Consider the following 56,890-nt stretch of genomic DNA (forward strand, 5'->3'; position numbering starts at 1 on the left):
GGCTCGGCGGCGAACCGCACCGTGACCTGCTCGCCGGCCAAATGATGGCCATCGAGGCGGAGGATCTCGCCGAGCCGAGCCGTTCCCTGCTGCCGCGGCGGCACCAGCGCGATCAAGGTCGGAATGGCCGGCACCAGCGAGGCCTGCAGCGCGATGCCGGCGTCGCGGCCCGTGTCCGGATCGGGCTGGCCGCGCGACAATACCGGCAGCGGCGTCCGCTTGGGACGCGGGCGCTGGATCAGCACCACCGAGACCTCATAGGCGGTGCTGGTGCGGTAATGCGACTGGAAGGCGGTCCAGAGCTTCGACATGTCGTCGGTGCTCAAATGGCGCGGGCGGATCTTGATCAGCTCCACCTGCTCGGCAAGGTCGGACAGCGTCAGCGCCTGCAGCGCCGCCCCGGCCATGCCGCCACCGGGCGGATTGGCCAGCACGTCGCGGATGAAGTCGCGGCTCAGCACGGCGTTCTCGTGCAGCAGCTGCATGGCGTGGCCGAGCAGGATCTCGCCCTGGAACTCCACTTCGCCATAAACGGTAAGGAGATAGTGCAGGTCGAGGGCCAGCATCGGATCGACCACACGGTCCGAGCGCGCATCCCGGCTCGGCAGGTCGCGGCCGGTCCAGCCGGCATTGGGCGACACCTGATGCAGGAACAGGTTCAGCTGCGTGGCTTCGGTCGCCGGAGCGCCATCGCCCAGGATGCGGTCCGGCGGGAGCGCCGTCACGGTGACGGTGCCGCCCACCGCCCCGGCGATGCCGGAGGCCACCAGCCCGGAATGCAGCATGTCCTGCATCACGCGGGTCACGGCGGCGATGGCGAGGCCATTGCTCATCGCCGCCCCCCGGCGTCGCCTCGCAGATAGTCGTCCAGCGTCATCAGGCGGCTGGCGGGCCGGGGAGGCGGCGGCACTATGGCCGGCGCCCTCACCTCGATGCTGCCAATGCTGACCCGGACGACCGGCGCCGCGTCGGAGGAACCCGCGGCCGGATGCGGAGCCGTCTCTGCGGTGGGCGAAATCAGCGCTCCCGGCGGCTGCGTTACCAATGTCGGCACGCGGCTTGGCGAGGCGCTCCCCTCTGGAACGACGGATGCCGGCGCGCGCGGTTCCGGGACGGGATGGAGGACGTGCGCGACGACGCCCCGATGCTCCGGCGGCACCCTCCCGGCCGGTGCGTCCGCGAACGCGGCAGCGGGGATCGACGCCTCGGCCACCGGCGGCGGTAAGGGCGGGGAAGCCAAAGCGGTCGGCGGCGCCAGCGCGGCAGCCGCGGAGACCGCCGGCCCGGCAGGCGGCGGGGTGGCGGGAGTGGGCGGCACGTCGGCAGCCGGTGGCACCGGAGCGGAAACGGCGCCGCGCAAGGGCGGCGGCGCTGCGACCGCTCCCGGCGGCTCGCTTGCCGGTTGGGAAGAGGCACGTGCAGAAATGGGCGGCGCAGGTGCCGGCGGCTCGGCGGCTATCGCCTCGAAGCGCGAGGCGTGGCGCGGCAGCGCCACCGGCATCGCCCCCTTGGCGCGTCGCGCCAGCCGGTTGAACAGGTCGCCCATGCGTCAGCCCGCCCATGCCAGGTAGCTTTGCCGACGGGTCGGGCTCATCGCCAGTATCTCGCGCTCGGACCAGCCATAGGCCCGCGCCAGCAGCGCCACCTCGCCGATGAGGCGCCTGGCATGATGGCCGATCTCGTCCCAGAGAAAGGCGGGCACATCGAGGGCCAGCGACCATCCACAACCGCAAGCCGGGCAGGCGACGTCGAAGCTGACATCGGTCAGCGGATCGAGCGCAATGAGGACGTCGGAGGCGGCGGCCCGCGCCACAGCCGGCAATGCCGTCACGGGAATGGGACGGTCGTCTTCGCCGGTCGCGGTGACGCAGGCGGCGAACAGCAGGGCCTCGGCGGTGGCGGCATCCGGACAGCGTTCCGCCGCCGCCTGGTCTCGGCTGTCGGGCGGACGCACCGTCAGATGATAGCCCTCGACCCGTATTGCCCGCGGCTCGACAGCCTCATCGGGCGCTCCCCCGGCCAGCAGCGCGTCGACATCGACAGGAAACTCCAGTGCCGCGGCGCAGGCCGGGCAATCGGCAAAGGCGTTGAGCCGTTCGCCGAGCGTGGCCGCCCGGATCGCCAGCAGGGCGCGATCGCGCGCGCCCAGCGGCAGCCGCTCCAGAGCCTCCGGCGCGGCGGCCGGCGCCGCGGCGGCCAGCACCAGCAGCGCGCGTGCCCCGGAAGGCAGGCCGTGGCCAGCCTCCCAGATCCGCAGCACGTCGGCGCCGGAGAGGCCGCGCCACATCACTCGGGCTCCGTGAAGCTGGGCTCGCTCGGCTCGGCCACCTCGTAGTCGCGCTCCCACCCCTCATTCTCGAGCTTGATCGACTGGATCGCGACGGCGTTGGCATTGGCGTCGAGATCCGGAAGGGCCTGATATTCCGATACCCAGCAGCGGAAAACCTTGTAGGCGAGCGCCAGTTGACCGGCCTCGTTATAGACCTCGACGATGATGTCCTTGCGGAAATCCTTGAGCGATACCTCCGCCCCGAGGCCGGAAGCGAAGTTCCACACCTTGGAGGCCCATTTCTCGAACTCCGCGTCGTGGGTGACGCCGCGCTCCAGCGAGATCGCGTCGTATTTGGTGCGGCCGGGGGATTTGCGGCCGGTGGACGGGTCGCCGCCCTCGCGGTGCTCGACGACTTCGGTGGAGCGCTTCAGCGCCCCCACCTTGCTGATGCCGGCGACGTAGCGCCCGTCCCATTTCACCCGGAACTTGAAGTTCTTGTAGGGGTCGAAGCGTTGCGCATTGATGCTGAACTGAGCCATCGCCGTCCCCTCAGACCTGGATCTGTCCAGCCATCTGCTGGAGTTTGATGATGACGAACTCGGCCGGCTTCAGCGGGGCAAAGCCGACGACAATATTGACGATGCCGAGATCGATGTGGTTCTGCGTCGTGGTCTCGGAATCGCACTTGACGAAATAGGCCTCGCGCGGGGAGCGCCCCTGGAAGGCGCCCTGGCGGAACAGGTTGTTCATGAACCCACCGAGATTGAGCCGGATCTGCGCCCAGAGCGGCTCGTCATTCGGCTCGAACACCACCCATTGGGTGCCGCGGTAGAGGCTTTCCTCGAGAAACAGCGCCAGACGACGCACCGGCACATATTTCCATTCGGACGCCAGCTGATCGCTGCCGCGCAGGGTACGCGCGCCCCACACCACCGGTCCGAAACCCGGCCGGTTGCGCAGGCCGTTCAGGCCGAGCGGGTTGAGCACGCCGTTTTCGGCGTCGGTCAGCAGGTAATCCAGCCCCATCACGCCGCGCAGCATCGCGTCGGTTCCCGCCGGCGCCTTCCACACCCCGCGCTCACTGTCGGTATGCGCATAGAGGCCGGCCACGGCGCCGCTATTGGCGAATGATTTGAGCCGGTTGCCGTCGAGCGGATCGGCCTGCTGGATTCGGGGGAAGTACACCGCGATGTTGGGATCGCGCAGGAAGCCGTGGCCGTTCAGCCAGGTCCGCGCCTCGTCGAGGGTGTCGACGCTGCGGGGAAGGTCGGCAATGAAGAAGGCCCGTCGCTCCTTCGCGTAATCGAGCGCCGCCGCCAGCAGGCCGTCGTCGGATTGGTCGGGCACGCAGAGGATGTTGAAGAGGTCGACCTCTTCAAGCGCGTAAAGGCCGGTCTTGGCGCTGCGGCTTCCCGCAAGCTGGGTCGGGCTGGCCGGGGTCCCGTCATCGCCGGGGACGGCATCGACCTGGCCCTGCCCTGCCGGGCCGACGCCGAGGCCATAGCGGGCGACGTTCTCCGCCGCGGCGGCGAGCCCGAGCGTGGCGCCGGCGGTGTTGCCGCCATTATTGGTGACGTTCAGCCGTACCGCCGGATTGCCGCCGCCGGGCAGGATGCGCAGCCGTCCATCGATCAGGCTGACCCGCGCCTGGTTCAATTCGGCCTTGGGCGAGGCCGACAGCGCGGCCTGAATGGCGGAAACCAGCGCTTGCGGCGTGGCCGGCCGGCCCCCGGCGCCCCACAGATCCAGCGTATGCGGCCCATCATTGGCGAGGCCACCGGCCAGCAGGGTGACGTTCATCGAGGCCGGCTGCGGCAGGGTCGACAGGTCGAGCGCGGCGATGCTGGTGCCCACCGTCCCGGTCTGCGCCGGCCGGATGACCGCGGCGGCATCCACCTCCCGCCCGCCATTCAGCGTGCCGAGCTTGAGGATTTCCGTCGCGCTGCGCTGTCCCGCGCGTGAGAACCGCACCGAGGAGCGCTGCCCCTGGCCGTCGGGCGTGCCGGAGGCGGCGACGATGTTGGTCGCCCCGCTGGTGCAGTTGAAGTTGGCGAAGGCGCCGACCGTCGGCCGGATCAGCCGCACCCGCTCCTGGATCCGGTCGGCAAGGTTGTCCAGCAATTCGGCGAGATCGTCGCCGACCAGACCGCCACCCGCGTCGAACAGGTCGAACTCATACGGCCCGTCGCCATCGAGACTGATGGCGATGCGGCGATGGGCGTCGTCGAGGCGGTCGAGGTCGGCCTGGGCGAGGGTGCCGCTGGTGCTGGTGCCGTTGCCGTTCGCTACCCCCGACACGGCGGCGGCGGCGGCAGGCCGCGTCACCTTGATGAGTTCCGAGGCGGCATTGATGGTGGCGACCGCATAGGCCGGGGAGAACTCGTTCATGGAAAGGTTGCGGTGAACCTCCACCCGCGCCGGCACCGGCCCCGCGCCCTGGTCGACGAACTCGACCACCTGCAGATTGAACAGGCTGGCCGGATTGACGGTGTCGTAATCGACGTCGATCCTGAGGCCGTTGCCCCATAGCCCCTCGGATCGGGCGGCTATGCTGAGAACGACGATGCCACCGGCACCGACGTCGTTCCTCAGGCTTATCGCCGCGCCGGCGGCCGCGTTGGCGACGCGGACGATCCAGGCCTGGCCGCCGCCGTTGCGGAAGAAGTTCTGCACGGCATAGCTGAGCGGCGCGTCGACATCGAGCCCGCCGAATGCCCGCTCGAAATCGCCGAAATTGAAGATCTGCACCGCCTTGTTGACGGGACCGCGGGTGGTATAGCCGACAAAGGCGGTCACGGAGGTGGCGACGCCGACGATGGTGCGGACACCGCTCGGCACCTCCTCGATATAGACCCCCGGATAGCTGACGGTAACCGGCATGGCGACGGCTCCTGGCTCTGGGACCGCGGCCCAGCCCGGTCACCCGCAGCGAAGATCAGACAGGCAGACGAAACCTGTACTTCCCGGGCCGGAGGGGCCGGCAAGCATCGACGGCGATTTAACCTCGGAGAAAGAAATGGCGCAGATCGAGTTCCCCCACTCTTCGTCACTGGACGTGATCGTGATTATTGGTCCGACCAACCAATAGGACGCGCAGATCGGCAGAACACGCGGGCGTGCCCCGCCAATAGCGAAGCAACGCATCGAGAGATGCGAGCAAGACGGGATGCCCGCACCCACGCCCGAGTCGCCGACGGCACCAGAACTTGCACAGCCATCGCCTCGACGGCTGGTCTCAGGTCGTCAGCAAAAACACCACAGCAACGAAGCCACCGGGCTGTCGCTCAGGTCTTGGTCAGGACGTAACCCGGGAAAGCGAAGACCATCGCCCGCCCCCCTTCGGCTAATGGTCGCCATCTTGGAACCCGCACGAGTCCTTTGATGTGGAAACACCAATCAGCATGTAGATGCAGCCAGGTACCGACGCAAATATCAATTATTGCTGCCGCGAGGGATAATGCACGGCCAGTGATCTTGCCGCAAGCGCCTTTTCCAGTCAGTAATCCTGACACATATTGATGAGGTCATATCCCATTTATTTGAACTTGAAACGAACACGTTGAAGACGATCCGACCAGGAGCCTTTCTCGCCCGGCCTCAGCCTCAGCGTATTTGCCGGCAAAGTGCCGGCCGGCACGAGCCGATCCGCTGGCGGCGAGCCGCGTAGGCCGGCGATCGTGCGGCCGATCTAGCGATGCCGAAGCATCGCTTCGAGTTCGACCCTTGCGGTGGCCGAAGACGTCGCCGCGTTCTGCCCATAGAGCCGCTCGTCGAGCTCGGCGGTTTCCCGCCCGCTCACCGGCAGGCCGAGAGCGCGCCGACGACACAGATAGGCCTCGGCGGCGCGGCGAATATCGAGCAGGGTGCCGGTTCTGACGGCGCGCGCCAGAGCGCGGCGGGTCGGATCGATGGGCGCCAGCCTTCGGATCGTCCGCAGCATGTCGACCCGCCGCGCGGGCGAAAGGCCGACAAGCGCGAAGGCCAGGCCGGCCATCAGGCCCATCCCGGCGGCGAGCCACGCCAGGCCGGCCTGGGTGGCGGGCAGGCGCTCGGTGCCGCTGCGATTATTGCCGAAGCTCGCATAGCCAAAGGGAATCGCCGCCAGTTCCGCCGTCCGCATCTGCCGGGCAGCTGTATCGAACCAGGGAATGGCGACGGCCGGCAGCACGCCGGGCTCGCCGGTCTTGGGGCGCAGGTGCCACTCCCAGCTCACGGTCGTCACCGGACCGTCCGGCGTCGGCTGCATCTCGCGCTGTTCCGGCGCGGCGAAACTGATCAGCCAGGGCTCGCGCAGCAGCGGGCGCGCCGGCAGAAGATGTGGCAGCGTCCCCATGGCCCTGAGCGTGACCCGCCGAACCAGTGTCTCGCCGTCGCGCAGCTCGCCCGGCTTTGCCGACAATTCATCCTCGATCGTGAGGCCGCGGGCGGAAAGCGGCGCTCCGGCATCCGGAAACGGCGCGATCGGCAGGGTAAGGGCTGGCGCGGTCACCACCAGCGGTTCGCGAAGGTTGTCGGCACCGACGACGGTGAGATGATGCGCCACCGGCCCGATGACGAGTTCCCCGGCATGGCGGGGGAACAAGGCGAGGCGGCGCTCGAACACCCGGACGGTACGCCCATCGACCTGTTCGTCACGCCACTGGTCGCGCGACAGCTGCATCCAGTCATAGGCTTCCGAATTGGGAAAGCTCAGCTTCTCCAGCGTGATCTGCCGCGTATACTCGCCCCTGACCGTGACCGGGATCATCTCGCCCACCACCGGTCGCCCATCCGGCACGACGAGGCGCAGATTTTCGGCGCGCGCGACGCCGGTCATCAGGAGCAGCGCGAGGACGAAACGCATCACCATCGGTCGCTCCCCTCCGGCCTGAGCAGGCCGGCCCCCGCCCGGCGTTCGTATTCCTTTTGCAGGCGCAGGCGCAGGAACTCTCCCGGATCGTCGGTGAGGGTGTCGAGCCAGGCATCCGAAGCGGCGAAGCCTCGCGCCTCGATGGGCCGCTTCCATGCCGGGTCCGGCGTGCTGGCCGCCGCCTGACCGGTTGCGGCGCCCGACGGTTGCAGGCCGCCATGGCCGGGCAGCCGTCCCGGCATGATGTTTTCGCCGCGGGTCTTGGCGACCAGCGAATCGATCAGGTCCCGCAGCCGCGTGGCTTCGGCATCCGCGGGATTGGCGAACAGCACGGCGTCGAGATAGGCGACCGCCAAAGCGTGCTGGCCGGTTGCCGCCAGCGTGAGGGCGCGGTTGAAGGTCTGGCTGCGCCCGGCCTCGGCAAAGGCGGCGTCCGCGTCGGCATAGGCGCCGTCCCGATAGAGCGCGAGGCCTCTGGCCGCCGGGTCGTCGAGCAGCACCGCAGCCCCGGGAACCCCGGCCCGGAAGGCGAGGCGCCCCAAGGCAGCCGGACCCGCGAGAGCGATGCAGCCGAGGCCGACCGCCGCCAGCAGCGCGAGCCGTTTCATGCCCGCCTCCGGAACAGGCCCAGAAGCGGGACGACGGCCAGCGCGGCCACCAACGGGCCGAGATCGTGGAACTCCAGCGCCGCCACCGTCGGATCCCGCACCAGCCCGCCACCGCGCGACAGCCGGCCCAGCACGGGGGCCGGCGCGCGGGCCGGCGCCGCGACATCGCCGAGCCCGGCCAGCGTGGCCGGATCGAGGGACCCACCCGCGCCGCCGGCCAGGGTCAGCACGGAAAGCCCGATGCCGTCGCCCGCGAGACGCGCGGCCTCGGCACGTGTCGCCTCGTCGACGCCGCCGCCATCGGAGATCAGCACCAGTTCGGCAGCGCGGCCGCGTTGCAGCATCTGCCGCGCCAGGGCGACCGCGGCGGCGGGGCGGCTGCCGCCGCCCGGCATGGTATCGGGGCCGAGCACCGCGATCTGGCTCTCCAGGGTGACGGGATCGGCGGTCGGTGCCGCCACCTCATAGGCCTCGCCCGCATAGAGCAGGAGGCCCACCGGCCGGCCGGCCGCCGCGGCCAGCACCTCGGCGGCGGCGGCCTGCGCGTCGGCGAGGGCGGGGCTTTCGGCGACGGAGGGCGACATGTCGATGGCGATCAGGATCGCACCGTCCCCGGCGAGCCGCGGCGCATCGGCACGCGGCACCGCCGGCCCGCAAAGCCCGAGGCTCAGCAGCCCGGCCGCGACCAGCGGCGCGAAACCGCTGCGCCCGCCGCTCCGGCGCAGATGCCCGAGCTGCCGCATGGCGACGAGCATGACGGGCGGCATCACCCGCTCCCACCCGCCGGCATCGCCGCCGCGCCGCCACAGCCACACGGCAAGCAGGGCGAGCGGCGGTATCGCCGCGAGCCACCAGGGGCGCAGCAGTACGAGAGCGCTCATGACCGCCTCCGCATCGCCAGGAGCAGCGTCAGCGCAAGCGCCGCCACGCCCGGCCACATCCACAGCGCCTGCCAATAGCGCAGCGGCGGCCGTTTCATCGGGTTCGGCTCCAGCTGGTCGAGGGTCGCGGCCATGGCGGCGAGATCGTCCATGGTCCGCACCCGGAAGCTGGCACCGCCTCCCACCTCGGCCATGGCGCGCAGGGCGGCGGCATCCACCGCATCGCGCGAGTGCGGCTCGTTCTCCAGATCCTCGGGGCCGAGCGCGATGGTGTGCACCCGGATGCCGTGACGGGCGGCAAGCCGCGCCGCATCGCTTGCCGGCACCTTTCCCGAGGTATCCGCGCCGTCGGAGAGCAGGACGATGACCTTGCTCTTGGCGTCGCTCGACATCAGGCGCCGGGTGGCAAGGCCGAGGCCGTCGGCGATCGCGGTGGAACGGCCCGAAATCCCGATCTGTGCGCCATCGATGGCATGCGCCACCGCTGCCACGTCGAAGGTCGGCGGCTGCGCCACATAGGCCCGGTCGCCGAAGATCACCAGCCCGATCCGGTCGCCCTTCCGCGACGCGACGAAGCGGGAGGCGACGCGCTTCACCGCCTCCAGCCTCGACAAGGGCCGGCCATCGAGCAGGAAGTCCTCGTTGAGCATGCTGCCGGACAGATCGAGCGTCAGCAGGATCTCGCGCCCCGACGAGGTGACGAGATCCGTGGTGGCGGCGAGCCGCGGGCCGGCGAGCGCCAGCACCAGCGCCGTCCAGGCGCCGATCAGCAGGGCCATGTCGAACAGGCGGCCTCGCCCCTGCGCCGCACCGGCGGCAGCGAAGGTGGCGGCATCGACCTGCAGCGACGCGCCCGCCGGCGCGGTCGCGGCGAGGAAGCGGCGGGCCAGCAGCGGCAGCGGCAGTAACAGCAGGGCTAATGGAAAGGCGAAGCTCATCGGCGCACCGGTCGCGCCTTCAGCGCGATGCGCTCGATCGCCTCCTCGCCGAGCGGCGCGGCGGTGCCATAGGCGGTGTCGCGCAGTTCCTGCGGAAGGCGGCCGAGGATGCGCGCGATCGCCAGCGCCCGCTGGGCCGGCGGCATCCCGCGGGTGGAACGGATGCGGGCACGCCGCGAAGGCCGACGGTCGAGAAACGGCATCAGGAGCGATGCCAGCAGCGCGGCCGCCACCAGCCCGATCCCGAACAGCAACACCAGATCGGCGGCATGAATCTGCATCAGCTCGGGTGGCAGGCGTCCATCCGGAAGCGCGGCGACAAGCTCAGCCTGCGTCATGCGCGATCACCTCCAGGCTTACATTCAGGGCCCGCATCCGCAGCGCCATCGGCGCGGGGTCGAAGGGATACAGCCGCGCCAGCCGGCTGAGCGCCCCGGCATGGATCGGCAGCGCCCGTGGCGGCGGATCAGCGTCGATCGGATCCTGCGGCAGCAGCACCCGGACCTGCCGCCGTCGGGCGAGACGTGCCAAATCGGGCTCATCGGCCGGTGCGATGCCTTCCATCCCGGTGGCGATCAGCACCTCGGCACCCGGCGGGCTGAGCCTGGCGGCGCGGACCAGCGCCTCGGAAAGCGACGGCCCCTCGCTGCCGGCTTCCAGCGCCTGATCGTGGCAGCTGGCCAGCATGTGGCTGATCCGGCTCATCTGCGACAGGCCGCTGCCGAGCGGGATGACCGCGACGCCGGCGGCGCTGACGCTGATCGCCGCGATCGACGCCCCGCGCGCGGTGGCCAGCCAGCCCCGGCGGGCCAAGGCCCGCGCGCCGCGCACCGAACGCAGCGCCGCACCGGTTCCCCACAGCATCGGCCAGCGGAAATCGGCGATCAGCAGCACCGTGTCGTCGCGATCCTCGTGAAAGCTGCGAATATGCGGCATCCCGGTGCGGGCGGTGGCGGCGGGGTCGATGCGGCGGGCGTCATCGCCCTCGGCGAAGGCGCGGATCTCCCGCAGGTCCATGCCGGCGCCGGCAGGCTTGGCCGGCAGGGCGCCGGGCCGGCGCGAGGCGGGACGATGCCGGCCCCGCCGCGGGACGCCGTCGCGAAGCGCCAGCAACTCGGCGGCGTCGAGGCGGATGCCCGGCACGTCGAGCCTCGCGCTCACCACGGCTCGACCGCCCGCACGATATCGGCGACCAGGCTGCGGCCGCTGCGGCCCTCGCTGATGGCGGTCCAGTTGGGCACGAGACGGTGGGACAGCGCGTCGGGGGCGAGAGCGATCACATCCTCGGGCAGGGCATAATCCCGCCCCTTCAGCCAGGCCCGGGCCTGCGCGGTGACGGCCAAGGCCAACGTGCCGCGCGGAGAAATGGGATGCTCCACCCATTCGGCCACCGCGCCGCCGGGCCGCGAGGCCATCACCAGCCGCACGATGAAGTCCTTGAGCGCGGGGGCGAGATGCACCCGCGCGACTTCCGCCTTGGCCATGTGCAGATTGTCGGCCGACAGCGCGACGGCCTGCGAGGCCGGCGGATCGATCCGCTCCGCCACGACCAGATCGAGAATGGCGCGCTCGTGCTCCGCCCCCGGCAGACCGAGCGAAAGATGCAGCAGGAAGCGGTCCATCTGCGCCTCCGGCAGCGGGAAAGTACCTTCGTGCTCGATCGGGTTCTGGGTGGCGACGACCATGAAAGGGTCCGGCAGCGCCCGGCTCACCCCCGCCGTGGTCACCTGGCTCTCCGCCATCGCCTCCAGCAGTGCCGACTGCACCTTGGGTGGGGCGCGATTGATCTCGTCCACCAGCACCAGCGCGTGGAAAATCGGGCCGGGGACGAAGTCGAAGCTCCCGGTATCAGGGCGGAACACCTGCGTGCCGGTCAGATCGGCGGGCAACAGGTCCGGGGTGCACTGGATCCGCGCATGGCTGCCCGGAAGATACGCCGCCAGGCGCTTGACGGCGCGGGTCTTGGCGATGCCCGGCGGCCCCTCGATCAGCACGTGGCCGCTGGCGAGCAGGGCGATGAGCAGCCGCTCGACCATCTCCTCGTGCCCGATCAGGCCCGCCGCGACCTCGGCGCCGAGCCGGGCGACCGGATGGCTCATGTCGTTCATGCGCATTGCCTCCCTTTGCCGCGAGGATGCGCGGGGCACCGGCGGGCCGCCAGAGAGGCTTTCCCGGCCGACCCGGGAAGACTTCCCGGGTCAGCGCGGCAGCCGCGCCGTGGCGCGCATGCCGTCCCCGGCCGGGGCGAGCGAGAAGCTGCCGCCCAGCGCATCGACCCGCTCGCGGATGCCGAGCAGCCCGTAGCCGTCGCCGATCGGGCCATCATGCCGGGCGGAACCGTCATCGGTGGCGGTCAGGGTGATCGCGTCGGCGACCTCGATCCTGAGCGAGACGGTCTTGGGCGCGCCGTGCCGGATCGCATTGGTCAGGCATTCCTGGGCGATGCGGTACAGGCTGAGCGCCAGCTCGTCCGGCACCGCCTCGATCTCGCCGGTGAGTTCCAGCCCGAAGCGGACCGCCGGCACCCGGCTGCGCCAGTCCGCCACCAGCCGCTCCAGCGCCGGGCGCAGCCCGAGATCGTCGAGATCGGGCGGGCGCAGCCGGGAGAGTTCGGCGCGCAGGCTCTCCATCATCTGGCCGGTGATCTCGGCGATGCGGGTGCCGTCCTCGGCGGTGGTTTCGCCCGATTGCGCGATCGCGGCGGCGAGGGCGCGGGTGGCGGTGAGACACTGGCCGAACTCGTCGTGCAGTTCGCGGGCGAGGGCTCGACGCTCGCTTTCCTGCACGGTGAACAGGCGCCTGGTGAGCTCGGTGCGCATCGCCTGCGCCTCCTGCAGCGTCGCGGCGGTCTGGTTCAGCGCCGTGCTCAGCCGGTCGAACTCCGTCACCCGCAAATTCGGCAGGCGAGCGGCGAAATCGCCGCGCTGCAGGCGCTCGATGCCGCGCAGGATGGCGCGAAACGGCGCCAGAAGCCGCACCACCAGCAGTCCGGTCAGGATGGCCCCGCCGATCGCCATGCCGACCGCGACACGCATCAGGTCGCCGGTGCGGGCCCAGGCGCGGGTGACGATGACGCCGGGATCGGCCATCGCGGTGACGCGGGCGTCGGAGATGTAGCGCATCCGCACCGGCACGGCGACCGGATCGGGCACCAGCCCGGTTCGCCCGGCCAGCCACCCGAACCATGCCGGCGGCGCTCCCTCGGCCGCGAGATACGGACCGCAGCGCCGATGCGTCGGCTGGTCGCGCGCGCCGAATTCGACGCAGATGCCCGGCGCGATCAGCGTCCAGGCCGGAAATTGCTGCCAGTCGCGGAAGACCGGCGTCGGCGCCACGCCGCCAAAGGCGAGGCCGATGAAGTCCGGGCGCGCGGCAATGGCGTCGGCGACGCGCCGGGCGGTCGTCTGCACATCCTGGCGGGCGGCGTTCGCGGTGTCCCACAGCACCCAGCCGGCGGCGACCACCACGGTCAGGAGACCGGCGGCCAGCACCCGCAGGACCAGCTGCGGCAACAGCCCGCGCATCATGTCGCCGGCACGAAGCCGGCGCGCTGCGCCTTGAGCACCAGATCGGCATCGCCGGACGCCCCGAGCTTGGCCCGGATCTGCGACAGGTTGTTCTGCACGGTCTTGGACGACAGGCCGAGGCTGTGGGCGATGGAACGCCCGTTCATGCCGCGCACCAGCAGCAGCAATATGTCCCGCTCGCGCGGGGTCAGGCCGACGAAGTCGTCGTTCTCGATCGAGGTGCGGGCGAATTCCTGCGCCATGTCGGCCGAGAGCACCCGCCGGCCGGACACCACCGTAGTTATGGCGCGGATCAGTTCGTCCGGGGGACTGCTTTTCGACACGAAGCCCCGCGCCCCCGCCTCCATCGCCTTGCGCGCGAAAAAGGCCCCCTGATGCATCGACACGACGATGATGCGGGTCTGCGGATCGCGCGCCAGCATGGCGTCGACCGCGGCGAAGCCGCCGCCGCCCGGCATGGAAAGGTCCATCAGCACGATATCCGGGCGGTGCTCGGCAAAGGCGGCCAGCGCCGTCTCCCCGTCCCCGGCCTCGGCCACCACCGAAAAGCCGGGCTGGCGCCCGAGCAGCCGGCGATAGCCCTCGCGCACGATGGGATGATCGTCGACCAGGAGAATGCGGATCAGGTCCATGGCCGGAGGATATCGCTTGCCGGCGCCGGCACAATGGGCGCGCCCGAGCGCCTTGGGGTCATTCCGCGTCCGACCGGCTCGGCCCTGTTAGCCCGCCGGCACCTGTGCCGGACGGCGGTGCTGCCAGAGCAGGCCGACCAGCAGCGCATTGCCAAGCGCCAGGATCGCCACCGCTCCCAGCGCCTCGGAGGAGCCGCCATGTTCGATCAGGAACGCGCTGACAAACGGGGCGGCGGCCTGTGCGACCAGCGATGGCCGCGCCAGCCGCCCCATCAGCGCCGCGTAGCGTTCGGGCCCGAACAGCGCCAGCGGCAGCGTGCCGCGCGCGATCGAAAACACCCCGTTGCCGGCTCCATAGAGAAGAAGCCCGATCGCGGCGATCGCCACGCCGCTCCACAGCAGCAGCAGGCCGAGGGCGATCAGGCCGCAGGCCGCGCCCAGCGACCACAGGGGATGGTGCCGGCCGCGCCCGGCCATCTCGACCAGCCGGCCGCCAACCTGCGCGGGACCGACAAGCGCGCCGAACAGCACCGCATCCGCCAGCGAAAGCCCCTGGGCCTGGAGCAGCGTGAGCAGATGCACCGAGAGCGTCGCGGTGATGGCTCCCGCGAGGATCATCACCGCGGCAAGCAGCACGAAGGCGCGGCGTTCCGCGCCGAACAGGGGTCCGGTTCCCGCCACCCCCTCGGACGAACGGGCGGGCGGCGGAGCAACTCGCGGGATCGCCCGCAGCAGAAGCGGCAGCGAAAAGCCGATCTGGATGGCGGCATAGATGAAGCAGGTGTTCCGCCATCCCACCGATCCGACGAGAGAGGCGGAGAGCGGCCAGCACACCGTGCTGGCAAATCCGCCCCACAGGGTGAGTACCGTGATCGCCGGGCGGGCCGAGCTTCCGAACAGCCGGCCGAGGGTGGCGAACGCCGCGTCATAGAGCCCGGCGCCCATCCCCAACCCCAGCACCAGCCATCCCCCCACATAGACCGGGAGCGCCTGCGACAGGCCGAGCGTGACCTGGCCGGCGGCAATCAGCACCGTCGACAGCGCCAGCACGCCGCGCCCGCCATGCCGGCCGATGGCGCGCCCCACCCATGGCGACACCAGCCCGGCGGTCAGCAGGCCGATCGAGAGACCGCCCACCACCCACGCCAGCGCCCAGCCGGTTTCCGCGGCCACCGGACCGGCCAGCACCGCCGACAGATAATAGGACGATCCCCAGGCCATGATCTGGGTGATGCCGAGCGCGCTGACGATGGCGAGGCGGCTCATCTCACGCCGCCGTGCCGCAACAGCTCTTCACCGCCGGCTTGGGCGTGCAGCAACTGGCCGGCGCCTCCCGATCGACGGTGCACACCCCGGTCTCCGGCAGCACGAGGCGCACGTCGTCGGCCGCCGCCCGGTCGCCGGCGAGCGCCGCGGCGATCGAACGCACCTGCTCATAGCCGGTCATCATGAGAAAGGTGGGCGCCCGCCCATAGCTCTTGATGCCGGCGATGTAGAACCCCGGCTCGGGATGGCCCAGTTCGCGATGCCCGTGCGGCGGCACCGAGCCGCAGGAATGCAGATTGGGATCGATCATCGGGCCAAGCGCCCTTGCGCTCTCGAGCCAGGGATCGAGCTCCACCCGCAATTCGCGCGCCAGCGACAGATCCGGGCGTTGACCGGTCGCCGCCACGATGCGGTCGACCGGGCCGAGCCGCCCCTGCGCCTCGCTCTCAAGCACCAGCCGGCCCTCGATGTCGCGAACCGCCGCCACCGCAAAGCCGGTCTCGAGCTGGATTGTTCCCTGCGTCACCAGGGCGTGCAGGCGGGTGCCGAGCGCGCCGCGTGCCGCCAGCTGGTCCGCCGCGCCGCCGCCATACACCCGTGACAGGTCGGTGCCGCGCATGGCCCAGATCGTCGAGGTGCCGGGCGCCTCCTCCGCCAGCCGGGCGAGGTCGAGCAGCACATTGGCGGCGGAATGCCCGGCCCCGACCACCGCCGTGGTCTTGCCGGCATAGAAACCGCGGTCGCGGCCGAGCACATCGGGAATGCCATAGGCGATGCGGCCGACCGCCTCCTCCTCCCCTTCCGCCGCAAGGCCGTCGGCGCCCAGCGGATTGGGCGTCGCCCATGTGCCCGAGCTGTCGATGACGGCGGAAGCCAGCACCCGGCGCTGCCGGCCGGCACCATCGGCGATACGCAGGGAAAACGGCCAGGTGTCCCGTCCGCGGCTGGTCACCTTGTCGGTGCCGCGGCGGCTGATCGCCACGACGCGGGCGTCGGTTTCGAGCACGTCACGGATCTCCGGCGTGGCCGCCAGCGGCTCGAGATAACGGCTCACCAGCTCGTGGCCGGTCGGATGGAATTCCGGCTCCGGCCCCCGCCAGCCGGCGCGCTCCAACATTTCGCGGGCAGCCGCGTCGATGGCGTAGGCCCATGGCGTGAACAGCTGGACATGCCCCCAATCGCGTATATGGGCGGCGACGTTCTCCCCCGCCTCGAAAATCCGCACCGGCAGGCCACGCCGAACGAGATGGGCCGCCGCGGCCAGCCCGACCGGACCGGCACCGATGACGGCCACGGGATGGTTGAGGGAGGGCATGGGCGGATCCTTTCGTATTTCCGGAATAACCGAATAAGATAGCAAAAAATTAAGCCGCCGCCTCGCCGCGCGTGGTGCAGCCGGCATCGGCGCAGCACTCGTCGACAAGGAAGCCGACCAGGCCGCGCATCGCCGGATAATGGGCGCGGCAGATCAGGGTGGTGACTTGGCGCTCCTGCGTCACCAGCCCGGTGGTGACGAGACGGCGCAGATGATGCGACAGGGTGGAAGCCGGCAGCCCGAGCCGCTCCTGCAGGCGGCCGACCGGCAGGCCGGCATCGCCGGCACGCACCAGGATGCGGTACAGCGCCAGACGCGTCGGGTTGCCGAGGGCTTCCAGCTGGCCGGCAGCTTCTTCGAGTTTCATGGAAATAGATTGCTCGACGCCGCCGCCGCTGTCAAGGCACTGCGCCAAGCCGTGTCCCGGCCAGCGTCACGGCCGACGCGGCGCCACCGTACGGGTGGAAGCACCGTTTTCGTACCACCCCTTCGAGCGGTTCACGATCCAGACGACAGTGAGCATCACCGGCACCTCGATCAGCACCCCGACCACCGTCGCCAGCGCCGCTCCCGACTGGAAGCCGAACAGGCTGATGGCGGCGGCGACCGCCAGCTCGAAGAAGTTGGAGGCGCCGATCAGCGCCGAGGGACCCGCCACGCAATGCCGCTCGCCGGCAAGCCGGTTGAGCACATAGGCGAGGCCGGCATTGAAGTAGACTTGGATGAGGATCGGCACCGCCAGCAGGGCGATCACCAGCGGCTGCCGCAGGATCTGCTCTCCCTGGAAACCGAACAGCAGCACGAGCGTGGCGAGCAGCGCCAGCAGGGAGAGCGGCTGCAGGCGCGCCAGCAGACGCTGCACGGCCGCCGGGCCGCCGCGCGCCAGCAGGCGCCGCCGCAGCAGTTGCGCGGCAATGACCGGTACCAGAATGTAGAGCACCACCGAGAGCACCAGCGTGTCCCACGGCACGATGATGGCCGAGAGCCCCAGCAGCAGGCCGACCAGCGGCGCGAAGGCGAACACCATGATGGTGTCGTTGAGCGCCACCTGGCTCAGCGTGAAATGCGGTTCGCCCCGTGTCAGGTTCGACCAGACGAACACCATCGCCGTGCAGGGCGCGGCGGCGAGAATGATCAGGCCGGCAATGTAGCTGTCGATCTGATCCGCCGGCAGATAGGGCCGGAACAGGGTGCCGATGAACAGCCAGCCGAGCGCCGCCATCGAGAACGGCTTCACCGCCCAGTTGATGAACAGGGTGACGCCGATGCCGCGCCAATGCTCGCGCACCTGGCCGAGCGCGGCGAAGTCGATCTTCACCAGCATCGGAATGATCATCAGCCAGATCAGCGCCGCCACCGGAAGGTTGACCCGGGCGACCTCCGCCGCGCCGATCGCCTGGAACACGCCCGGCAGCAGGTGGCCGAGGGCGATGCCGGCGAGGATGCACAGCGCGACCCACACCGTCAGGTAACGTTCAAATCGCGACATGGCCCCTCACGCTCCCTCGACGCGGCGGCCCCGCGCGTCGGTGACGCGCTTGCCATCCTCCTTCGTGAACGCGCCGCGCTGCGGCGGCAGCAGATCGAGCACCGCCTCGGAAGGCCGGCAGAGCTTCACCCCCAGCGGGCTGACCACGATCGGCCGGTTGATGAGGAGGGGATGCGCCAGCATGGCGTCGAGCAGTTGCGCATCGGTCAGCTGCGGGTCGTCGAGGCCCAACTCGGCATAGGGAGTGCCCTTCTCGCGCAGCACCGCCCGCACCGGCACGCCCATGCGGGCAATCAGCTGCGCCAGCAGCTCCCGCGTCGGCGGGGTTTTCAAGTACTCGACCACATGCGGCTCGACGCCGGCATTGCGGATCATGGCCAGGGCGTTGCGCGAGGTGCCGCAGGCCGGGTTGTGATAGATCACGATGTCCATGTCCGCCTCACGCCGCGCTCGGCCGGGGCGATGTCGCCCCCTCGCCGCGGCCGATCTCCCGCAGCCGGGCGCCGAGCGCGATGGCGTCGAGACTGCCGATCGGCAGCGCCGCGAACACCGAAATCCGGCTCTTGAGGTAGCGAAACGCCGCGTTGAACGCCGCTTCCTGCTGCAGTTCGGAGCCCCGGACCGCGGCCGGGTCCTCGATGCCCCAATGCGCGGTCATCGGCTGGCCCGGCCACACCGGGCAGGCTTCGCCGGCCGCGTTGTCGCAGACCGTGAACACGAAATCCATCACCGGCGCGTCGGCGCCGGCGAACTCCCCCCAGCTCTTGGAGCGGAAGCCGTCGGCCGGATAGCCGAAGCGCCCGAGCACCCGCAGCGCCAGGGGATGGACCGCGCCCTTGGGCTGGCTGCCGGCGGAGAAGGCGCGAAACCGCCCGGCTCCGTCCTTGGCGAGGATGCTTTCGGCCAGGATCGAGCGCGCCGAATTGCCGGTGCAGAGGAAAAGCACGTTGTAGCAGCGGTCAGTCATCGGAGCGGCCCTCGGGAGCGCAGCAGGGAGAAAGGTCGGCGATCAGCGGCGCGCACAGTTCGGCACGGCCGCCGCAGCAATCCTTGAGCAGGAACAGCACCACCGCGCGCAGGCGGTCGAGATCGGCGCGATAGATGATGACGCGGCTGTGCCGCTCGCCCCGCACCAGGCCGGCCCGCGTCAGCACCGCGAGATGCGACGACATGGTGTTGTGCGGAACCTCCATCCGCCGCGCCAATTCGCCGGAGGCCACGCCGTCCGGTTCACGGCTCACCAGCAGCTTGAAGGTGTCCATGCGCGTCGGCTGCGCCAGGGCGGCAAGGGCGTCGATAGCTTGAGCATTGTCCATATCCCCACATTTCCAGAATTATCGACACATGGCAAGCCGCTTCCCTTCGTTCCGCCCATGGGAGCCGGTGCCATTCCGGCCGGTCGCCGCAGATGCCGCAGGAGTGAAGCGCCTCGCGGGACGGACGGCCGCCTTCGCGGCCGCTCGCCGCACCTCCGGCATGCCTGCGCACTTGCGCTGCGGCGCAGCGTGCTTTAGCAAGCGCGCCCTTCCGCTTTTCGCATCATCTGAGGAGGTGTCATGACCGCCTGCGGCCTCGACTTCGGCACCTCGAACACCACGCTCGGCCTGCACGGCGCCGGCGAACCGCGATTGGCCGCGCTGGAAGGCGCGGCCGACACCCTGCCGAGCGCCATCTTCTTTCCACGCCAGGGCGAGCCCCTGGTGGGGCGGGCGGCGATGGCCGCCTATGTGGAGGGTCAGCAGGGGCGGCTGATGCGCTCGCTGAAATCGGTGCTCGGCACCTCGCTGATCGACGAGACCACGCCGGTGGGGCGCCAGCGGCTCGGCTTCAAGGCGGTGATCGGCACGTTCCTCGCCGAGGTGAAGGCGCGCGGCGAGGCGGCAGCCGGCAGCGAGTTGCGCCAGGTGGTGCTCGGCCGGCCGGTGCATTTCGTCGATGGCGACGCGGCCGGCGACGCCCGGGCGCAGGTGGTGCTCGGCAGCATCGCCCGCGACATCGGCTTTGCCGAGCTGTCGTTCCAGTTCGAGCCGATCGCCGCGAGCCTCGACTATGAGCGTCGGGTGATCGGCGAGGAACTGGCGCTGATCGCCGATATCGGCGGCGGCACCTCGGATTTCTCCATCGTGCGCATCGCCCGCAGTCATGCCGGCCGCGCCGATCGGGCATCGGACATCCTGGCGAATGAGGGCGTGCGCGTCGGCGGCACCGATTTCGACCGCCAGCTGTCCCTGGCCATGGTGATGCCGGCGCTCGGCCATGGCAGCCCGCTGAAGCGCAAGGGCCTGTCGATGCCGGTGGGCATCTATCAGGACCTCGCCACCTGGTCCTCGATCAACCGCCTTTATGACGGCCGGACCGCCCGCACCATCCGCGAGCTGGAGCGCGAGGCGGCGCGCCCGGATCTGGTGGCGCGCCTGGCGCGGGCGGTGGAGGACGAGCGCGGCCATGGCCTCGCCCTTGATGTGGAGGCCGCGAAAATCCGCGTCGCCGAGGCGGGCGAAACCGTGCTCGATCTGGCGGTGCTGGAAGCCGGGCTGTCGGTGGGCATCGCCCACGCCGATCTGGTGCGGCACACCGGGCTGCTGGCGGAGCGCATCGCCGGGCGAATCGCCTCCTGCCTCGCCACGGCCGGTCTCGCCGCCGGCGACATCGATGCGCTGTTCCTCACTGGCGGCTCGACACGGCTGTCGCATGTGCGCGCGGCGATCGGCGCCTGCGTGCCGACCGCGCGGGTGATCGAGGGCGACACGTTCGGCTCGGTCGGCACCGGTCTCGCCATCGAGGCCGGCCGGCGCTACGGCTGAGGTTCCGGGGCCCGGCCGCGGGCGGCAACGGCGGCAGCGCCTCCGCCGGGCGTGGCCTTTGCCGGCGCAGCTGACTATGGTCGCCCCTCCGCAGCGAATCCGTGACCCGCATGACAGCCGACAACACTTCCCTCGCCGCCCGCATCGCCAGTGAGATCGGCGCCCGCCCGCAGCAGGCGGCCGCGGCCATCGCCCTGCTCGACGAGGGGGCGACCGTCCCCTTCATTGCGCGCTACCGCAAGGAGGTCACCGGCGGTCTCGACGACACCCAGCTGCGCCGGCTCGACGAGCGGCTCGTCTATCTGCGCGAGCTGGAATCCCGCCGCGCCGCCATCACCGACTCCATCCGCCAGCAGGACAAGCTCACCCCGGAGCTGGAGGCCGCCCTCGCCGGCGCCGCCACCAAGGCGGAGCTGGAGGATATCTACCTCCCCTACAAGCCCAAGCGCCGCAACCGCGCCGACATCGCCCGCGAGCGCGGCCTCGGCCCGCTGGCCGACGCCATCCTCGCCGACCGCGCCGCGGGGCCGGCCGAGCTGGCAAGGGCCTATGTCGGCGGCGAGGTTGCGGATGTGAAGGCGGCGCTCGAAGGCGCCCGCGACATCGTCTCGGAAGCCTTCGCGCAGAATGCCGAGATCGTCGGCCGCCTGCGCACCTATCTGAAGGGCAAGGCCGACCTGCGCGCGCGCGTGGTCGAGGGCAAGCAGGAAGCTGGCGCCAAGTTCTCCGACTATTTCGACCATGTCGAACGCTGGGCGAATGTGCCCAGCCACCGGGCGCTCGCCATGCTGCGCGGGCGCAACGAGGAGGTGCTGGCGCTCGACATCGAGGTCGATGCCGAGGATCCCCGTCCGGTGAAGCCGGTGGTGGCGATGATCGCGGAAGGCTACGGCATCGGCGACCGGCTGCCCGGCGACCGGCTGCCTGGCGACGCCTGGCTGATGGAGGTCGCCGGCTGGACCTGGCGGGTGAAGCTGTCGCTGCATCTCTCGCTCGACCTGATGACCGAGCTGCGCGCCAGGGCGGAGGCGGAGGCGATCAATGTCTTCGCCCGCAACCTGAAGGATCTGCTGCTCACCGCCCCGGCGGGCACGCGCACCACCATGGGGCTCGATCCCGGCATCCGCACCGGCGTCAAGGTGGCGGTGGTCGATGCCACCGGCAAGCTCACCGCCACCACCACCGTCTACCCCTTCCCGCCGAAGAACGACGTCCGCGGCACGCAGGCGGAACTGGCGGCGTTGATCCGCAAGCATGGCGTCGAGCTGATCGCCATCGGCAACGGCACCGGCAGCCGCGAGACCGAGAAGCTGGTCGCCGATATGCTGGCCGGCATGCCGGCGCCCGAGAAGGGACCGAAGCCGATCAAGGTCGTGGTCTCGGAAGCCGGCGCCTCGGTCTATTCCGCGTCGGAACTGGCGGCGGCCGAATTCCCCGGCCTCGACGTGTCGCTGCGCGGCGCCGTCTCCATCGCCCGGCGGCTGCAGGACCCGCTCGCCGAGCTGGTCAAGATCGAACCGAAGTCGATCGGCGTCGGCCAGTACCAGCATGATGTCGACCAGTACCATCTCGCCCGCGCGCTCGACGCGGTGGTGGAGGACGCGGTGAACGCGGTCGGCGTCGACCTCAATACCGCTTCCGCCTCGCTGTTGGCGCGGGTGTCCGGCCTCGGCACCTCGCTCGCCGAGGCGATCGTCGCCCATCGCGACGCGCATGGCGCCTTCGCCTCGCGGCGGCAATTGCTCGATGTCGCGCGCCTCGGGCCCCGCACATTCGAGCAATGCGCGGGCTTCCTGCGCATCCGCGACGGCAAGGAGCCGCTCGACGCTTCCGCGGTGCATCCGGAGGCCTATGGCGTCGCCCGCAAGATCGTCGCCGCCTGCGGCCGCGACCTGCGCAGCCTGATGGGCGACAGTTCAGCCTTGTCCGCGCTCGATCCCCGCGCGTTCGTCGACGAGCGCTTCGGCCTGCCGACGGTGCGCGACATCATCGCCGAGCTCGACAAGCCCGGTCGCGACCCGCGCCCTGCCTTCCGCACCGCCACCTTCGCCGACGGCATCGACGAGATGAAGGACCTGAAGCCCGGCATGGAGCTGGAAGGCACGGTGACCAACGTCGCCGCCTTCGGCGCCTTCGTGGACATTGGCGTGCATCAGGACGGGCTGGTGCACGTCTCCCAGCTCGCCGACCGCTTCGTGAAGGACGCGCACGAGGTGGTGAAGGTCGGCGACGTGGTGAAGGTGCGGGTGCTGGAGATCGACCTCAAGCGCAAGCGCATCGCGCTGTCGATGCGCAAGGACAGCGCCGCGGCGGGCAAGGGAACGGACAGGGGAGCGGACAAGGTCCCGCCGGCGCGCGGCCCGCGCGATCATCAGGCCAATCGTGACAAGGGCGGCCCCAATCGCGTGGCCCCGGCGAAGCCGCCGCGTCCGGAACCTACCGGCGCGCTCGGCGCCGCGCTCATGGACGCGCTGAAGCGAAAGTGAGGCGCGGCAGGGCGGCTGTCGCGGCCGCCCGAAGCCCACCGGGTGTCACGCTCCCAGACCCTGTGGTTGATATCGAATGACGGGCGGACAGCGGCAGGGGCGGGTCTACAGTTCCGCGACCGCGGTCCACCTCTCCGTCGAAGCCGGACGTCCCCGGCTTCGACCTTGCCAGACCCCATCTCGGCAACAGCCAAGTTAGGACGGGGGAGAGCGAAGAAGCCGGCCTAACGAGGCTGACCCGACCAGCGGCACCTGGCTCCCCTGCCCCCGTCGACGACGGAGACGGAAAGCCAATGTGCGTCCTCTGCTCCCTCTCCCCGTCGGGGAGAGGGTCGGGGTGAGGGGTCTTCGACGGTGAGGGGTCTTCGACGGCAAGAGATCTTCGACGGCAAGATCTTCGACGGTAACGGACTTCCGGCGGGGAGCGGGCAGCGTCAGCGCCCCCCGCCTCCCTTCACACCTTGTATTCGTACAGCAACCTCGCCCGGATCGTGCCTTCCAGCGCGCGGATGTCGGCGAGCACCGCCTGGCTGTCGACCCCCGAGGCGTCGGCATCGAGCACCACATAGCCGACATCGGCGCTGGTCTCGTAATATTGCGCGGCGATGTTGACGTGATGGCGCGCCAGCACCTCGTTGAGCCGCCCCAGCATGCCCGGCAGGTTGCGCTGCACCTGGATGAAACGCGTGCCGAGCGGGCGCGCCGGCAGCTGGACCTGCGGGAAGTTGACTGCCCCCATGGTGGAGCCGCTGTCGCTGTAATCGACCAGCTTGCGCGCCACCTCGGAGCCGATGCGCTCCTGCGCTTCCTCGGTGGAGCCGCCGACATGCGGCGTCAGGATCACATTGTCGAGCCCCTGCAGCGGCGAGACGAAGCGCTCATTGTTGGAGCCCGGCTCGGTCGGGAACACGTCGACCGCCGCGCCGCGCAGCTTGCCGGCGCGCAGCGCGTCGGCAAGCGCGCCGATATCGACCACGGTGCCGCGGCTGTTGTTGATGAGATAGGCGCCGGTCTTCATCGCCGCGATCTCGTCGCGGCCGATCATGCCGTTGGTCGCCGGCGTCTCCGGCACGTGCAGGCTGACGATGTCGCTCTGGGAGAGCAGCTCGTGCAGTGTGCCGACCGGCTCGGTGTTGCCGTGGCGCAGCTTGTCGGTGTGGTCGTAATAGATCACCCGCATGCCCATCGCCTCGGCGAGGTTGGAGAGCTGCGTGCCGATATTGCCGTAGCCGACGATGCCCAGCGTCTTGCCGCGCACCTCCAGGCTGTTGTTGGCCGATTTGTCCCAGCGGCCCTCATGGGCGGCGCGCGAACGCTCCGGAATCCGCCGCAGCAGCATGACGATCTCGCCGATCACCAGCTCGGCGACGCTGCGGGTGTTGGAGAACGGTGCGTTGAACACCGGGATGCCGTGGATGCGGGTGGCGTCGAGATCGACCTGGTTGGTGCCGACGCTGAAGCAGCCGATGGCGATCAGCCGGTCGGCCGCCATCAGGCTGTCGGCGGTGATCTGGGTGCGCGAGCGGATGCCGAGCACGTGCACGCCCCTGAGCGCCTCCTTCAGCGCCTCGCCGTCGAGCGCCTTGGTCAGGCGGGTGACGTTGGAGTAGCCGGCGGCCTTGAAGATCTGCACGGCGCTGTCGTTCACGCCTTCGAGCAGCAGCACCCGGATCTTGTCCTTGGACAGCGACAGATGCGGCGATTGGGATGGATGATCGTGCACGATCTCGGTCCTTCGGCAAGGAATGGCAGCAAGGAATGGTGGCAACGATTGGCAGGAGGAGGAAAGCCGCGCCAGCTCCGGCTATGCGCCGCGGCTCCTCCACCCGGGGAGCGGGCGATCCGCGGGCGGGCGGGAACTTACCGCTTTTGCCGCCGCCGTCTAGGCTCGCAAGGGCGCGGGCAGCCCTGCGCTGCCGGCAGGCCTTGCGCCGGGCGGCGTCATCTTGCGCGTCCGGCCTTCCCGGCCGCCGCAAATCGCGCTAGCAGCGCTGATGTGGAGGCGACAGACCCGATGACATTCGAGACGGCGGCGACCCCCGAGGCGGCGATAGACCGGCTGGAGAGGCTCTACAGCGCGGCGCGCGAGGCGCTGCGGCACGATCTCCAACGCTATTTCGAGACCGGTCGGGCGCCGGATGCCGAGGAGCGCGACCGCTATCGCTACCCGCTGCTGCGCGTCACCTACGCGCCGGGGCGGGCCTCGACCGCGCGGGTCCAGCGCGGCTACGCCAAATTCGCCGTGCCCGGAATCCACCAGACCACGGTGACCCAGCCGGCGGAGTTCCGCGCCTATCTGCTCGACCAGCTGACGCCGCTGGTGGAGGAATTCGGCGCCACCCTCGAGACCGGCGTCAGCCAGCAGGAAATTCCCTACCCCTACGCGCTGGAGGGCGGCGACGAGCTCGGGCGCGGCAAGGTGACCGCCTCCGAGCTGGCGCGGTATTTTCCCACCCCGCTGCTGTCGCTGGTCGGCGACGAGATCGCCGACGGCACCTTCGACCTCATAGAGGGCGAGCCGCGCCCGCTGGCGCTGTTCGACGCCGTGCGCACTGACTATTCGCTGCGCCGTCTCGTCCACTACACCGGCACCGACTGGCGCGCCTTCCAGCCCTGGATCCTGCTGACCAATTATCACCGCTATGTCGACCAGTTCGTGCGCCTCGGCCTCGCCGAGATCGAGGCCGGCACCGCCGAGGCGCTGATCACGCCGGGCGGGGTGCGGATCGACCGCGAGAGCTTCGACGTCGCCGCGGTTGAGCGGGTGATGTCGGCGCCGTGGCACCGCTTCCAGATGCCCGCCTATCACCTCGTGCGGCCGGGCGGCGCCGGGGTGACGCTGGTCAATATCGGCGTCGGTCCCTCCAACGCCAAGACCATCACCGACCATCTGGCGGTGCTGCGGCCGCATTGCTGGCTGATGGTGGGCCATTGCGGCGGGCTCCGGCAGACGCAGATCATCGGCGACTATGTGCTGGCGCATGCCTATCTGCGCCAGGACGGCATCCTCGACGAGCTGGTGCCGCCGGACATCCCGATCCCGGCGCTGGCCGAGGTCCAGGTGGCGCTGCAACAGGCGGCGGCCGACGTCACCGGCGAGCAGGGCGACCAGCTGAAGCGGCGCCTGCGCACCGGCACCGTCGTCACCCAGGACGACCGCAACTGGGAGCTGCGCTGGGCCAAGGAGCGCCGGCGCATCAACCTGTCGCGCGCCATCGCGGTCGATATGGAATCCGGCACCGTCGCCGCGCAGGGCTACCGGCTGCGCGTGCCCTACGGCACGCTGCTCTGCGTCTCCGACAAGCCGCTGCATGGCGAGATCAAGCTCCCCGGCGCCGCCAACGCCTTCTATGAGCGCGCGGTCAGCGAACATCTGAAGATCGGGCTCGCGGCGCTGGACAAGCTCCGGCAGGCGGGCGCCAGCATCCATTCGCGCAAGCTGCGCTCCTTCGACGAACCCGCCTTCCGCTGATCCGCGGAGGACGCGCGCCGGTTCACTCCGGCTCCGGCACCTTGACGACCACGGTGTCGTCGGGACCGACCGGCCGCCCGTCCTGCGCCCGGATATCGAGCCGGACCGGCTGGCCGTCGGCGCGGTCGACCAGCCGCGAGCGGGGTTCCTGCGGCGCGAAGAGATGGCGTTCGCCGAACTGCCGCAACGCCACCATCACCGGGAACAGGTCCCGGCCCCTCGCGGTCAGGCGGTATTGAAGCCGCGCGCCGCCCTCCGCCACCGGCTCGGCGGCGAGGATGCCGTGCTCGACCAGCGTCCGCAGCCGCTCGGCGAGGATGTTGCGGGCGATGCCGAGGCTCTTCTGAAACTCGCTGAACCGCGTCATGCCGTCAAAGGCGTCGCGCACGATCATCAGCGACCACCAGTCGCCGATCACGTCCAGCGCGCGGGCGCTGGGGCAGGGATCCCCCTTCAGGCTCTTCCGCGCCACCATCTTCTCAACTCCGCCATCCGTCCCTCCACGGAATTTAGTTGCATGATTAAATCATATTGGCTATTGCCGATATGAGTTTCATTATAAAACCAATTACCCGGAGCGGTGAATGGAAATCCGTCGAGGCGCGGCGCCCGCCGGCGCCGTGGCCACCGCGGCGCGCGGTCGGGATCTGCCGTCCCTGCCGCCCGCGAGCGCCGTTCGGGAGACGCCGCCCGCCCCGCTCGGCCGTCCGGTGCTGCTGCTTTTCGCCCTTGCCAGCGGCCTCGCGGTCGCCAATGCCTATTACGCCCATCCGCTGCTCGACGTGATGGCCGATGATCTCGGCCTCTCCCACGCCATGGCCGGGCTGATTGTGGCGGCGACCCAGATCGGCTACGGGCTCGGGCTCGTCCTGCTGGTGCCGCTCGGCGACCTCCTCGACCGCCGCCGGCTGATCCTCGCCGAGTTCCTGCTGTCGGTGCTCGCGCTGGTCGCCGTCGCGGTCTCGACGTCGGCGGCGATGCTGCTGGCCGCGATGGCGGCGGTCGGGCTGATGGCGGTGGTGACGCAGGCGCTGGTCGCCCATGCCGCCGGGCTGGCGCGCCCGGCCGAGCGCGGCCATGTCGTCGGCGTGGTGACCGGCGGCATCGTGCTCGGCATCCTGCTGGCGCGCAGCGTCGCCGGCACGCTGACCGACCTTTCCGGCTGGCGCACGGTATATCTCGCCTCGGCGCTGCTCACATTGCTGGTGAGCGCACTGCTGTGGCGGGCCCTGCCGAGGCAGCATCCGCCGCGCCGGAGCGGGCCGGCGCCGTCCTATCCGCGCCTGATCGGCTCGCTGGTCACGCTCGTCGTCGAGGAGCCGGCGCTGCGCATCCGCGCCGTGCTCGCCCTGCTGATCTTCGCCGACATCACCACCCTGCTGGCGCCGCTGGTGCTGCCGCTCAGCGCCCCTCCCTTCGAGCTGTCGCATACGCAGGTCGGCCTGTTCGGCCTTGCCGGTGCCGCCGGCGCGCTCGGCGCGGTGCGGGCCGGGCGCTGGACCGATCGCGGCCACGGCCAGCGCGTCACCGGCATCGCGCTCGGCCTGATGCTGCTCGCCTGGCTGCCGATCTCGCTGCTCGACCGCTCGCTGCTGTGGCTGGTCGTCGGCGTCGTCATCATCGATTTCGGCCTGCAGGCGACGCATGTCGCCAATCAGGGACTGATCTACCGCGTCCGGACGGAGGCGCAGAGCCGGCTGACCGCCGCCTATATGGTGTTCTATTCGATCGGCAGCGCGCTCGGCTCCGCGCTGTCGACGCTGGTCTACGCCCATGCCGGCTGGGCCGGCGTCTGCCTCGCCGGCGCCGGCATCAGCCTCGCCGCGCTGCTGTTCTGGGCGCTGACTCTGCCGGCCATGCCGACCTCGCCGACTCCGGCCTCGTCGACTCCGGCCTCGCCGACTCCGGCCTCGACCTGACCCGCCCACGAAAAATCCCGGATCGGCAGGGCCGATCCGGGATCGATCTCAAGGCGATCCGTGGCGGTTGCCGCTCAGAAGCTGGCTTCCGTCACCTGGTCCGGGGTGGCCATCTCGGTGCCGAACCACTTCTTCTGCAGCGCGGCGAGGCGGCCGTCGTGCTTCATCTTGATCAGCACGGCGTCGACGGCGTCCATCAGCGACTTGGCGTCCGCGGCCTTGGTGCCGATATAGCCGAAATAGACCGGCTTGCCGAAGGGCGGCTCCACCACTTCGAACACGTCCGGCTTCTGCTTGGCGAGGAAGGCGATGTTCGGCAGCGAGTTCGCCACCGCGACGACGCGCCCGGCGCCGAGATCGGCATAGGACTGGCTGAAGTCGACATATTCCTGGATGGTCGGCGGCGTCGGCAGGGTCTTGGCGAATTCCTGCAGCTGCGCCAGCTGGGCGGTGGCCTTGGCCGTGCCCACCTTCTTGCCGGCGATGTCGGCGGGCTTGGTGATCGAGGCGTCGCCCTTCTTCTTCAGGATGGCGACGGTGGCGTCGGCGATCGGCGAGGAGAAGCGGTAGCGCTCCATGCGCGCCTTGGTGATGGTGGCGGGGCCGGCCACCATGTCGAACTTGCCGGCCTCAAGGCCCGGCAGCACGCTCGGCCAGGGCAGGTCGAGGAAGGTGATCTTCACGCCGAGTTCCTTGCCGATCTCGGCGAAGATCTCCTTGTTCATGCCGGCCTGCTTGCCGTCTTCGACGAAGTCGAACGGCGCGAATTGCAGCTCGGTGCCGACCGTGAGCTCGCCCTTGGCCTTCACCTTGGCGAGCAGGTCCTCGGCATGGGCGAGGCCGCCCAGCATCATCGAGGCGGCGACGCCGAGCGCGGCGAGGCGCAGGGCCTTGGTGACGGCGGAACGCCGGGTATCATGGGTCATCGGTCTCTCCTGTTCCCTTGGAAGTTGCGGAAGGCGCCATGCCGCCGCTCTTCTTTTGTGCATAAAGTATAGACATAAGGCCGGGCGCACCGCAACGCGGCGGCGGCCGGAACCTCACGTTGCGGCAACGTCTCCATTGCCCTGCCAGAACACGTTGCGCTCGAAGTAGTTCTGCAGGAACTGCCGCAGCCGGGGGTTCTCGTTCCGGCGGAACACCTCGTCCGGCGAACCCGAGGCGGCGATCACCCCATGGTCGATGAACACCACCGTGTCGGCCACCTGGGCGGCGAAGCCCATCTCATGCGTCACCACCGCCATGGTCATGCCCTCGGCCGCGAGGTCGCGCATCACCTGCAGGACTTCGCCGACCAGTTCGGGATCGAGCGCCGAGGTCGGCTCGTCGAACAGCATGATGTGCGGCTCCATGGCGAGCGCGCGGGCGATGCCGACGCGCTGCTGCTGGCCGCCGGAAAGCTGGCTCGGGTAGGCCTGCGCCCGTGCGCCGAGCCCCACCTTCTCCAGCATGGCCTGCGCCCGCTTCGCCGCGTCCTCGCGGGCGATGCCCCGCGCCAGCTTCAAGGGCATGGCGACGTTTTCCAGCGCCGTCATGTGCGGCCACAGGTTGAACTGCTGGAACACGAAGCCGACATTGCGCCGCACCCGCGCCACCTCGGCATCGGAGACGCGGCGGCGCCTGCCGTTCTCCAGCGCGAAGCCGAGCAGTTCGCCCTCGATGGTGATTTCGCCCTCGCTGTATTCCTCCAGGAAGGCGATGCAGCGCAGCAGCGTCGACTTGCCGGAGCCGGACGGCCCGATGATGCAGGTCACCTCCGATTTGCGGATGGCGAGATCGATGCCCTTCAGCACCTCGGCGGCGCCGAAACGCTTCCACACCCCGCGCACATCGATGATCGGGCGGGAAGTCGCGACAGGATGTGCGGTCATGTCCGCCCTTTCAGCTCTGGGTACGCAGCATGAAGCGGCCGACCCGCTTCTCCAGCCGCCGCGCCGCCGCCGTGACGATTTCGAGGAATGCCCAGTAGACCAGCGCCAGGAACAGCAGCGTCTCGGCGAAGGCGAAGGTGGTGGAGCCGATCGACTGCACCACCGAGGTCAGCTCGTTCACCGTGATCACCGACAGCACCGCGGTCTCCTTGGAGAGCAGCACCGTCATATTGGCGAGCGCCGGCAGGATGATCACCAGCATCTGCGGCAATTGCACGTGCCTGACGATATCGAGCCGGCCGATCCCCATCATCCGCGCCGCCTCGATCTGGCCGGGCGGCACGGAGAGGAAGCCGGCGCGGAAGATCTCCGAAAAATAGGCCCCGCCATAAAGCGCCAGCCCGGCGGTGCCGGCGGTGAGCGGCGTCAGGTCGAGGCCGAAGAACGGACCGCCATAATAGATGACGAAGAGCTGGATCAGGAACGGCGTGCCGCGCATCACCGCGACATAGAGCGCCAGCGGCGCCGCCAGCCAGCGAGTGGTGAACAGCTGGATCACCGCGACCGCCAGCCCGATGACGAGGCCGATGGCGGTGCCGGCGACCCAGATCAGGATGGTCAGCACCATCCCGTCGAAGATCTCGCGCCAATTGTCGGTGAGGATGGCGGGGTTGAAGCTCATCGCGCCTTCTCCAGCCGGAAGCGGCTCTCGGCGAGCTGGCCGGCGAGCGTGATCACCCCGTTGATGACGAAATAGATCGCCCCGGCGGTCAGGTAGATTTCCAGCGGCTGAAAGGTGGAGGTGGCGATGTTCTGGGCCAGCCGCGTCAGTTCGAGCACGCCGACCACCGAGATCAGCGACGAGGCCTTCACCATCATGGTGGTCTCGTTGACCAGCGAGGGCAGCGTGAACCGCACCGCCAGCGGCACCTCGATGCGGGTGAGGATCTGCGCCCGGCTCAGGCCCACCATGCGCGCCGCCTCGACCAGCCCGTGCGGGATGCCGAGAAAGCCGCCGCGCAGGATTTCGGCGATATAGGCACCGGTGCACAGCGCCAGCGTGCCCACCGCCGCCACCGAGGAGGGCACGTTCACCCCGATCAGCGGCAGGCAGTAATAGGAGATCAGCAATTGCACCAGCAGCGGCACGCCGCGAAAGAAGCTGACATAGAAGGCCGCGACGCCGCGGCCAAGGCGCGAGGCCGACAGGCCGGCGGCGCACATCAGCGTGCCGATGCAGAAGCCGATCGCCACCGAGCTCAGCGAATAGATCACCGTCCAGACCGATGCCTGCAGCAGCATCGGCAACGATTTGATGATCAGGTTGAAATCGAACATTCAGTTTCCCGGACAGCGACAGGCGAAGGCAGACAGGCAGGCGACATCCGACCGGCGTGCCGCCCCCGACCTGACGCAACGTAGCAAGATGCCCGCCAACTGAGTGTCCGCCGGCCCCTCACGCGGTCACGGCCCCGCCAAGCTGACGCCGCGCCCGCGCATGGCGGTTCTCCGGCACCGGAAGGCCGAGATTGGCGCGCAGCGTCGTGCCTTCATATTCATCGCGGAACAGCCCGCGCCGGCGCAGCTCGGGCACCACCAGCTCGGTGAAGTCCTCCAGCGCCGCGGGCAGCGTCGGGCACATGACGATGAAGCCGTCGGCAGCGCGGCCCTGGAACCACTCCTCCATGAAGTCGGCCACCACCGCCGGCGTGCCGGTGATGCCGTTGCCGGTGTGCTTCTCGCTGAACCGCTTGATCAGCTCGCCCACCGTGTGGCCTTTCATCACGAAGTCGGTCAGCTCGTCGAACAGTGCCTTGGAGCCCTTGGGCGCCGCCGGCAGCCGGTCCTTGGGGAAGGGTTGGTCCAGCGGCACGCCGGAGAGATCCGCCTCGAGGAACTCGGCCAGCATCGCCCGGCCGACATCCGGGTGCAGCTTGCCGGCGAGATATTCCACCCGCTCGCGCGCCTCCGCCTCGGTGCGCCCGACATTGATGACGACGCCCGGCATCACCTTCAGTTCGTCGGGATGGCGGCCGAACTTGCCCATGCGGTCCTTCAGCGTGGCGTAGAAGTCCTGGCTGCGCTTGAGGTTGGAAGCGAGCGAGAACACCACTTCCGCCGTCTCGGCGGCGAGCTCGATGCCGGCCTCCGAGCCGCCGGCCTGGGCGATCACCGGCCGGCCCTGCGGCGAGGCGGCGATGTTAAGCGGGCCGCGCACCTGGAAGTGCTTGCCCTTGTGGTTGAGCGTGTGAAGCTTGTCCTTGTCGTAATAGACGCCGGTCTCGCGGTCGAGCTTCAGGGCGTCCGGCTCGTAGCTGTCCCACAGGCCGAACACCACGTCGACGAATTCCTTGCCGCGCTCATAGCGCAGCGCGTGCGGGTCGAGCCCCTCGCGGTTGAAATTGTAGCCGGTCTCGTCATGGTCGGAGGTAACGACGTTCCAGCACGCCCGCCCGCCCGACAAATGGTCGATGGAGGCGAAGATGCGGGCGAGGTTGAACGGCTCGTAATAGGAGGTCGAGGCGGTGGCGACGAGGCCGAGATGCGAGGTGGAGACCGCCAGCGCCGACAGCAGCGACAGGGGCTCGAAGCGGTTCATCTTGGTCGGCAGGCGGCACAGCGCCTCCGGGTCGCCGATGGCGGCGGCCGGCGAATCCGCCAGGAACATGAAGTCCATCTTCGCCGCTTCCGAGATCTGCGCGACCTTCAGAAGGTGGCGGAAATCATTGGCGCCGTTCACGTCGCTGCCGGGATGCAGCCAGCCGGCCGGGTTGTAGCCGAATGTGTAGACGAAGGTACCGAGCTTCAACTTATCCGCGCGCGCCATGCTGCCACCTCCCTGAGCGCCGCCATCTTATTTGTATAGACGTATTTGTCGAGATTGCCGCGCATTTCCCACAACCAACATCGTCGGGTCCCGCCCGCCATGCCCCGGCGACGGGCTGGCGCGCGAGCGGGGCCGGCGCGCTGCGATAGCACGGCGGCGCCCGCCGCTGAAAGTCGGGGTCTTTGCGCAGCCGGACCCGCCGGGGCGGCAGGCGACACTGCCGGCTGCGACCGGCCGGCGAACGCAAAAAGGCGGCCCAGGGGCCGCCCTCTCGCACCATGTCGGAAGAGTGGGGACGGACGCCCGCCGGCGTCAGATCCGTTCGGCGAGCCGGGCGAGGCGCGCCTTCTCCACCGCGCGGGCGGCCAGAGCCTCGTCCAGCGTGACCGATTGGAAGCGCACCGGCTGGTGCGGTTGCAGCTGGCCGATCAGGTCCATGTCGGCGGAGATCACCGTGCCGATCATGAAATAGCCGCCCCCCGACACCGCGTCGCGGTGCAGCACGATCGGCTCGGTGCCGCCCGGCACCTGGATCGAGCCGTAGGGATAGCAGCTGTCGACGATGTTGGAGGGGTCGGAGCCGGCGCCGAAGGGCTGCTGGCGCGGCACGAAGTCGAACTTCTTGCCGCCGCGGAAGCGGTAGCCGATGCGGTCGGCCTCCGGCGCCACCTTCCATGTGTCCTCGAAGAAGCCGGCCTGTGCCTCTTCGGTGATGCGGTGCCAATACAGCCCCGGCAGCACGCGGATTTCCACCCCGCTCTCCTGCGCCGGCCGGCGCCCGTCGGGCGGCAGCGTCGTCCCTTCGCGTCCGGTGGCGGTCGGCGCCCCCAGCGGCACCACGTCGCCCGCCTTCAGCGCCCGGCCTTCGAACCCACCCAGTGCGCCGAGCGCATAGGTCGAGCGCGAGCCCAGCACCTCCGGCACGTCGATGCCGCCATTCATGGCGATATAGGCGCGCGCGCCGCCCTTCAGGAAGGCGAAGGACAGCACCTGCCCCGCCTTCACCGCAAAGGCGGTCCATAGCGGCTGCTCGACCCCGTCGAGCCTGGGCGGTAGCTCGGCGCCGGTGATGGCGACCAGCGCATCGGCGGAAAACCGCAGTTCCGGCCCGAGAAACACCGCTTCCAGCCCGGCCGCGCCGTCGGGATTGCCGACGAGGCGGTTGGCGGCGATCAGCGCGAACCGGTCCATGGCGCCGGAGAGCGGCAGGCCGAGATGGTAGAAGCCCGGCCGGCCAAGATCCTGCACGGTGGTGGCGAGGCCGGGCTTGACGACCTCGAAGGAGCGCTCAGCCATTGAGGGCCTCCAGCAGCTTGGCGTTGGTGCCGGCGGGATCGGCGGTGAAGGCGTCGAGCGAGAACGGCACCGGCACGATCTTCGGCACGAAGGTCCCGGCCTCGATCGCCGCGACGGTGGCGTCGTACTCCTCCCGCTCGATGGCGCGGAACTTGAGGATGTCGCCGGGGCGGAAGATCATCAGCTCCTTGAGATAGCTGATCTTTCCCGTCGGGTCGTAGATCGGCATCGGGGTGACGCCGAACATCTGGTAGCCGCCGGCGCCGCGCACCGAATAGATGCAGCCGAAGCAGCCGCCATGGCCGATGGTCAGGCGCGGCGTGTCGGTGCGCGGGCGCAGATATTTCGGCACCTCGATCTGCTTGTCCCGCTCCACCAGCTGGTAGGTGAAGGGCAGGCCGGCGACGAAGCCGACCATGGAGACGAACCAGGGCGAGGCCGCATGCGCTTCGATGAAGCTGGCGACGTCCGGATAGTTGTTCACCCGCGCCGCATATTCGAGATCGGTCGAGTCCGGATCCTGGTGGCGCTCGCGGAAGCGCATCAGCGTCTCGCGCGTCCAGGGGTCGTCATAGAGCACGGGGATCTCGATGATCCGGGTGGCGATGGTCTTCTCGGCTGCCTCGGCCGCCGCTTCGAAGCCCTTGAGCCGGTCCATCAGCTCCTGCGGCGCGATCACGTCCGGGTCGAACTTGATCTGGAACGAGGCGTTGGCCGGGCAGATCTCGGTGACGCCGGCAATGTTCGCCTCGCGCACCGCGGTGGTCATGGACAGGCTCTTGAAGAAGGCCTCCAGCGACATTTCCTCGTCGACCTCGACGAAGATGTGCTCGTCGCCGCCGAATGAATAGCGCGTCTGCATCGCCGGGCAATCCTCAGGCTGGAAGGGGAGCGGGGGAAGCGGGAGCGGCCAGCGGAGCGGCCGCCAGCCACTCCTCCAGCCAGCGCGTGTGCACCGTTCCGGCTTTTACCGCCGGGTCGGCGGCAAGCGCGCGGTGCAGCGGCGCGGTGGTCGGCAGGCCCTCGACCTTCAACTCGCCGAGCGCGCGGTCGAGCCGGGCGATCGCCGCGGCGCGGCTGTCGTCATGGGCGATCAATTTGCCGAGCAGCGAATCGTAGAAGGGCGGCACGGCGTAGCCGGCATAGAGCAGCGTGTCGAAGCGCACGCCGAAGCCGCCGGGCAAGGCGAGCGCCGCCACCGTTCCGGGCGAGGGACGGAAATCTGCCGCCGGGTCCTCGGCGCAGATGCGCGCCTCGATGGCGTGGCCGCGCAGCGCGATGTCCTGCTGCGCGAGCGCCAGAGGCTCGCCCATCGCGACCTTGATCATCGCCCGCACCAGGTCGATGCCGGTCACCATCTCGGTCACCGGGTGCTCCACCTGGATGCGGGTGTTCATCTCGATGAAGAAGAACTCGCCGGTCACCTCGTCGAACAGATATTCCAGCGTGCCGGCGCCGCGATAGGCGACCCGCTCGGCCAGCCGCACCGCCGAGGCGCAGATCGCCGCTCGCTGCTCGGGCGTCAGGCAGGCGGCGGGCGCCTCCTCCCACACCTTCTGGCGGCGACGCTGCAGCGAGCATTCGCGTTCGAACAGATGCACCGCCCGAACGCCGTCGCCGAGCACCTGCACCTCGATGTGGCGGGCGCGGCCGATGAAGCGCTCCAGATAGAGCCCGCCATCGCCGAAGGCGGCGCGGGCCTCCCCGCTCGCCTGCGGGAACAGCGTCGAGAGCTCGGCCTCGTCGCGGGCGACGCGGATGCCGCGCCCGCCGCCGCCGGCCGCCGCCTTGATCATCACCGGATAGCCGATGCGCGCCGCCTCGGCCTTCGCCACATCGAGATCGGCGACCACCCCCTCGGTGCCCGGCACGGTCGGCACGCCGGCGGCCTGCGCCTCCTGGCGGGCGCGCGCCTTGTCGCCCATCTGGCGGATGGTCTGCGGCGTCGGTCCGATGAAGACGAGCCCGGCCGCTTCCACCATCTCGGCGAAATCGGCATTCTCGGAGAGGAAGCCATAGCCGGGATGCACCGCGTCGCAGCCGGCCTCCAGCGCCGCGCGCACCACCGCCTCCTTGTTGAGATAGGACTTGGTGGCATGCGCCGGTCCGACCGGGGCGACGGCATCGGCGAGCCGGGCGGCCAGCATGTCGCCATCGGCGGCGCTCACCGCCTGCACGGTGCGCAGGCCCAGCTCGCGGGCAGCGCGGATCACCCGCACCGCGATCTCGCCGCGATTGGCGATGAAGATCGAAGTCACCGCCATGGTCAGGCGTCGAGGTCGTAGAGTGGCTGGCCGGCCATCACCGCGTCCTCGTTCTCGACATGGAAGGCGACGAGCGTGCCGGCTTCCTCGGCGACCACCGGCGTGAACGACTTCATCACCTCGATCAGGCCGATCGTATCGCCCACCGCCACCGCGTCGCCCTCCGATTTGAAGGGCGGCTCGCCGGGCGCGGCGGCCCGGTAGAAGGTGCCCGGAAGCGGGGCCTGTATCGTCTTCGCCATCACATGCCGTCCATCGAAGCTGCAGTCCAAAGCTGCGGGGAGAGTTGCAAAAGACGTTTCGGTCGAGAAATAGCATTAAGGAATTCGGGACATCAGAAAATCAGATAGCATGGCCGTGCGCCATGTCGGGCGCCATGTCGGGCGCCGCGCCGGGCGCCCGCTGCCGAGGAGCTTATGTCGATTTCGCTGAAGCAGATCCGCTATTTTGTCGCCGCCGCCGAAACCGGGCGGATCAGCCAGGCCGCGGTGGAGCTGAACGTCTCGCAGTCGGCGGTGACCGCCGCCATCCAGCAATTGGAGGCGATGCTCGGCGCCCGGCTGCTCGACCGCACGCCCACCGGGGTGAGCGTGACGCTGGAGGGCAGCCGCTTCCTGCTGCAGGGCCGGCAGATCCTCACCCAGGTGGCGGAGGCGGTGCGCGATGCCCGCCACTCCACCGTGCCGATCGCCGGCACGGTGCGGGTCGGCGTCACCTACACGGTGTCGGGCTATTTCCTGCCGCGCCACCATATCCGCTTCCAGTCGAGCTTTGCCGGCATCACCGTCGAATTGTTCGAGGCGCCGCGCTCGGTGGTGGAGCAGGCGCTGGTCGACGGCGCGCTCGACGTCGCGGTGCTGCTGGTCTCCAACTTGAAGGACGACGAGCATCTCGCCAGCCAGCTGCTGCTGCGCTCGGCACGCCGGCTGTGGCTCGCGCCGTCGCACCCGCTGACCCGGCCGGAACGGGTTCGGCTCGCCGATATCGCGCGCTATCCCTACGTCATGCTCACCGTCGACGAGGCCAAGCACACCGCGCTGCGCTACTGGACAGCGCAAGGGCTGGAGCCCAACGCCATCTTCCGCACCTCCTCGGTGGAAGCGGTGCGCTCCATGGTCGGCGGCGGCATGGGCGTTACCGTCCTCTCCGATCTGGTCTACCGGCCCTGGTCGCTGGAAGGCCAGCGCATCGAACTGCGCGAGGTGGCGGACGAGGTGCCCAGCATGGATGTCGGCCTCGCCTGGCGGCGCGACACCAGCTTCACCCCGGCGACGCAGGCCTTTTGCGATTTCCTGCGCTTCGCGGTGGCCGGCGACAGCGCCGGCCGCACCGCCACGCCGGACCAGCCCCGCCTGCCGCCACAGGACATCGAAAATTGAGATATCGGCTTCCGCTTAATACGATTTGACGCTCGCCGCCCGGCTTCGCCACGTTTCGTGCCCAGAGTGGACATGAGGAGCGCGCGATGGGCATCGTCATCAATTGCGATATGGGCGAGGGTTTCGGCCTGTATCGCTGCGGCGACGATGCCGGCATCATGCCGCACATCCATATCGGCAACGTCGCCTGCGGCTTTCACGCCGCCGATCCGGTGGTGATGCGCGAGACGGTGCGGCTCGCCGCCGAACACGGGGTGGCGGTCGGCGCCCACCCCTCCTTCCCGGATCTGCAGGGCTTCGGCCGCCGCGACATGGCGATGGGACGCGAGGAACTCGCGGCCTGCGTGCTCTACCAGATCGGCGCGCTGAAGGGCTTTCTCGACGCCGCCGGCCTGAAGCTCAACCATATCAAGCCGCATGGCGCGCTCTATGGCGCGGCGATGCGGCGGGAAGAGGTGACGCAGGCGATCGCCGACGCCGCCTCGGTCTATGGCGTGCCGGTGATCGGCATGGCCGGCACGCTGCATGAGGAGGTCTACCGTGCCCGCGGCCTCACCTTCGTGGCGGAATATTACGCCGATCTCGACTACGATCCCTCGGGAGCGCTGATCATCACCCGCGAGCACCCGGCACGCGATCCGGCCGAAGCGGCGCGCCGCGCGGTGCGGATGCTGGCCGAGGGCAAGGCCACCACCATTGACGGCCGCGACTTCGAACTGAAGGCGCAGACCATCTGCATCCACTCCGACACTCCCAATGCCGCCGAGTTGGCCCGGGTCTTGAAAGAGGCGGTGCGGCCCTGGCTCTCCTGAGCGGCCGGGCCGGCAACCGGGCGGCATGCGCGTCATGAGGGGATGCCGCGCAGGGGTGCCACACTCGCAGGGCCCACCGAAGCGCTCGACAGGACACACTTCGACTGCAACGTTTTGACTGCGACGTTTTGACTGCGACGTTTTGACTGCGACGTTTTGACTGCGACGTTTTGACTGCAACGTGCCGATCGAGAACCCGCCCCGGCACGTTGCGCTTCAGCGGCGATGCCGGTTCCGGGGGCGCCCCGGGGCCGCCCCGTCCGTGGATCGGAGGAGCATGACATGCGTGCCAGCTACTCGACCGATCAGGTGGCGCCGACCGTGCGGCGCCAGTTCTGGCAGGACGCCGTTTCCAAGACCTATTTCCCGCTCGATCTGCGCTTCGGCGCCGGCAACGAGTTTTCCGGCAGCCTCGGTGCCTGGTCGCTCGGCCCGGTCGCGGTGTCGCGCAACGTGTCGGACGGCCTGCTCTATCGCCGGCACCAGCGGCATCTCGTCGCCGAGCGCGAGGAATGCTACCTCATCACCGTGCCCGAGCTCGCGGAGATCCGCTTCGAGCAGGACGGCCGCCAGGTGCAGTGCCGCCCGGGCGCCTTCCTCATCGAGCGCAGCCACCTGCCCTATGAGTTCAGCCACCGCGACCCGGCGGCGCTGTGGGTGATGAAAGTGCCGAGCGCGGTGCTCCGCGCCCGCATCGCCCGGCCGGAGCGTCTCGCCACGCTGCAATTCGACGCCAGCCGCTCGGTGGGCGCCATGTTCGTCGACATGCTCAGGCTGACCGGCGCGCGCATCGACGAGATGGACGAGCCGGCGCGCGCCCTGATGGGCAAGCAGCTGATCGACCTGCTGGCCATGGCGATCGAGGCGGATGAGCGGGTGCTCGCCGGCCATTCCTCCACCGTGCGCAACGCGCATCTGCACCGCTGCGAGCACTTCATCCGCACCCGCCTGGGCGATGTCAGGCTGTCGCCGCAGATGGTGGCGGAGGGCTGCGGCATTTCGGTTCGCTACCTGCACCAGATATTCGAGGCGGAAAATATTACCGTCGGCGCCTATATACGCAACCAAAGATTGCTCGCCTGCGAGGCGATGTTGCGCGATCCTCTGTGCCGCAAGTCGATCTCCGAGATCGCCTATGAATGGGGCTTCGGCGACCAGGCCCAGTTCAGCCGCAACTACCGCGCCCGTTTCGGCTGCACGCCGAGCGAGGCGCGTTCCGCCTCCCGTTCCCCCGCAAGCTGATCGCGGGGGGTTCTCCCCGCTTCCCGAATTCCCGCCTCCAAGGTTCCGAGCATGTCCGCCAATTCGCTCCACAGTCTGGATGTCGCCCACCACATCCATCCCGTCACCAATCTGCGCCGGCACGAGCGCCAGGGGCCGATCGTCATCGACCGCGGCGACGGCATCTACGTCTATGACGACGAGGGCCGCGAATATATCGAGGCCATGGCCGGGCTGTGGAGCGTCGGCGTCGGCTTCGGCGAGCCGCGCCTCGTCGAGGCGGCGACCCGGCAGCTGGAGAAGCTGCCCTATTATCATGTGTTCTCGCAGAAGGCGCACGCCCCCTCGGCGCTGCTCGCCGCCAAGCTGGCCGAGCTCGCCCCCGCCGGGCTGACCAAGGTGTTCTTCACCAATTCCGGCGGCGAGGCCAACGACACCGTCATCAAGTTCGTCTGGTACTACAACAACGCGCTGGGCCGGCCGGAGAAGAAGAAGTTCATCTCCCGCGAGGGCGCCTATCACGGCATCACGCTCGCCGCGGCCAGCCTCACCGGCCTCGCCGGCAACCAGAAGGGCTTCGACCTGCCGCTGCCCTTCGCCCGCCACGTCTCGCGCCCGCATCATTACCGCAACGCCCTGCCGGGCGAGAGCGAGGAGGCCTTCGCCGACCGCCTCGCCAAGGAGATCGAGGATCTGATCCTCGCCGAGGGCCCGGAAACGGTGGCCGCCTTCATCGGCGAGCCGCTGATGGGCGCCGGCGGCGTCATCGTGCCGCCCAGGGGCTACTGGCAGAAGGTGCAGGAGATCTGCCGCAAATACGACGTGCTGGTCGTCGCCGACGAGGTGATCAACGGCTTCGGCCGGCTCGGCACCATGTTCGGCTGCGAGGCGCTCGGCATCGAGCCGGACATCCTGGTCTGCTCCAAGCAGATCACCTCCTCCTACCAGCCGCTCGCCGCCATCCTGATGAAGGATTCGATCTTCCAGCCGATCGCCGACCAGTCCGAGAAGCTCGGCATACTCGGCCACGGCTACACCACGGGAGCCCACCCGGTCGCCACCGCGGTGGCGCTGGAGAACCTCGCCATCATCGAGGAGCGCGGCCTCGTCGCCCGCGCCGCTGCCATGGGCGAGTACATGCGCGCCGGCCTCGTCCGCTTCGCCGACCATCCCCTCGTCGGCGAGGTGCGCGGCATGGGTCTGATCGCCGCCGTCGAGCTGGTGGCGGACAAGGCCACCAAGGCGCGCTTCGATCCGGTCGGCAAGGTCGGCCTCAAGCTGTTCGACCGCGCACACGACCATGGGCTGATCATCCGCGCCATCGGCGATTCCATCGCCTTCTGCCCGCCGATGATCATCACCGAGGAGCAGATCGACGAGATGCTGCGCCGGTTCAAGGTCACGCTCGACGAGGTCGCCGACTGGGTGAAGGCCGGCATGCCCGACGCCTGAGCGGCGCGCCCTTCGCTGCGAAATCGATGGTCCCGCCCCGGCTTCCGGGGCGGGATTTTCGTTGGCCTCGCCCATGGCTCTTCCACCGGGCGCCGCGACAGGGCAGCGCCGCTGACCAATTTCCAGGCACTCGCCCGCCAAGCCCGGAAAATGGGCCGCGACTGCTCTCAGACGCAAATCTTCCTGCACGGAGCGTCAAGAGCTCTGTCGCGAAACCACGTTTAATCCTTCCCGACACCTCCGACATCGCCCTCCCGCCGCCCTGCAGCCGGGGCCGGTTTCCCTCCGGCCGACCCGTGCTCATGCGCGGACGGCGCTGGCGGAGCGAGCGTAGGACAAGGAAGCGCAGCCCGTGCAGAATCTCCGCGTAGCCGTCGATGTGGGCGGCACCTTCACCGACATCTGCATCATGGACGAGGCGAGCGGCCGCATCCGCATCGAGAAGACCTCGTCCACCCGCGATCCCATCGACGGGATTCTGAGCGGCGTCGAGAAGGCCGGCATCGACCTCTCGAAGGTCGCGCTGTTCTCGCACGGCACCACGGTCGCCACCAATGCGCTGATCACCCGCCGGCTGCCGCGCGCCGCGGTGGTCGCCACCAAGGGCTTCCGCGACGTGATCGAGATCCGCCGCGCCAACAAGGAAGACCTGTGGGATGTCTACAAGGACGTGGTGCCGCCCTATGTGCCGCGCCGCGACCGCCTCACCGTGCCCGAGCGCGTCGACGCGGCGGGGCGGGTCGTCGAGGCGCTCGACGAGGATGCCGCCCGCGAGGTCGCCCGCATCCTCAAGAAGCGCGGCGTCGCCGCCGTCGCCGTCTGCTTCATGAACGCCTATCTCAACGGCGCCAATGAGCGGCGCATGCGCGAGATCCTGAAGGAGGCGATGCCGGACATCCCGGTGTCGATCTCCTCGCAGGTGCTGCCGGAGATCTTCGAGCATGAGCGCTTCTCCACCACGGTCGCCAATGCGGTGGTGAGCCCGGTGGTGGTGGACTACACCACGCGGCTCGGCGACCGGCTCGCCGAGGGCGGCTATACCCGCGACCTCTTGCTCCTGCACACCGGCGGCGGGGTGATGACCCCGGCAAGCGTCAAGGACTTCGCCGCCCGCCTCGCCGGCTCGGGCATCGCCGCCGGCGCCATCGCCAGCCGCACCATCGCCTCGCTATGCGGCTTCCCCAATTCCATCGGCCTCGACATGGGCGGCACCTCCACCGACGTGTCGCTCGCCTATGAGGGGCAGTCGCGCGTCACCAAGGACTGGTACATCGAGTTCGGCTACCCGATCCGCTTCTCCTCCATCGAGGTGCTGACCATCGGCGCCGGCGGCGGCTCGCTCGCCTGGACCGACCCGGCCGGCTCGCTGCGCAACGGCCCGCAATCGGCCGGCGCCTATCCCGGCCCGGCCTGCTACGGCAATGGCAACACCCAGCCGACCAACACCGACGCCAACGTCACCCTCGGCCGGCTCGGCACTTCGCTCGCCGGCGGCAAGGTGACGCTCGATCCCGCCCTCGCCCGCGCGGCGGTCGAGGAGGGTGTGGCGAAGCCGTTCGGCCTCGGCCTGCACGAGGCGGCCGACGCCATCCTCAAGGTCGCCAACGCCAACATGTCGGACGCGGTGCGGCTGATCTCGATCTCGCGCGGCTATGATCCGCGCGACTTCGCCCTCGTCGCCTTCGGCGGCGCCGGGGCGCTGCACGGGGTGGACGTCGCCCGCGAGCTGGCCATCCCGGTGGTGATCGTGCCGCCCAATCCCGGCGTCACCTCGGCGCTCGGCTGCCTCCTCGTCGACATGCAGCACGACTTTTCGCAGAGCTGCATGGTCGGCGCCGACGCGGCCGATCCCGCCGAGATCGAGGCGCTGTTCGGCGAATTGGAGAAGGAGGCGCTGGCCCGCCTCGCCCATGAGGGCGTGGCCGAAGCCGACATCGTGCTCCAGCGCTCCATCGACATGATGTATCGCGGCCAGTGGCGCTCGCTGGCGGTCAACGCGCCGCGGCCCATCGGCGCCGTCGCCGATCTGGTGGCGAGCTTCCATGCCGAGCACCAGCGCGAATACAATTTCCGCCGCGACGACGCGCCGGTGAGCTTCTTCCGCCTCAACCTCAAGGCCATCGGCATCGTGCCCAAGGCCGAGTTCGCCGTGCACGCACCGACCGGCGCCATTCCCGCGCCGGCCTCGCGCCGCCGGGTGTGGTTCGACGGCGAGGGCCTCGACACCCCGGTCTATGCCCGCGACGACCTGCCCTGCGGCTTCGCCTTCGAGGGGCCGGCCATCGTCGAGCAGCTGGATTCCACCACCGTCGTGCCGCCCGGCGCCCGCGCCGAGGTCGACCGGTTCCTCAACATCGTCATCCGCGTGAAGGGCTGAGACCGATGGCCGAGCTCGATCCCGTGACCTTCGAGGTCCTCAAGAACTCCTTCATCACCAGCGTCGACCAGATGGGCGAGCAGATCCTGCGGACCTGCTATTCCTTCGTGATCTACAACCACGACTTCTCCAGCGCCCTGCACGACGCCAGCGGCGAATGCGCCGCCCAGGGCAATGCCGATATCGCCGTCCACGTCGGCACGCTGCACTTCACCTGCAAGGAAGTGATGCGCCACTTCGAAGGCGACATGCACGAGGGCGACGTCTACGCCATCAACGACCCCTATGCCGGCGGCACCCACTTCTCCGACGTCCGCCTCATCCGGCCGGTGTTCGCCGACGGCAAGATCATCGCCTTCGCCCAGTCCAACGGCCACTGGTCGGATGTCGGCGGCTCGGTGCCGGGCTCCTTCGACGTCTCCGCCAAGGAGATGTTCAAGGAGGGCCTGCGCATCACCCCGGTGCGGCTGTTCGACAAGGGCCGCTTCTGCAAGGACGTCGCCCACCTCATCGCGTCGAACACCCGCGATCCCGCCTCGATCATCGGCGACATCCAGGCGCAGGCGCAGGCGACCGCGGTGTGCGAGCGCGAGATCCATCGTCTGGTCGGCAAATATGGCCGCGAGACGGTGGAGACCGGCCTGTCCGCCGTGCAGGACTATGTCGAGCGCTCCGCCCGCGCCCGCATCGCCGCGCTGCCGGACGGCGAATGGGAGACGGTCGACTTCATCGATCGCGACCCGGCCGGCGGCGAGGGCATGATACCCATTCGCATCAAGCTCACCATCAAGGGCGACAAGGCGATCTACGACTTCACCGGCTCGCACCCGGTGATCGGCTCCATCTACAATTCGGCCTTCGGCACCACCTTCTCGGCGGTGGCGGCGGGGATGAAGACCTTCTTCCCCGATCTGCCGCTCAATTCCGGCTTCTACCGCTGCTTCGAGATCGTCGTGCCGGAGGGCTCGATCGTCGATGCCCAATGGCCGATCGCCGTCACCGGCTTCCTGATGCCGTTCGAGAAGATCATGAACGCCATCTACGAGATGTGGTCGAAGCTGATGCCCGAGCGGGCGCTCGCCTGCGCCTTCAACCTCGAATATCTGCTCACCGGCGGCCGCGACGCGCGCACGCCGGACAAGCCGATCTTCATGTTCTACGACTGGCTGCCCGGCGGCTGGGGCGGGCGCAACGGCAAGGACGGCGCCAACGTCACCACCGCCTGCTTCGGCACCGGCATGATGGCGCAGCCGGTGGAGGGCCAGGAGCGCGCCAACCCGATCCTCACTACCGAATGCGAGATCCTGCGCGACAGCCCCGGCCCGGGCAAATGGCGCGGCGGCGCCGGGGTGGTGAAGACCTCGGTGATGCTCGAGGCCGAGAAGACCGTCATCTCCTATATCTGCGACCGCGAGCGCGCGGTGGTGTGGGGCATCGAGGGCGGGCTGCCCTCCATGCCGCACGGCCTCACGCTGAAGCGCGCCGGGGCGAACGAGGAGGAGCGGCTCGGCTCGATCTTCTCCGACGTGCCGATCGCCGAGGGCGACGTGTTCTCCCGCCCCACCGCCGGCGGCGGCGGCTTCGGCGATCCCTTGGAGCGCGATCCCGCCTCGGTGCTGGAGGACGTGAAGGACGATTACGTCTCGGTCGACCGCGCCGCCAAGGACTATGGCGTCGTCATCGAGACCATCGACGCCGAGCTGTGCGACTACCGCATCGACGAGCCGGCGACGCAGGCGCTGCGCGAGGCGATCCGCGCCCGCCGCGTCGACCAGGCGCGGCTCGATCCGGCGCTGGTGGCCGAGCGCTACCGGGCCGGCGAGATCGACGCCCTCGACGCCATCCGCCAGCATGCGGTGATCCTCGACTGGGGCACCGGCGAGCTGCTCACCGAATCCACCCGCCAGTTCCGCGACGTGTTCGAGCGCCGCTCGGTCGCCGGCTGGGCCGGCTGATCCTTATCGCCGCCCGCGAGGTGCGGCGGCGGAGTTCATCGCCGCCTCCGCGGCGCCACGCAGTGCCTCCGGGAGAGAAAGGCGGGCCCACCGTCCCCTCCCGTCCGACACCAACCAGAGGACGAGAACCATGTCTTCCCGCACGCATGCCCCCCGCACGACCTCCCTCGCCCGCCTGAGGCGGCGCGCCCTCGCCGGCGCCGCCCTCATCGCCTTCGCCGCCGCCTCGCTCTCCCCCGCGGCGGCGGAGGAGAAGTGGTTCCCGATGAAGATCTACGACTCTTCCTCGGGCACGCCCAAGCCGGCCGAGTACACCCCGCTCGCCAAGGCCGAGAAGCCCTACAATATCTGCGTGCTGTTCCCGCACATGAAGGACAGCTTCTGGGTCGCGGTCGCCTATGGCGTGGTCAAGCAGGCCGAGGCGTCCAATGTGAACATGAATCTCTACGAGGCCGGCGGCTACGAGAACCTGCCCAAGCAGCTGTCGCAGTTCGACGACTGCATGGCGGCCAAGGCCGACGCCATCATCGTCGGCGCCATCTCCGGCGCCGGCCTGATGAAGAAGTTCGAGGAAGCCAAGGCCAAGGGCATTCCGGTGGTCGGCGTCACCAACCCGCTGCCGCCCAACGCCCTGCCGGCCGCCAACTATGTCGACTTCGTCGCCATGGGCGAGGTCACCGGCGAGGGCCTGCTGGCGCAGTCGAAGCCGGATGAGGAACTCAACATCGTCACCTTCCCCGGCCCGGCCGGCTCGGGCTGGGCGGAATCCTTCAACGAGGGCTTCAAGAAGGCGGTGTCGAAGAACCCCAAGGCCAAGATCCTCGGCGAGAAGTTCGGCGATTCCGGCGTCGCGGTGCAGCTGCAGCTGATCCAGGACGCGCTGCAGGCCTATCCCTCGATGAACGTCATCTGGGGCAGCGCGCCCACCGCCGAGGCCGCCATCGGCGCCGTCGCCGAGGCCGGCCGCACCGACATCAAGGTGATCTCCTCCTATGAGAACCAGGCGATGCTCGACGCGCTGAACCGCGGCGACATCCTCGCCTTCGCCACCCAGTACCCGGTCGGCGAGGGCGCCATCGCCATCGACCAGGCGATCCGGCTGATCGAGAAGAAGCCGGTGACCGCGCTGGTACAGCCGGTGGCGGCGGTGATCGACAAGACCACCGTGCCGAAGCTGCAGATGGACCTCGTGCTCGCGCCGGCGAGCTGGAGCCCGGTCTACTCGGTCAAGGCGAAGTAGCACCCCCACGGGCGACAGCACCGCGTCGAGGCTCCGTGCGTCCCCCGCGCACGGAGCCTCGCATGGGCGGGCAACGGCTTCGATCTCCTCATGGGGTGAGGATTCACGTGCGTCTTTCTTACCCTCTCCCCGTTGGGGAGAGGTGGCCCCGCAAAGCGGGGTCGGTGAGGGGCGACACGATTGGGAAGCGAAGAAAACCCCTCACCCCATCCTTCTCCGTCAAAATCGGATGTATCCGATTTTGACGGAGAAGGAACAGGCCGCGCCCGGCACAGCCTGACATGCGGGACGATGGGAGTGGCATGCCCCCTGCAATGAAGGCGGCCGTAGGAGAACGGATGAACATCAGCGTAGAGGCCGGACAGGCCGCCCCCCTGCTGGAGCTGAAGGGCATATCGAAACGCTTCACCGGCGTGCGTGCGCTCGATCACGTCGATCTCGACGTCCGGGCGGGCGAACTGCACGTGCTGTTCGGCGAGAACGGCGCCGGCAAGTCGACGCTGATCAACGTCATCTCCGGCACCTTCCCGCCGGACGAGGGCAGCTTCCACTTCGATGGCGAGGAGATCCGCCACCTCTCGCCGCAGCGGGCGCGTGCCATCGGCATCAGCCCGGTGTTCCAGGAGTTCTCGCTGGTGCCGAGCCTGACGGTGGAGGAAAACCTGTTCCTCGGCCGCGAGGTCTCCACCGGCGGCGTGCTGCGCGCCGGGGCGATGCGGAAAAAGGCCCGCGCCCTCATCGACGAGCTCGGCTTCGATCTCGATCCGGGCCGGCGCGTCGACGACCTCTCCCGCGCCCACCAGCAGATGGCGGAGATCGCCAAGGCCCTGCTCGGCAAGGTGCGCCTGCTCATCCTCGACGAGCCCACCGCCTCGCTCACCGAGCGCGAGACCGGCCGGCTGTTCGAATTGATCGCCAAGCTGAAAGCCCAGGGCGTCGGCCTCATCTATGTCTCGCACCGCATGCGCGAGATCCGCGCACTGGCCGACAGGGTGACGGTGCTGCGCGACGGCCGCCACATCCGCACCCTCGACGCCGCCAGGGTCACCGATGGCGAGCTGGTCGAGCTGATGACCGGCCGGCGCATCGACGTGCTGTTTCCCGCCATTCCGCACGCCCCCACCGGGGTGGCTGTTGATGTCGAGGGCCTCTCCCTTGCCGATGGCTCGGTGAAGGAGGTGAATTTCCACGCCCGGGCCGGCGAGATCACCGGAATTGCCGGGCTGGTCGGCTGCGGCAAGTCGGAGCTGGTGCGGGCGATCTACGGGCTGGAGCCAATGAGCGCCGGCACGGTCCGCATCGACGGCACGCCCTATGACGCGCCGGCCCCGCGCGCCAGCCTGACGCGCGGCATCGCCTATTTCCCGGCCAACCGGGTGGCGGAGGGGCTCGCTTTGTCGCGCCCCATCCGCGAGAACGCCTCGATGACGGCGCTGGACCTGCCCGGCTTCGCCCGCTTCGGCCTGCTGCGGCCGGGCAGCGAGCGCAGCCTGGTCGGCGCGGCGATGGAGCGGCTGAAGCTGCGCCCGCCCAATATCGAGCGGCCGGCGGGGGCGCTCTCCGGCGGCAACCGCCAGAAGGTGATGCTCGGCCGGGCACTGACCCGCGACCTCAAGGTCTTCCTGTTCGACGAGCCGAGCGTCGGCATCGATGTCGGCGCCAAGCTCGAGGTTTATGAGTTCATGAAGCAGCTGGTGGAGGCGGGCGCGGCGGTCATCGTCGTGTCCTCGGAACTGCCGGAGGTGCTGGCGCTGTCCAACCGCCTCTATGTCATGCATCACGGCCGCATCGCCGCCGAGCTCGCCGGCAGCGAGAAGACCGAGCAGAACGTGCTGGCCTCCTTCTTCAAGGAACATCTGGCGACGGAGGCGGCATGAACGCGCAAACCTCCTCCGCCAGCGCCTCCTCCGCCAACGCTGCCTCGGCCAATGCTCCCGCCCTCGCCGCCCGCCCCGGCATCGCCGCCTCCGGCCGCGGCCTTCTCGGCCGCATCGGCTTCCTGCCGGCGCTGCTGATCCTGGTGGTGGCCGGCATGTCGGCTATCGACCCGCAATTTTACGGGCCGATCAACATCCTCAACATCCTGCGCAACGCCTCCTTCCTCACCATCGTCGCCTGCGGGCAGGCGCTGGTGATCATCGCCGGCGGCTTCGACCTGTCGGTCGGCGCGGTGGTGGCGCTGGCCAGCGTGGTGACGGCCAAGACCATGGGCATGCTCGCCGCCGCCTTCCCCGGCAACGAGGCCCTCGTCATTGCCGGCGGCGTCGCCGCCGGGCTCGGCAGCGGCGCGGCGGTGGGGCTGGTCAACGGCCTGTGCGTCGCCCGGCTGAAAGTCTCCGGCTTCGTCGTCACCCTCGGCACCATGTCGGCGACGGCCGGGGTGGCGCTGATGATCACCTCGGGCATCCCGGTCTACGGCATGCCGCAGAGCTTCGTGCGCGAATTCGGCCGGGCCCAGTTCCTCGGCCTGCCGACCGCGATCTATGTGGCGCTCATCGTGCTGCTGGCGATGGTGTTCGTGCAGCGGCGCTCCCTGTTCGGCCGCTATGTCTACGCCATCGGCGGCAATGCCGACGCCGCCATCGTCTCCGGCGTCGGCATCCGCCGGCACCTGGTCGGCACCTATGTGCTGTCCGGCGTGCTCGCCGCGCTCGCCGGCATCCTGCTCACCGCCCAGGTCGGCTCCGGCCAGGCGAGCTTCGGCGGTGACCGCATGATGCTGCAATCCATCGCCGCCGCCGTCATCGGCGGGGTCAGCCTGCGCGGCGGCGTCGGGCGGGTGGAGATCGTCGCGGTCAGCGCGCTGTTCCTCACCATTCTCGGCAACGCCCTCAACCTGCTCCACATCGATTCGCGCCTGCAGCCGGTGTTTCTCGGCGTCATCATGGTGGCGGCGGTGGCGCTGGACGAACTCGGCCGGCGGAGGAAAGCCCGTGTCTGACGTCTCCCCCTCCCTGCCCTCGCCGGCCGATCGCCGCGCCGCCCTGTCGGCCCTGCTGTGGCAGGCGGCACTGCCCATCGCCCTGATCGTGCTGCTGCTCGGCTTCGCGGCGGTGGATTCCGCCGTGCTCACGCCGGGCAATCTGGTCAACATCGCGCAGCAGGCGAGCTACCTCGCCCTGTTCGCCATGGCGCAGACGGTGGTGATCCTCACCCGCGGCTTCGACCTCGCTCTGGGACCAACCGTCTCCATGGTCAGCGTCGGCGCGGCGCTGGCCATGGCGGCCGGGGTCGCCGGCGGGCAGGAACCCGGCATCGTGCTGCTGATGGGGCTGGCGGCCGGCTTCGCCCTCGGCGCCGCCTGCGGCGTGTTCAATGGCGTCGTCGTCGCCTATCTCGGGGTCAGTCCCTTCGTGGCGACGCTGGGCAGCTACAACATCGCCATCGGCGTCGCCACCACCATCTCCGCCGGGCGGCCGGTGCAGGGGGTGCCGGATCTGTTCTCGCACCTGCTCTATGGCGGCAGCCTGTTCGGGGTGCCGGCGGCGATCGTCATCGCGGTGATGGTCGGCATCGGGCTGCACCTCGTGCTGACCCGCACCGTCTATGGCCGCGCGCTCTACGTCATCGGCACCAATCCCCGCGCCGCCGCAGTGGCGGGACTGCCGGTGAAGCGGCTCTTGGTGGCCACCTATGTGCTGTGCTCCAGCCTCGGCGCTCTCGGGGCGCTGATGATGACGGCGCGCACCGGCTCGGGCGAGCCCAATCTCGGCGGCTCGCTGTCGCTGCAGGCCATCGCCGCGGCGGTGGTGGGCGGCACCAGCCTCGCCGGCGGGCGCGGCGGGGTGGGCACAGCCGTGGTCGGCGCGCTGTTCGTCACCATCCTGTCGAACGGAATGAACCTCGCCCGCATCGATGGCTATGTGCAGATGGTGGTGCTCGGCGCCATCGTCATCGCCGGCGTCGTGCTCGACCGGCTGCGGCTGGAACGGCGCTGATGCGGGAAATCGGCCGCATCGGACAGATCGTCCTCACCATACACCTCACCCTACCGACCGGACATCGCCGCCACCGGCCCTCGGAGGTATCTCGATGATGCCACGGATTCCCCCTTCGCTCTACGTCGCCCCCTCCCTGGATACCGCCATCGACGCCCTCGCCGAGCGCGGAGCCGAGGGGGCGCCGCTGGCCGGCGGCACCTGGATCATGCGCGCGCCGATCCGCCATGAAAGCCTGCGCCCGGCTTATGTCGGGCTTGGCCGCATCCCGGAACTGACCCGGATCGAGATCGGGGACAGCCATGCCGCCATCGGCGCCGGCGTCACCCATGTCCGGCTCGCCGAGGCTCTCGCCGACGCACCGGACCTGCAGGTGCTCGCCGAGGCGGCCGGCCGCTCCGCCAATCCCGCCGTGCGCCGCGCCGCCACCCTCGGCGGCAATCTGTGCGCCTCGGATTTCGCCGCGGCCGACCTGGTCCCGGCGCTGCTCTGCCTCGACGCCGAGGTCGAAATCCGCTCGCGCGCGGGAACAGAGCGTCTGGCACTTGGAAAATTTCTCTCGATCCGCCAATCACTTGATCCGGGCCAGTTGCTGGCTCGCGTCCTCATTCCGCGCGCGCCAGGCCGGAGCGCCCATGCTCGCCTGCCGCTGCGCAAGGCGGGTGATTACCCGACCGCCATCGTCAGCCTTTCGGTGACGTCCGACGCCGCCGGGCGGGTCGCCCAATTCCGCATTGCCGTCGGCTCGGTGGAGACGGTGGCGCGCCGCTGGACCCGCCTCGAGGCGGCGCTCGCCGGCGCGCCGCTCAACGCCGGCATCGCGCATCGCCTCGCCACCGAGCTTGCGGGCGAGTTCACCGGCCGCGACGGGGTGGAGGCGCCGGGCTGGTACCGGGTCTCGGTGCTGCCGGCGCTGGTCCGCCGTGCCGTCGCCGCACTTCATTGATCCGGACAGGAGATCACCATGCCGATCCACATGACGGTCAACGGCGAATCCAGGCGCTCTCTCGCCAACCCGCTGACGCCGCTGGTCGACGTGCTGCGCGAGGAGTTTCATCTGACCGGCGCCAAGCCGGTGTGCCGCGAAGGTTTTTGCGGCGCCTGCACCGTGCAGCTGGACGGCGAGCCGGTGGTTTCCTGTCTCACCCCGGCCGGACTGGCGGAGGGATGCGAGATCCGCACCATCGAAGGGTTGTCGGCCGGCGGACGGCTCAACCCGGTTCAGGCGAAGCTCGCGGAACATGATGCCGTGCAGTGCGGCATGTGCTTTCCCGGCATGGTGGTCACACTGACGCATTTTCTCGCCCACACGCCACGCCCGAGCCGCGACCAGGTACGCGCCGCCCTCACTGGCAACGCGTGCCGCTGCACCGGCTATGAGCGCATCGTCGCCGCCGCGCTCGACGCCGCCGGCGCATGAAGGAGGCCGTGATGACGATCGATGCCGTCATGGAATTTCGCCGCCGCGACGCCGGCGACAAGCTCACCGGCCGCACGCGCTACACCATCGACCGCACCCATGCCGGCATGCTGCATGCCGCGGTGCTGCGCGCGCAGGTGCCGTCGGGACGCATCGTGCGCCTCGATGTGGCCAAGGCCGCCGCCCTCCCGGGCGTCCGTGCCGTGGCGACGGCGGCCGATGCGCCCGGACGCGTCGGCATCGGCATCGCCGATCATTCACTCTTCGCCGAGGATGTGGTGCGCTATATCGGCGAACCGTTGGCCGCCATCGCCGCCGACACACTGGAGCAGGCGCAGGCGGCGCTGGAGGCGATCGAGGTCGAGATCGTGCCGTTGCCGGCCGCCTTCACCATGGAGGAGGCGCTGGCGCCCGATGCTCCGCTGCTGCATGCGGAATGGCAGAACTACGAGGTGCTGCTGGAGGGCGGCGCGCGCGCCGGCAATGTCGCCTGGGAGGCGACGGTGGTGCGCGGCGACGTCGATGCCGCCTTCGCCCGGCCGGACGTTACCGTGGTCGAGAGCACGTTCCGCGTCGGGCGGCAGAACCACATGGCGTTCGAGCCGCGGGCGGCGGTGGCCAATTACGACGAAGCCCGTTTCCATATCGAGACCTCGACCCAGGTGCCCTGGACGGTACGCAACGCCACAGCGCGCTTCCTCGGCATTCCGGCCTCGCAGGTGCGGGTGACGGTGCCCCCCGTCGGCGGCGCCTTCGGGCTCAAATTCGACATCGCTATCGAGCCTTTCGCCGCGCTGCTGGCGAAGATGAGCGGGCGGTCGGTGCGGCTGGTCAACTCCCGCGAGGAGGAGATGCTCACCTGCCTGTTCCGCGAGAATGCCGAGATCCGCATCCGCTCGGCGGTGACGCCGGCCGGCGAGATCGCCGGGCGCGAGGCGGTGGTGCTGATGGATTGCGGCGCCTATGGCGGCGAGCAGATCTTTCTCACCACCATGACCGCCCACACGCTGGGCGGCAACTACAAGCTCGGCGCGACCCGCCTCGCCTCCCGCGCCATCTACACCAATACCGCGCCGAACGGCGCCTTCCGCGCCTGCAACGGCGTCTACAATACCTTTGCGCTGGAGCGGCACACCGACGAGATCGCCGCCGCCATCGGCATGGACCCGCTGGAGTTCCGCCGACGCAACGTGCTCGGCGACGGCGATTTCGGCGCAACCGGCCAGGTGTTCGAGGGCGACGTCTTGCGCCCGATGCTGGACCGCATGGAAGCGCTGCGCGCCGCCGCGCCCTCGCGCGACCCGCAGGACGGGCGCCTTTACGGGCGCGCGACCACGGTGGGCACCTGGTTTGTCTTCGTCGGCCCCTCGGCGGCGACGGTGAACATGAATGCCGATGGCAGCGCCACGCTGGTCACTTCCGGTGTCGAGATCGGCTCCGGCTCGATGATGCAGAGCCTGCCGCAGATCGTCGCCGCGACGCTCGGCATCCGGCCGGAGGATGTGGTGGTGCGTCAGGCCGATACCGATGCCGCCGGCTACGATGTCGGCGTCGGCGGCGGCCGGCAGACCGTCTCGCTTGGCGCCGCCAGCCTCCAGGCGGCGCAGGAGGTGCGCGGCAAGCTGCTGGCCTGTGCCGCACAGATGCTCGACGCCGCACCCGACGATCTCGTCATGGAGGACGGTCGGATGGAGATCGCCGGCCCCAATGGAGCTGGTTTCACAATCGCCGAGGTAGCGGCCCGCGCACAGGCATTGACGGGCCCGATTGCCGGCACCGGGGCGTTTACCCGCAAGGGCGTGCCGGCCATGCCCGGCTGCACCGCCGGGCATTTCATCGATGCCATCGACATTCCAATCTTCGCCGTCCACGACTGCGAGGTCGCCGTCGACCCCGACACCGGCCATGTCGAGGTGCTGAGCTATCGCGTGGTTCAGGATGTGGGGCGGGCGCTGAACCGCAGCGCCATTGGCGGCCAGATCCAGGGCGGCGTGGTGCAGGGCCTCGGCTATGCGCTGCATGAGGAAGTATCGATCGACGCGCAGGGTCGGATCTGCCAGAGCGGTTTCGAGACTTATCGCGTGCCGCTCGCCTCCGACGTCGTGCCGGTCGAGGTCGAGCTGTTCGAAGGCGCCCCATCCCTCGGGCCGCTGGGCACCAAGGGAGCGGGCGAAGTTCCTATCCTCAATGTCGGAGCGAGCGTCGCCTGCGCCGTGGCGAATGCAACCGGCGCCCGTGTGCAGGAATTGCCGCTGACCCCGCCGCGCGTGCTGGCCATGCTGCTGGGCAGGCAGGGCGAGCTCGCCTTTCCCCATATTCGACAGGCATGGGAGGACAATCTGGTGCGCCCCCACGGCGGCGAGGCGGGCTGAGGCCAACCCTCCTCCGTCCCGCACGGCCATCGGCCCGCCGATCTTCATGCCAGATCGTTGACAACGTTCAGAAAGCTTGCGGAACCGAAGCATGGATTGATAGGCTCCGGCCGTCCCCGGAGGCCGTGCACCATCGGCCTGCCTCCTTCATGCTCCTGGAGATCGCTCACCGTGGCAGCCAACCGCGGGACGGCGTTTTCCTGTAAGGTCATCCATGATTGAAGTCCTGCTGCTGCTGATCGGTGCCCGGGTCATTCGTGCCAAATGGTGGGTCATCGGCCTCGTCGGACTGGCATGGCTGCTGATGGGCGTCCTCATCCTCGTCAACGCGCTCAGCGACGAGCGGCGCATTCCGCCGGTCTGGTTCACCGTGCCGCTGCTGCTCGATGCCGGAGCCTCGCTGATCGCCGGCTTCACCGGCACCGGCACCCGACGCGCCCTGCGCTTCAGCAAGGCCGGCATCCTGGTCGCCATCTCCCTGCTCATCATTCTCCGCCCCTGGGGAAGCGATATGCTGGTCGGCCTCCTCGTCGGCACCTTCCTGGTCACCGATGCGAGCTTCCGGGCGGCCAGCGCCTGGGTGGTACGGTTCCCGCGCTGGCGGGGCTCGCTCGTCGCCGCAGGCATCGAGTTTCTGCTGGGTCTCTGGTCTTTCCTTCCCTGGCCGACAGGCTGGCAGGGCGAGGTGGGCGAGGATGTCGGCACGCTGATGATCGTCACCGCCTACGGCCTGCTCGTCACCGCGCGACGGCTCCGGCGCCTGCCGGAAAACATGCCGATCGCCCGCATCCTCAGCGACGGCTGGCCGCGCGGCGGTACGGCGGCTCCCGATACAGGGCAACTGCCCGCCGCTCCCGCCTACGGCACCGTCACCGTGCATGTGTGGACGCCGACGGGCGATCTGGTTGGGCTGAGCCGCGGCATCGCCCGCTATGTGGCGGCGCTGGACGAGCATGGCGTGGTCTCCACCGGCCACGCGGCGCTGGAAGCCGGACCGGACATCTATATCAGCCATTATCCGGCGGTGGAGATCGACCGCGACGGCGCGCAGTTCACCCGCATCCTGCGCGCCACCCGGGAAAACGACGTGCCCGGCAAGTTCCAGCCCAGCTACACCTATGAAAGCGCCGAATGGTGCCCCTCGAGCTGGCAGGTCGAGCTCGCCGGCCTCGATATCGAGGCGCTGCGTGCGTTCTGGGCGAGTTACCGCCAGGAAACCACCTACAATCTCACCAACCGCAACTGCTCCAGTTCGGTGGCTAAGGCCCTCGACGCCGCCGTCGAAGGCCTTTTTGCCGAAGAGGTGCGCTCGCCGTGGTTCCTCGCGCGGCTTTTGATGCTACCGGAGTTCTGGGCAGCCGGCGTCATCAGGCGCCGCGCCGAGCTGATGGCCTGGACGCCGGGCCTGGTGCTGGACTATGCGCGAGCCTTGTCTGCCATCATCGAGCTGCCGGAGCGCATGGGTCGGGGAATTCGGCGCGCCAAGGCTCAGCAAGCCGTTTAGGGAACCTGGACCATCGCCGCGCGCGGCCCTGGTCCGGAGGGGGAGATCGACGACATGCAGCCGGAAGCCGGAAGCACCATCCTGGCCCGTATCGCCATCATCGCCACCGCCACGATTTTCGGGCTTACCTATAGCCTGAGCGCTGCGCTGATCGCGCTCGATCTCGCTGAAAGAGGCCTGAGCGAAGCATTGATCGGTGCCAATGCCGCCATGCATGCGATAGGCGTGCTGCTCATGGCCTTTCTGCTGCCGCGCCTCACGGCATTTTTCGGCCTGCGGCGCTCGGTGATCGGCTCGCTGCTGCTGGCCGCGCTGCTGCTTTGCATTTTCCCCGCCATGCCGCTGGTCTGGCTGTGGTTCCCGCTGCGCATCCTGCTCGGCGCCGCCTCCGAGGTTCTCTTCGTCCTGTCGGAGACGTGGCTGAACGCCCTGAGTTCGGAGTCCTCGCGCGCGCGCACCATGGGGGCCTATACCGCCGCCATGTCGGTCGGCTTCGCCCTCGGC

The 56,890-nt window shown here is 69.5% G+C and carries 51 protein-coding genes (2 of these 51 running past the window's edge); 19 read left to right on the plus strand and 32 right to left on the minus strand.

Going from position 1 to position 56,890, the window contains the following annotated elements:
- The 21 genes from J2X65_RS03045 to J2X65_RS03145 all read right to left on the minus strand — a co-directional run.
- A protein-coding gene (locus tag J2X65_RS03045) for a DUF4255 domain-containing protein (protein WP_310197808.1) crosses the window boundary here: on the minus strand, positions 1 to 833 show its 5' portion. Its footprint begins 511 nt before the window's first position; 833 of the gene's 1,344 nt are visible here — the first part of the coding sequence; the start codon lies at positions 831 to 833; its stop codon lies off the left edge, out of view.
- On the minus strand, positions 830 to 1,546 hold the full coding sequence (locus tag J2X65_RS03050; RefSeq protein ID WP_310197810.1) for a hypothetical protein: 717 nt from the start codon (positions 1,544 to 1,546) through the stop codon (positions 830 to 832). The genes J2X65_RS03045 and J2X65_RS03050 overlap by 4 nt, the downstream gene beginning before the upstream one ends.
- A 3-nt stretch (positions 1,547 to 1,549) precedes the next feature.
- A complete protein-coding gene (locus J2X65_RS03055) occupies positions 1,550 to 2,287 on the minus strand; it encodes a hypothetical protein (protein WP_310197813.1) in 738 nt (245 codons plus the stop codon).
- Entirely contained in the window at positions 2,287 to 2,811 is a 525-nt protein-coding gene (locus J2X65_RS03060) for a phage tail protein (protein WP_310197815.1), read from the minus strand. The genes J2X65_RS03055 and J2X65_RS03060 overlap by 1 nt, the downstream gene beginning before the upstream one ends.
- A 10-nt stretch (positions 2,812 to 2,821) precedes the next feature.
- The gene (locus tag J2X65_RS03065; RefSeq protein WP_310197818.1) at positions 2,822 to 5,152 is read right to left on the minus strand and encodes a phage tail sheath subtilisin-like domain-containing protein; all 2,331 of its coding nucleotides are present in this window, start codon (positions 5,150 to 5,152) and stop codon (positions 2,822 to 2,824) included.
- 808 nt (positions 5,153 to 5,960) lie between these two features.
- Positions 5,961 to 7,121 (minus strand): hypothetical protein, encoded by a 1,161-nt coding sequence (locus J2X65_RS03070; RefSeq protein ID WP_310197821.1) that lies wholly within the window; start codon positions 7,119 to 7,121, stop codon positions 5,961 to 5,963.
- Complete coding sequence (locus tag J2X65_RS03075) at positions 7,115 to 7,729, minus strand: hypothetical protein (RefSeq protein ID WP_310197823.1); 615 nt, start codon at positions 7,727 to 7,729, stop codon at positions 7,115 to 7,117. Before J2X65_RS03075 ends, J2X65_RS03070 begins: the two co-directional genes overlap by 7 nt.
- A complete protein-coding gene (locus J2X65_RS03080) occupies positions 7,726 to 8,610 on the minus strand; it encodes a VWA domain-containing protein (protein ID WP_310197825.1) in 885 nt (294 codons plus the stop codon). Before J2X65_RS03080 ends, J2X65_RS03075 begins: the two co-directional genes overlap by 4 nt.
- Complete coding sequence (locus tag J2X65_RS03085; RefSeq protein ID WP_310197828.1) at positions 8,607 to 9,548, minus strand: VWA domain-containing protein; 942 nt, start codon at positions 9,546 to 9,548, stop codon at positions 8,607 to 8,609. The genes J2X65_RS03080 and J2X65_RS03085 overlap by 4 nt, the downstream gene beginning before the upstream one ends.
- On the minus strand, positions 9,545 to 9,886 hold the full coding sequence (locus tag J2X65_RS03090; protein ID WP_310197831.1) for a hypothetical protein: 342 nt from the start codon (positions 9,884 to 9,886) through the stop codon (positions 9,545 to 9,547). The genes J2X65_RS03085 and J2X65_RS03090 overlap by 4 nt, the downstream gene beginning before the upstream one ends.
- On the minus strand, positions 9,873 to 10,709 hold the full coding sequence (locus tag J2X65_RS03095) for a DUF58 domain-containing protein (RefSeq protein WP_310197834.1): 837 nt from the start codon (positions 10,707 to 10,709) through the stop codon (positions 9,873 to 9,875). Before J2X65_RS03095 ends, J2X65_RS03090 begins: the two co-directional genes overlap by 14 nt.
- Positions 10,706 to 11,656: a MoxR family ATPase gene (locus J2X65_RS03100; protein ID WP_310197837.1), complete on the minus strand. Its 951-nt coding sequence runs from the start codon at positions 11,654 to 11,656 to the stop codon at positions 10,706 to 10,708. Before J2X65_RS03100 ends, J2X65_RS03095 begins: the two co-directional genes overlap by 4 nt.
- Before the next feature lie 90 nt (positions 11,657 to 11,746).
- Entirely contained in the window at positions 11,747 to 13,075 is a 1,329-nt protein-coding gene (locus J2X65_RS03105; RefSeq protein ID WP_310197841.1) for a histidine kinase, read from the minus strand.
- Complete coding sequence (locus tag J2X65_RS03110; protein ID WP_310197844.1) at positions 13,072 to 13,707, minus strand: response regulator transcription factor; 636 nt, start codon at positions 13,705 to 13,707, stop codon at positions 13,072 to 13,074. Before J2X65_RS03110 ends, J2X65_RS03105 begins: the two co-directional genes overlap by 4 nt.
- Before the next feature lie 87 nt (positions 13,708 to 13,794).
- Positions 13,795 to 14,973, minus strand: a complete 1,179-nt coding sequence (locus J2X65_RS03115; protein ID WP_310197847.1) for an MFS transporter — start codon at positions 14,971 to 14,973, stop codon at positions 13,795 to 13,797.
- 1 nt (position 14,974) lies between these two features.
- A complete protein-coding gene (locus J2X65_RS03120; protein WP_310197850.1) occupies positions 14,975 to 16,288 on the minus strand; it encodes an FAD-dependent oxidoreductase in 1,314 nt (437 codons plus the stop codon).
- A 49-nt stretch (positions 16,289 to 16,337) separates the two neighbouring features.
- Positions 16,338 to 16,655 (minus strand): metalloregulator ArsR/SmtB family transcription factor, encoded by a 318-nt coding sequence (locus J2X65_RS03125; RefSeq protein ID WP_310197853.1) that lies wholly within the window; start codon positions 16,653 to 16,655, stop codon positions 16,338 to 16,340.
- A 66-nt stretch (positions 16,656 to 16,721) separates the two neighbouring features.
- On the minus strand, positions 16,722 to 17,777 hold the full coding sequence (arsB, locus tag J2X65_RS03130) for an ACR3 family arsenite efflux transporter (RefSeq protein WP_310197857.1): 1,056 nt from the start codon (positions 17,775 to 17,777) through the stop codon (positions 16,722 to 16,724).
- A 6-nt stretch (positions 17,778 to 17,783) separates the two neighbouring features.
- Positions 17,784 to 18,209, minus strand: a complete 426-nt coding sequence (gene arsC, locus J2X65_RS03135; RefSeq protein WP_310197860.1) for an arsenate reductase (glutaredoxin) — start codon at positions 18,207 to 18,209, stop codon at positions 17,784 to 17,786.
- Between the two features lie 7 nt (positions 18,210 to 18,216).
- Complete coding sequence (locus tag J2X65_RS03140; RefSeq protein ID WP_310197863.1) at positions 18,217 to 18,744, minus strand: arsenate reductase ArsC; 528 nt, start codon at positions 18,742 to 18,744, stop codon at positions 18,217 to 18,219.
- Positions 18,737 to 19,093, minus strand: a complete 357-nt coding sequence (locus J2X65_RS03145) for a helix-turn-helix domain-containing protein (protein ID WP_310197865.1) — start codon at positions 19,091 to 19,093, stop codon at positions 18,737 to 18,739. The genes J2X65_RS03140 and J2X65_RS03145 overlap by 8 nt, the downstream gene beginning before the upstream one ends.
- A gap of 240 nt (positions 19,094 to 19,333) precedes the next feature.
- On the opposite strand from J2X65_RS03145, the gene J2X65_RS03150 reads away from it, so the two are divergent.
- Both J2X65_RS03150 and J2X65_RS03155 read left to right on the plus strand, forming a co-directional pair.
- Positions 19,334 to 20,581, plus strand: coding sequence for an Hsp70 family protein (locus J2X65_RS03150; protein ID WP_310197868.1), 1,248 nt, complete (start codon positions 19,334 to 19,336; stop codon positions 20,579 to 20,581).
- A gap of 110 nt (positions 20,582 to 20,691) precedes the next feature.
- Positions 20,692 to 23,067: a Tex family protein gene (locus J2X65_RS03155; RefSeq protein WP_310197871.1), complete on the plus strand. Its 2,376-nt coding sequence runs from the start codon at positions 20,692 to 20,694 to the stop codon at positions 23,065 to 23,067.
- Between the two features lie 454 nt (positions 23,068 to 23,521).
- Here the strand turns inward: J2X65_RS03155 and serA are convergent, their stop codons facing one another.
- Entirely contained in the window at positions 23,522 to 24,790 is a 1,269-nt protein-coding gene (gene serA, locus J2X65_RS03160) for a phosphoglycerate dehydrogenase (protein WP_310197874.1), read from the minus strand.
- Positions 24,791 to 25,081: 291 nt separating this feature from the next.
- On the opposite strand from serA, the gene J2X65_RS03165 reads away from it, so the two are divergent.
- Complete coding sequence (locus J2X65_RS03165) at positions 25,082 to 26,539, plus strand: AMP nucleosidase (protein WP_310197878.1); 1,458 nt, start codon at positions 25,082 to 25,084, stop codon at positions 26,537 to 26,539.
- A gap of 22 nt (positions 26,540 to 26,561) precedes the next feature.
- Here the strand turns inward: J2X65_RS03165 and J2X65_RS03170 are convergent, their stop codons facing one another.
- A complete protein-coding gene (locus J2X65_RS03170; RefSeq protein WP_310197881.1) occupies positions 26,562 to 27,014 on the minus strand; it encodes a helix-turn-helix domain-containing protein in 453 nt (150 codons plus the stop codon).
- Positions 27,015 to 27,123: 109 nt separating this feature from the next.
- On the opposite strand from J2X65_RS03170, the gene J2X65_RS03175 reads away from it, so the two are divergent.
- Complete coding sequence (locus J2X65_RS03175; protein WP_310197883.1) at positions 27,124 to 28,458, plus strand: MFS transporter; 1,335 nt, start codon at positions 27,124 to 27,126, stop codon at positions 28,456 to 28,458.
- A 74-nt stretch (positions 28,459 to 28,532) separates the two neighbouring features.
- On the opposite strand, the gene J2X65_RS03180 is transcribed toward J2X65_RS03175, so the two are convergent.
- From J2X65_RS03180 to J2X65_RS03220, 9 genes are all read right to left on the minus strand, one after another.
- The gene (locus J2X65_RS03180) at positions 28,533 to 29,384 is read right to left on the minus strand and encodes a transporter substrate-binding domain-containing protein (RefSeq protein WP_404977657.1); all 852 of its coding nucleotides are present in this window, start codon (positions 29,382 to 29,384) and stop codon (positions 28,533 to 28,535) included.
- Positions 29,385 to 29,498: 114 nt separating this feature from the next.
- The gene (locus J2X65_RS03185) at positions 29,499 to 30,329 is read right to left on the minus strand and encodes an amino acid ABC transporter ATP-binding protein (protein ID WP_310197886.1); all 831 of its coding nucleotides are present in this window, start codon (positions 30,327 to 30,329) and stop codon (positions 29,499 to 29,501) included.
- A 10-nt stretch (positions 30,330 to 30,339) separates the two neighbouring features.
- Complete coding sequence (locus J2X65_RS03190; RefSeq protein ID WP_310197889.1) at positions 30,340 to 31,011, minus strand: amino acid ABC transporter permease; 672 nt, start codon at positions 31,009 to 31,011, stop codon at positions 30,340 to 30,342.
- On the minus strand, positions 31,008 to 31,652 hold the full coding sequence (locus J2X65_RS03195) for an amino acid ABC transporter permease (RefSeq protein ID WP_404977663.1): 645 nt from the start codon (positions 31,650 to 31,652) through the stop codon (positions 31,008 to 31,010). The genes J2X65_RS03190 and J2X65_RS03195 overlap by 4 nt, the downstream gene beginning before the upstream one ends.
- Before the next feature lie 133 nt (positions 31,653 to 31,785).
- Positions 31,786 to 33,156: an LLM class flavin-dependent oxidoreductase gene (locus J2X65_RS03200; protein ID WP_310197894.1), complete on the minus strand. Its 1,371-nt coding sequence runs from the start codon at positions 33,154 to 33,156 to the stop codon at positions 31,786 to 31,788.
- Between the two features lie 312 nt (positions 33,157 to 33,468).
- Positions 33,469 to 34,452: a biotin-dependent carboxyltransferase family protein gene (locus tag J2X65_RS03205; RefSeq protein ID WP_310197896.1), complete on the minus strand. Its 984-nt coding sequence runs from the start codon at positions 34,450 to 34,452 to the stop codon at positions 33,469 to 33,471.
- Complete coding sequence (locus tag J2X65_RS03210; protein WP_310197900.1) at positions 34,445 to 35,314, minus strand: carboxyltransferase domain-containing protein; 870 nt, start codon at positions 35,312 to 35,314, stop codon at positions 34,445 to 34,447. The genes J2X65_RS03205 and J2X65_RS03210 overlap by 8 nt, the downstream gene beginning before the upstream one ends.
- Before the next feature lie 13 nt (positions 35,315 to 35,327).
- Positions 35,328 to 36,716: an acetyl-CoA carboxylase biotin carboxylase subunit gene (locus tag J2X65_RS03215; RefSeq protein WP_310197904.1), complete on the minus strand. Its 1,389-nt coding sequence runs from the start codon at positions 36,714 to 36,716 to the stop codon at positions 35,328 to 35,330.
- Between the two features lie 2 nt (positions 36,717 to 36,718).
- Complete coding sequence (locus J2X65_RS03220) at positions 36,719 to 36,958, minus strand: acetyl-CoA carboxylase (protein ID WP_310197908.1); 240 nt, start codon at positions 36,956 to 36,958, stop codon at positions 36,719 to 36,721.
- Positions 36,959 to 37,132: 174 nt separating this feature from the next.
- On the opposite strand from J2X65_RS03220, the gene J2X65_RS03225 reads away from it, so the two are divergent.
- The 15 genes from J2X65_RS03225 to J2X65_RS03295 form a co-directional block, all read left to right on the plus strand.
- Positions 37,133 to 38,095 (plus strand): LysR family transcriptional regulator, encoded by a 963-nt coding sequence (locus J2X65_RS03225; protein ID WP_310197911.1) that lies wholly within the window; start codon positions 37,133 to 37,135, stop codon positions 38,093 to 38,095.
- Between the two features lie 86 nt (positions 38,096 to 38,181).
- Positions 38,182 to 38,907, plus strand: coding sequence for a LamB/YcsF family protein (locus tag J2X65_RS03230; RefSeq protein ID WP_310197914.1), 726 nt, complete (start codon positions 38,182 to 38,184; stop codon positions 38,905 to 38,907).
- Positions 38,908 to 39,189: 282 nt separating this feature from the next.
- Entirely contained in the window at positions 39,190 to 40,149 is a 960-nt protein-coding gene (locus tag J2X65_RS03235; RefSeq protein ID WP_310197917.1) for a helix-turn-helix domain-containing protein, read from the plus strand.
- Between the two features lie 51 nt (positions 40,150 to 40,200).
- Positions 40,201 to 41,580 carry an aspartate aminotransferase family protein gene (locus tag J2X65_RS03240; RefSeq protein WP_310197919.1) on the plus strand — a complete coding sequence of 460 codons (1,380 nt, stop codon included), beginning with the start codon at positions 40,201 to 40,203 and terminating at the stop codon, positions 41,578 to 41,580.
- A gap of 352 nt (positions 41,581 to 41,932) precedes the next feature.
- Positions 41,933 to 43,957 (plus strand): hydantoinase/oxoprolinase family protein, encoded by a 2,025-nt coding sequence (locus J2X65_RS03245; protein ID WP_310197923.1) that lies wholly within the window; start codon positions 41,933 to 41,935, stop codon positions 43,955 to 43,957.
- Between the two features lie 5 nt (positions 43,958 to 43,962).
- Complete coding sequence (locus J2X65_RS03250) at positions 43,963 to 45,912, plus strand: hydantoinase B/oxoprolinase family protein (RefSeq protein ID WP_310197926.1); 1,950 nt, start codon at positions 43,963 to 43,965, stop codon at positions 45,910 to 45,912.
- A gap of 130 nt (positions 45,913 to 46,042) precedes the next feature.
- Entirely contained in the window at positions 46,043 to 47,152 is a 1,110-nt protein-coding gene (torT, locus tag J2X65_RS03255; protein WP_310197929.1) for a TMAO reductase system periplasmic protein TorT, read from the plus strand.
- Between the two features lie 338 nt (positions 47,153 to 47,490).
- Positions 47,491 to 49,029 carry a sugar ABC transporter ATP-binding protein gene (locus J2X65_RS03260; RefSeq protein ID WP_310197932.1) on the plus strand — a complete coding sequence of 513 codons (1,539 nt, stop codon included), beginning with the start codon at positions 47,491 to 47,493 and terminating at the stop codon, positions 49,027 to 49,029.
- Positions 49,026 to 50,093 (plus strand): ABC transporter permease, encoded by a 1,068-nt coding sequence (locus J2X65_RS03265; protein ID WP_310197935.1) that lies wholly within the window; start codon positions 49,026 to 49,028, stop codon positions 50,091 to 50,093. The genes J2X65_RS03260 and J2X65_RS03265 overlap by 4 nt, the downstream gene beginning before the upstream one ends.
- Positions 50,086 to 51,090, plus strand: coding sequence for an ABC transporter permease (locus J2X65_RS03270; protein WP_310197938.1), 1,005 nt, complete (start codon positions 50,086 to 50,088; stop codon positions 51,088 to 51,090). Before J2X65_RS03265 ends, J2X65_RS03270 begins: the two co-directional genes overlap by 8 nt.
- A gap of 94 nt (positions 51,091 to 51,184) precedes the next feature.
- Positions 51,185 to 52,036 (plus strand): FAD binding domain-containing protein, encoded by an 852-nt coding sequence (locus J2X65_RS03275; RefSeq protein ID WP_310197941.1) that lies wholly within the window; start codon positions 51,185 to 51,187, stop codon positions 52,034 to 52,036.
- A gap of 18 nt (positions 52,037 to 52,054) precedes the next feature.
- A complete protein-coding gene (locus tag J2X65_RS03280; protein WP_310197944.1) occupies positions 52,055 to 52,510 on the plus strand; it encodes a 2Fe-2S iron-sulfur cluster-binding protein in 456 nt (151 codons plus the stop codon).
- Positions 52,511 to 52,521: 11 nt separating this feature from the next.
- Positions 52,522 to 54,882, plus strand: coding sequence for a xanthine dehydrogenase family protein molybdopterin-binding subunit (locus tag J2X65_RS03285; RefSeq protein ID WP_310197946.1), 2,361 nt, complete (start codon positions 52,522 to 52,524; stop codon positions 54,880 to 54,882).
- A 214-nt stretch (positions 54,883 to 55,096) separates the two neighbouring features.
- Entirely contained in the window at positions 55,097 to 56,386 is a 1,290-nt protein-coding gene (locus J2X65_RS03290; RefSeq protein ID WP_310197949.1) for a protease, read from the plus strand.
- Positions 56,387 to 56,440: 54 nt separating this feature from the next.
- On the plus strand, positions 56,441 to 56,890 hold the 5' portion of the coding sequence (locus J2X65_RS03295) for an MFS transporter (protein WP_310197951.1). The gene runs 720 nt beyond the window's last position; the window shows 450 of its 1,170 coding nt (coding positions 1-450); its start codon is at positions 56,441 to 56,443; its stop codon lies beyond the right edge, outside the window.

The organism is Ancylobacter sp. 3268 (genome assembly GCF_031456575.1).
Classification (GTDB): domain Bacteria; phylum Pseudomonadota; class Alphaproteobacteria; order Rhizobiales; family Xanthobacteraceae; genus Ancylobacter.

What these genes read in the sequence shown, in the direction of transcription:
- J2X65_RS03050 (WP_310197810.1), bottom strand. Translation starts at nt 1,546, where the DNA reads ATGGGCGACCTGTTCAACCGGCTGGCGCGACGCGCCAAGGGGGCGATG.
- J2X65_RS03055 (WP_310197813.1), bottom strand. Translation starts at nt 2,287, where the DNA reads ATGTGGCGCGGCCTCTCCGGCGCCGACGTGCTGCGGATCTGGGAGGCT.
- J2X65_RS03060 (WP_310197815.1), bottom strand. Translation starts at nt 2,811, where the DNA reads ATGGCTCAGTTCAGCATCAATGCGCAACGCTTCGACCCCTACAAGAAC.
- J2X65_RS03065 (WP_310197818.1), bottom strand. Translation starts at nt 5,152, where the DNA reads ATGCCGGTTACCGTCAGCTATCCGGGGGTCTATATCGAGGAGGTGCCG.
- J2X65_RS03070 (WP_310197821.1), bottom strand. Translation starts at nt 7,121, where the DNA reads ATGGTGATGCGTTTCGTCCTCGCGCTGCTCCTGATGACCGGCGTCGCG.
- J2X65_RS03075 (WP_310197823.1), bottom strand. Translation starts at nt 7,729, where the DNA reads ATGAAACGGCTCGCGCTGCTGGCGGCGGTCGGCCTCGGCTGCATCGCT.
- J2X65_RS03080 (WP_310197825.1), bottom strand. Translation starts at nt 8,610, where the DNA reads ATGAGCGCTCTCGTACTGCTGCGCCCCTGGTGGCTCGCGGCGATACCG.
- J2X65_RS03085 (WP_310197828.1), bottom strand. Translation starts at nt 9,548, where the DNA reads ATGAGCTTCGCCTTTCCATTAGCCCTGCTGTTACTGCCGCTGCCGCTG.
- J2X65_RS03090 (WP_310197831.1), bottom strand. Translation starts at nt 9,886, where the DNA reads ATGACGCAGGCTGAGCTTGTCGCCGCGCTTCCGGATGGACGCCTGCCA.
- J2X65_RS03100 (WP_310197837.1), bottom strand. Translation starts at nt 11,656, where the DNA reads ATGAACGACATGAGCCATCCGGTCGCCCGGCTCGGCGCCGAGGTCGCG.
- J2X65_RS03105 (WP_310197841.1), bottom strand. Translation starts at nt 13,075, where the DNA reads ATGATGCGCGGGCTGTTGCCGCAGCTGGTCCTGCGGGTGCTGGCCGCC.
- J2X65_RS03110 (WP_310197844.1), bottom strand. Translation starts at nt 13,707, where the DNA reads ATGGACCTGATCCGCATTCTCCTGGTCGACGATCATCCCATCGTGCGC.
- J2X65_RS03115 (WP_310197847.1), bottom strand. Translation starts at nt 14,973, where the DNA reads ATGAGCCGCCTCGCCATCGTCAGCGCGCTCGGCATCACCCAGATCATG.
- J2X65_RS03120 (WP_310197850.1), bottom strand. Translation starts at nt 16,288, where the DNA reads ATGCCCTCCCTCAACCATCCCGTGGCCGTCATCGGTGCCGGTCCGGTC.
- J2X65_RS03125 (WP_310197853.1), bottom strand. Translation starts at nt 16,655, where the DNA reads ATGAAACTCGAAGAAGCTGCCGGCCAGCTGGAAGCCCTCGGCAACCCG.
- arsB (WP_310197857.1), bottom strand. Translation starts at nt 17,777, where the DNA reads ATGTCGCGATTTGAACGTTACCTGACGGTGTGGGTCGCGCTGTGCATC.
- arsC (WP_310197860.1), bottom strand. Translation starts at nt 18,209, where the DNA reads ATGGACATCGTGATCTATCACAACCCGGCCTGCGGCACCTCGCGCAAC.
- J2X65_RS03140 (WP_310197863.1), bottom strand. Translation starts at nt 18,744, where the DNA reads ATGACTGACCGCTGCTACAACGTGCTTTTCCTCTGCACCGGCAATTCG.
- J2X65_RS03145 (WP_310197865.1), bottom strand. Translation starts at nt 19,093, where the DNA reads ATGGACAATGCTCAAGCTATCGACGCCCTTGCCGCCCTGGCGCAGCCG.
- J2X65_RS03150 (WP_310197868.1), top strand. Translation starts at nt 19,334, where the DNA reads ATGACCGCCTGCGGCCTCGACTTCGGCACCTCGAACACCACGCTCGGC.
- J2X65_RS03155 (WP_310197871.1), top strand. Translation starts at nt 20,692, where the DNA reads ATGACAGCCGACAACACTTCCCTCGCCGCCCGCATCGCCAGTGAGATC.
- J2X65_RS03165 (WP_310197878.1), top strand. Translation starts at nt 25,082, where the DNA reads ATGACATTCGAGACGGCGGCGACCCCCGAGGCGGCGATAGACCGGCTG.
- J2X65_RS03170 (WP_310197881.1), bottom strand. Translation starts at nt 27,014, where the DNA reads ATGGTGGCGCGGAAGAGCCTGAAGGGGGATCCCTGCCCCAGCGCCCGC.
- J2X65_RS03175 (WP_310197883.1), top strand. Translation starts at nt 27,124, where the DNA reads ATGGAAATCCGTCGAGGCGCGGCGCCCGCCGGCGCCGTGGCCACCGCG.
- J2X65_RS03180 (WP_404977657.1), bottom strand. Translation starts at nt 29,384, where the DNA reads ATGACCCATGATACCCGGCGTTCCGCCGTCACCAAGGCCCTGCGCCTC.
- J2X65_RS03185 (WP_310197886.1), bottom strand. Translation starts at nt 30,329, where the DNA reads ATGACCGCACATCCTGTCGCGACTTCCCGCCCGATCATCGATGTGCGC.
- J2X65_RS03190 (WP_310197889.1), bottom strand. Translation starts at nt 31,011, where the DNA reads ATGAGCTTCAACCCCGCCATCCTCACCGACAATTGGCGCGAGATCTTC.
- J2X65_RS03200 (WP_310197894.1), bottom strand. Translation starts at nt 33,156, where the DNA reads ATGGCGCGCGCGGATAAGTTGAAGCTCGGTACCTTCGTCTACACATTC.
- J2X65_RS03205 (WP_310197896.1), bottom strand. Translation starts at nt 34,452, where the DNA reads ATGGCTGAGCGCTCCTTCGAGGTCGTCAAGCCCGGCCTCGCCACCACC.
- J2X65_RS03210 (WP_310197900.1), bottom strand. Translation starts at nt 35,314, where the DNA reads ATGCAGACGCGCTATTCATTCGGCGGCGACGAGCACATCTTCGTCGAG.
- J2X65_RS03215 (WP_310197904.1), bottom strand. Translation starts at nt 36,716, where the DNA reads ATGGCGGTGACTTCGATCTTCATCGCCAATCGCGGCGAGATCGCGGTG.
- J2X65_RS03220 (WP_310197908.1), bottom strand. Translation starts at nt 36,958, where the DNA reads ATGGCGAAGACGATACAGGCCCCGCTTCCGGGCACCTTCTACCGGGCC.
- J2X65_RS03225 (WP_310197911.1), top strand. Translation starts at nt 37,133, where the DNA reads ATGTCGATTTCGCTGAAGCAGATCCGCTATTTTGTCGCCGCCGCCGAA.
- J2X65_RS03230 (WP_310197914.1), top strand. Translation starts at nt 38,182, where the DNA reads ATGGGCATCGTCATCAATTGCGATATGGGCGAGGGTTTCGGCCTGTAT.
- J2X65_RS03235 (WP_310197917.1), top strand. Translation starts at nt 39,190, where the DNA reads ATGCGTGCCAGCTACTCGACCGATCAGGTGGCGCCGACCGTGCGGCGC.
- J2X65_RS03240 (WP_310197919.1), top strand. Translation starts at nt 40,201, where the DNA reads ATGTCCGCCAATTCGCTCCACAGTCTGGATGTCGCCCACCACATCCAT.
- J2X65_RS03250 (WP_310197926.1), top strand. Translation starts at nt 43,963, where the DNA reads ATGGCCGAGCTCGATCCCGTGACCTTCGAGGTCCTCAAGAACTCCTTC.
- torT (WP_310197929.1), top strand. Translation starts at nt 46,043, where the DNA reads ATGTCTTCCCGCACGCATGCCCCCCGCACGACCTCCCTCGCCCGCCTG.
- J2X65_RS03260 (WP_310197932.1), top strand. Translation starts at nt 47,491, where the DNA reads ATGAACATCAGCGTAGAGGCCGGACAGGCCGCCCCCCTGCTGGAGCTG.
- J2X65_RS03265 (WP_310197935.1), top strand. Translation starts at nt 49,026, where the DNA reads ATGAACGCGCAAACCTCCTCCGCCAGCGCCTCCTCCGCCAACGCTGCC.
- J2X65_RS03275 (WP_310197941.1), top strand. Translation starts at nt 51,185, where the DNA reads ATGATGCCACGGATTCCCCCTTCGCTCTACGTCGCCCCCTCCCTGGAT.
- J2X65_RS03280 (WP_310197944.1), top strand. Translation starts at nt 52,055, where the DNA reads ATGCCGATCCACATGACGGTCAACGGCGAATCCAGGCGCTCTCTCGCC.
- J2X65_RS03285 (WP_310197946.1), top strand. Translation starts at nt 52,522, where the DNA reads ATGACGATCGATGCCGTCATGGAATTTCGCCGCCGCGACGCCGGCGAC.
- J2X65_RS03290 (WP_310197949.1), top strand. Translation starts at nt 55,097, where the DNA reads ATGATTGAAGTCCTGCTGCTGCTGATCGGTGCCCGGGTCATTCGTGCC.